We start from the raw sequence: 57671 nt of genomic DNA, 5'->3' as shown, positions 1-57671 counted from the left end.
ACCGCAGGGCGATAGGAGAAGCTGCGTGCCAATCCTCTGCCATAGGCCGCGCGCAGGCGATCGAAGACGCGCTCGACGAGGGCCGCCAACCGGCCCGGCTGTCCCCCACGCAAAATTCGGGAGGCCAGCATCGGTGCCAGAACGAGGGCGATGATCATCGACATGAGAACGGTGGCGACGATGGTGAGAGCAAACTCGCTGAAGAGCTGGCCCACCAGGCCGCCCAGGAGCACCATGGGAAAAAACACCGCAACGATGGTACTCGCCATGACCAGGATGGGACTGCTGAGCTCCCGCACGCTCTGCAGGGCAGCATGGATCGGGGTCATCCCGTGTTCCAGATGGCGGTGCACGTTTTCGACGATGATGATGGCATCGTCCACTACCAGTCCAATGGCGAGTACCATCGCCAGCAAGGTGAGCAGATTGAGGGTGAAGCCAAGCGCGTGCAGCAGGGTCATGGCGCTGATCAGGGCGAGCGGGATGGCCAGAGCCGGAACTACTAGGGCGCGCCAGGAACCCAGGAACAGGTACACCACGACGATGACGATCAACAGTGCCAGACCAATGTCGGTCAACACTTCCTGGATGGAACTCCGGACGAATTGCGCCCCATTGTAGAGTACCTTGGCCTGCATCCCTGCCGGCATTGCCTTGGCCAGTTGGGATAAGGTCTTCTTCACGCCGGTCGCCATTTGCAGGGCGTTGCTTCCTGGTGCCTGCATGACGCCTAGGTTCACGGCAGGCTGGCCGTTCACCAACACCGAGGAGTCATAGGTCTGCGCGCCCAACGAAACCGTCGCGATCTGACCCAGGGTGATCGGCACTCCATGCACCGTCTTGACTACCAATTCGCGAAACTGCGTCGGGCTATGCAAGGCGGTGTTGGCGGTGATCGAGATCGCAGTATTGGTATCGCGCAGCCGTCCGGCGGCACTGACGAAGTCATTCGCCTTGAGAGCCGCGCGTACCTCGGCCGCGGTAACGCTCAGGACGGCCATTTTCTGTGGATTCAGCCAGATTCGCATGGCGAAGGTATTGCCGTTTGGCCCCGTACCCGGCGGCAGAATGGAGGTAACCCCCACTCCAGGGACCGACTGGATAGCCGGCTGCACCACGCGGGTCAGATAATCCGTAATCTGTTGCTGATTCAGCCCCTGTCCCGAAAACGTAAGATACATCAAATAGGCGCCGGAGCCCGGCATCTCCACTACCACGGGTTGCATGACACCCTTGGGCAATTGATTCAAGACGCTGTTGACCTTGATCTGTGCTTGCGACAGGGCGGCGTTGGGGTTGACCCCCATCTGCATATACAAGGTGATGATAGAGATTCCATTTTCACTGACCGCAGTCATGTAGTTGATGCCTGGTACCTGGGCGACTGCCTTCTCCAATGGCGCGGTGATGAAGGCATTCACGGTTTTGGGAGTCGCACCAAAGTAATGGGTGGTGATCGTGATCAGACCACTTTTGGTAGGTGGGAACTCGGTTATCGGCAACATTCCCAACGAGCGTAGCCCGAGCAGAAACAGGGCTGCCATCAGGGTAACGGCAAGAACGGGGCGGTGAATGAAGGCGGACAGAAATCGCATGGGGCACCCGGCGGCTTAGTGAAGAGAAACGGCGTTGTTGATGCGGACCTGATCACCGTTGTGCAGTTTGACCTGGCCCGCGGTGACTACCTGATCGCCCGCCTGCAGGCCTTTGCGCACGACCACCTTCTGCCCTTCCACCGCACCCAGCTGTACGGGAGTCGCCTCGGCAATCCAGTCCTGTCCCTGACGCTTGAGGAGGTACACGAAGTCCCCATAACTGTGATAGGCGACGGCCACCTGGGGAATCGTCAGTCGCCTCTGTGGCGATGTAGTCGGCAGGTTCACCAGAACGAACATGCCCGGTCGCAAAAAACCGGACCTACGAATCTGCGCGCGTACCGTCAGAGCTCGGTTTGCGCGATCCACATGGTTATCGACAGCAATGACTTGCGCGACGAATTGCTGACCCTTTTCCCCCTGACGGGATTGCAGGCGCAATTTCTCCCCTGGCTGAATGAACGGAGCGAGATTCTGGGGAACGGCAAAGTCGACCTGTAGATTTTGCGGAGATTCCAGGCGAACCGCGGTTTTTCCCGCCGGCAAATACTCCCCGACTTCCACCTGGCGCAGCCCCAGTACCCCCGAAAACGGCGCCCGCAGTACGGTATTGCCGAGCGCCTCCTGCAAGGACTGGACCTTGGCATTCGCCACCTCCGCACCGTACTTTGCCCTGTCCAGCTCAGCCGTCGAAATCCCGTGTATGGCATAGACTCGCGCCGCACGCTGGGCATTGATGGTCGCCAACTTGGCCTGTGCCTGCGCCTCCCGTAACGCTCCCGGCAAGGATCCGGGATCGAGGCGCAGCAAGACCTGTCCCTGCTGCACCGTTTCGCCAGAATGAAACTGCAAGCTACGAATGACCCCGGCCGTTTGCAGGCTCAGTGCCGCCCCTTGTTGCGCGCGGATCTGACCGACCGCAGTACTTTGCGGTGTAATCGTGGCCCAGGCTGCCTTGGCAGCGGAAACCGTGACCAGGGGATGGGCATTCTCTTTACGCGCCTGCGCCAATTGTTCCTCCCGCCACCCATGCAGGGCGAAGACCGCACCAAAAAGAAGGAGAATCCCGGAAGCAACGATCGGAATGGATTTTTTCATGGGTGGCTTTCCTGTGAGTGATCTTTTGACGAGGTCGAAGGACCCTCGCCCATGGCCAGAAACAATGCGACGGTATCCAGATATCGTTCACTTTCCGCCTGTAAATTGGCCTGTTGGTCCTTTTCGTTGGCGATTTCTGCGTCGAGAACCGTAGCGTAATTGCTTACCCCATCTCGGTAACGTGTTTGCGCCAGATGGAGCGCTTGCTCTGCAGCCTGGGCAGCCAACCGGCGCTGCGTGTAGCTCTGATCAGCCCCCTGCAAGGCGCGCAATGCGTCGGCAACCTGGCGAAACGCCCTGAGTACGACCTGGTGATAGTGCGATACGGCAATCCGGTAGGAGTCTACCGCGGCTTTTTCCTGCGCCCGCAGGGCCCCACCTTCATAGATCGGTGCCACGATACTGCCCGCCAGTCCCCACAAGGTCGAGACAGGACTGAAAAACAGCGTCCCAGACTGAGCTGCCTTTCCCAGATCGGCACTGATGTCGATCTGCGGGTAGCGATCGGCAGCTGCAAGATGCGCTTCGGCCGCCGCTGCTTCTACCGCTGCTCGGGCGGCGACGATATCCGGTCGTTGCATCAGCAGCCGTGAGGGCACCACGGCAGGAATGTTTTTGGGTAAGTGAAACTCGTGGAGAGAAGGGAAGGGCGCGCCTTGTGCAGGATAGCGGCCCAATAACGTCGCCAGAGCATGCTGTTGTCGGGACATTTCCACGCGCAGGGGGATAACGGCCGCCTTGGCCGAGGCGGTCAAGGCCTCCTGCTGGCGTAAGACCTGCAAGTTGCTGGCTCCGAGCTGGTATTCCTGCTGGATCAGGTGTAGCAGGCGCGCATCGGCCGCAGCGATTTGCCGCGCAGAGCGCCACTGGTCTTGCGCCGCCGCCGCGCTGATCAACGCTTTCGCCACGGCAGCGGCCACGACCTGCTGCGTGGCGCTGAGTTGTGCCTGAGAGATTTTACGTTGAGCCTGTGCATCCTGCAGACGATCAGTCGCCTTGCCGAAGAGATCTGGGCTATAACTGACTTCCACGGAACCCAGCAGCAGGGAGTATAGATTGCCCGGAATGCGATAACTGGTCCCGCCGTTGGCCCCGGTGCGCAGCGCACGACTGCGCGCCAACTGACCGTTTCCGATGATCTGCGGAGCCAATCCTGCGGCAGCGACCTTTTCGATCTGATGCGCGCGCAGCAATGCCAATTGTGCCTGGTGGATATCGGGGTTGGCGCGCAACGCCGTGTGTACGTCCTGATTCAGGGCGTGCGAGCCGAAAAGACGCCACCAGTCTTCGAGCGGCGCACTATCTTGCAACCGCAGCTTCTGACTGCTGCCAGCCCAAGCCTCGTGATCCGCAAGATAGTGCGCCGGCCCATGCATCTTGGGTATGGGAAGTTTGGGTCCGGGGGCGCAAGCGCTCAATAGTATGGGTAACAAAAATGGCAAGGGCCAAAGGTACTTCCTATCCATCCCAGCTTCCCGGTGAAAAAGACGGACTCAGTGTATCCAGCGCTCCTGTAACAATCCTGAGCAGCAGCGTGGTGAATTTGTAACAAATAAGCGCACACTGGACCCTCGTGATGTCTGGTTACAATTTTCCCTGGAGAGAGCGCCGCGCTAGGGGTATCTTTGCGTCATGGAAAACGGCAAAGCCCAGATTCTGGTGGTGGAGGATGATCTTCGGCTGCGAAGCTTACTGGAGTCGCATCTGCGCGCCTTTGGCTTTGCCGTTCAGAGTCGGGCGGATGGGCAAGGACTGGAACGTATCCTGCGGGAGGGAGCGACAGATCTTCTGGTTCTCGATCTCGGTTTGCCCAAGGAAGACGGATTGCAGATCTGCCAGCGCATCCGCCGCGACTCGCAAATCCCGATACTCATCCTTACCGCCCGCAATGATGAGCTGGACCGCATCCTCGGCCTGGAGATGGGCGCGGATGACTACCTTACCAAACCCTTTCATCCCCGCGAGCTGGTCGCCAGAATTCAGGCGATCTTGCGACGCACGCGCGGCTCGTCGGTGACCACCCCGGAGAAGTCCGGAGAGCAGATCGTTGGCCCATTTCGCGTCGATCGTGGTCGCAAGGAAATTTTTCTGAATGGCAAGCAACTCGATCTTTCCACCCACGAATTTCTTACCTTAGCGGTGCTTATCGAACACGAAGGACAGGTATTGAGCCGGGAAAAACTTCTCTGGCTCACTCGGCAGCGCAGTCTCGACCCAGAAGATCGCAGCGTCGATATGCAAATCTCGCGATTACGACGACTGCTTGGCGATGATCAACGGGAGCAGCGACATATTCGAACCGTGTGGGGAAGAGGCTATCTCTTCGTTGCGGAGCCGTGAAATTACGCCGACTCTGGCCTCGCAGTTCGGTCGGCCGCAGCCTCCTGCTACTCAGCCTGCTGGTGCTGATCAGTCAGGGTTCCATCTATCTGCTGTTCCATAATTACGTCTTCGATCCGGCGGCGCAGCGTTTCGCGCAACTGCTCTGGCAGGTGGATGAAACCTTGGTCGCCAGGCCACCCACAGAATTGGGCTGGAGTAGATCTGCGCATGCGCTCGGATCGATACCGCGGTCGTATTTTTGGCAAGAGGTGGCAGAGTCGTTTGCCAGGATCGACAAGGGCGCACAACTGCGGGTACAGGAGCGGGAGGGCACGCTGTGGCTTTGGTTGCGTGGCAAGCAAGGGCAGGACTGGTTGGGAGTCCCGATTCAGGGAGTGGCCCTGATCGGCAACCCGTTCACTTTCGTTCGGGTGCTCATCATGCTTTTTCTGATCCTGTTGGGGGCTTGGTTAATCGTCTGGCAGATCAACCGGCCTCTGGCTCGCCTGGCGCGCTCTGCCCCGCACATTCTGCGCGGGGAATACCCGGACGGCTATCCCGTCAGCCGACATGCCCCCGAAGATATCCAGGAATTGGAGCGTACTCTGGCGGGCATGGCTGCAGACCTGCATCGTCTGCACGAGGAGCGCACACTGCTCCTCACTGGCATCTCTCACGAACTGCGTACCCCGTTGTCTCGCCTTCTGTTGAGCCTACATCTGCCGCCCGAAGAATGGGCGCAGGAGCAACCCGCTATGCTTGCCGACGTCGAAGAAATGGAAGAGGTACTTGGCAATTTTCTGGCTTGGGTGCAGGGTGGAGAAAGGGAAAAGCAAACGACCATTCCGGTCGCGCAATGGCTGCAGGAGATGGCTTCTATCGCGCGAGAGCGCTATGGACTGCAGGTGCAGATGGTTCTGATTGCCGATGGCGCTTTTCTGGCGCGGCCCATCGCTCTGGAGCGGGTTTTTCGTAATCTGTTCGATAACAGCAGACGCTACGGCAGCGCTGCGATCCGTTTGCAGGCGCGATATGGGGAAGATTCCTGCCGTTTTCACGTAGTCGACCTGGGCGGGGAACCAGTCAGTGCCGCCATGATTCTCGCCATGAATGAGGGTTCGCTGCCCCGCCAGACCGGGCATGGATCAGGCATGGGTATCCGGCTTTGCCACCGCCTGCTGGCCCAGCAGGGGGGAAGTCTGCACTACGACGCCGCAGCGGCAGGCGGGTTAGATGCCGAATTGACGTTACCCAGCGCCAGACGGTAGTCGGTCGGCGCATCGGGAATGACCGCAAAGAGCCGGAGAGGCTGTTTGCACTGCCCGCCATGATAACGACCAATGCACCAGCTCGTGGCGCAAGCCAGGGCAAGCCCCGCAAGTGCAGCCGCGCTGATGGTGAGCAGTATGGCATTGCTGGACGACGTTGACCTCCATCTCTGCGGTGCCCGGATTTGCTGCCACTTCGCACAGATGCCCTCTATCGTTGGGTTTGGCTGTGTGGCCAGCCAGTGATCGTGGTATAACTCCTCAATTGTCGGCATCTGAATGGCCACATGCCGCTGACAGCAGAAATCGGTGGTAGAGTCGTCGCGTGTACGACCCGATACAAAATTGCACAAGGGAACAGACCATTCTTAAGCTTGAAGAGATTCTGAAAGGCGCGGCTGTTTCAGGTTTGGAACCGGGGCAGGTCGTGCGCATCGTCACCACCGAGCCGGTCGGTCACAATGCCCTGACGGTCTACTACAAGACCGCTGACGGCAAGCTGCGGGAACGCATGCTGTTCCGCACGGACGAGGCAATTCTTTCGTTAGCGGAAGCTGGCCGACCCTGGGCCTTCGATGCGCCGGGCGACGGGTTCAAGCTCGCCGCCGAGGCCTATCGCATTCATCTGGCTCACCTCTTTGATCCGATGATGGCGGTACATACGTCGAACGTGGAGCCCCTGCCACACCAGATCACGGCGGTTTACGAATCGATGCTGCCGCGTCAGCCGCTGCGCTATGTGCTGGCCGACGACCCCGGTGCCGGCAAGACCATCATGGCCGGCCTCTTGATCCGCGAGCTGCTGATGCGCGCAGACGCCAAGCGCGTGCTGATTGTGGCGCCTGGCAGCCTGGTCGAGCAGTGGCAGGACGAAATGTTCGAGAAGTTCGGCCTCTCGTTCACGCTGTTTTCGCGCGAGCAGGTCGAGCAGTCCCGCAGTGGCAACCCCTTCGAAGACATCGACCTGCTGGTCGCCCGTGTTGACCAATTGGCCCGTGCTGAAGACCTGCAGGAAAAGCTCCACCTGTCGCGCTGGGACTTGGTGGTCGTCGATGAAGCCCACAAGCTTTCGGCCAGCTATTTCGGCAACAAGGTCAACAAGACCAAGCGCTTCCAGCTTGGCGAGCTGCTGGGTTCGATCACCCGCCACTTTCTGCTGATGACCGCCACGCCGCATAACGGCAAAGAAGAAGACTTCCAACTCTTCCTGTCGCTGCTGGACGCCGACCGCTTCTATGGCAAGTTTCGAGACGGCGCGCACAAAGTGGACGTCACCGACCTGATGCGCCGCATGGTCAAGGAAGACCTGCTCAAGTTCGACGGCACCCCACTGTTCCCTGAGCGTCGGGCCTACACCGTCAACTACAGGCTGTCAGACCTCGAAGCCGCGCTCTACGCTGCCGTTACCGACTATGTAAAGACCGAGTTCGCCAAAGCCGACCAGTTGGCCGATGGCGGGCGTAAGGGTACCGTCGGCTTCGCGCTGACCTCATTGCAGCGCCGACTCGCCTCCAGCCCCGAGGCCATCTACCAGTCGCTCAAACGCCGGCGCAACAAGCTCAAGCGCCGCCTCGAGGAAGAGAAGCTGGGAAGCCGCGGCAGGTCGCTGGCCGAAACGCTGGCCGACAGCAACGGCGCCCCCGAAGACATCTGGGAGTCGGCCGATGCCTTGTCTCCCGAAGACTACGAGAACTTCGAAGAATCCGTCGTCGACCAGGCCACTGCGGCGCAGACCATCCAGGAACTCGAAGCCGAGATCACCATCCTTGAAGGTCTGGAGGAACAGGCGCGGCAGGTCGTCCATTCCGGCCAGGACCGTAAATGGGACGAGCTGTCCCGTCTGCTGCAGGACACGCCCGAGATGCACGATGCCGACGGGCGCCGGCGCAAGCTGATCATCTTTACCGAGCACCGCGACACGCTGAACTACCTCGCCGTCAAAATTCGCGGTTTGATCGGCAACGAAGATGCCGTGGTGATGATCCATGGCGGCGTGAAGCGCGAAGAGCGTCGCAAAGTGCAGGAGCTGTTCCGCAACGACCCTCAAGTGCGCGTGCTGGTGGCCACTGACGCGGCGGGCGAAGGGGTCAACCTGCAGAACGCCAATCTGATGGTCAATTACGACCTGCCCTGGAACCCGAACCGGCTGGAGCAGCGTTTCGGCCGCATCCACCGCATCGGTCAGACCGAGGTCTGCCATTTGTGGAACATGGTGGCCAACGAAACCCGCGAGGGCGACGTCTTCCAACGCCTGTTTGAAAAGCTGGAAGTCGAGCGCGCTGCTCTGGGCGGGCGGGTCTTCGACATCCTGGGCGAAGTCTTTGCGGAGAAGAGCCTCAAAGACCTGCTGATCGAGGCCATTCGCTACGGGGCCGATCCCGAGGTTCGCGCCCGCCTGCTGCGCAAGATCGAAGGCGCTCTGGACACCAGTCACCTCGAGGACATCATCAAGCGCAATGCCCTCTGCGAAGAGGTGATGGACGAGAAGCGCCTCTTCGCCGTTAAGGAGGAGATGGAGAAGGCCGAGGCCCGCAAGCTGCAGCCCTTCTTCATCCGCGCCTTCTTCACCCAGGCCTTCCAGCAACTGGGCGGCGAGCTGCGCCCCCGCGAAGCGGGCCGCTACGAGATTACCCATGTACCGGCCATCATTCGCGAGCGTGACCGGCAAATCACCGGCCGTGACCGTCGCAATGCCGACCCGGTGCTGCGACGCTACGAGCGTGTTTGCTTCGAAAAGCAATACGTCCGTTTCAGCGACCGAGTGGGCGCGCCGATGGCCAGCCTCCTGCATCCGGGGCACCCCTTGATGCAATCCGTCACCGACATCATGCTGGAGCGGCACCGCAACCAGTTGAAGCAGGGTGCGATGCTGGTCGATCCGAGCGACATGGGCCTCAACCCAAAAGTGCTGTTCATCGTTGACCACTCGGTCAAGGAAGGGGCGGACCCAACGCGGACCATCTCGCGCCGCATGCAGTTCGTCGAAATCGACCCAACGGGCCACGCGATAAACGCCGGCTGGGCGCCGCACCTGGACCTGGAGCCACTTGCCGACGCCGAGAGGGCACTGATCGAGGACGTACTGGCGGCACCCTGGATTAGCAAGGACCTGGAGCAGGTAGCGTTGGCCTATGCCTCCAGCGAACTGGTACCCGAGCACTTCGACGAGGTGCGCACTCGCCGCGAGAGGGCAGTGGACAAGACCCTGGCCGCCGTGCACGAGCGTCTGGTAAAAGAGATCGACTTTTGGTCCGACCGCTACATCAAGTTGCAGGACGACATCGCCGCAGGAAAGGACGTGCGCCTGACGCTGGAAAATGTGCGCCGCACCATCGATGAACTGACCGCGCGGCGCGAGACACGCGAGAAGGAACTGCTGGCCATGCGCCATGTCGTCTCCGCCACACCGGTGGTGCTGGGCGGGGCGTTGGTTATCCCTGCCGGGCTGCTGCTGCAACGCAAGGGAGAGCCTGGTTGGTCGGCTGATGCCGATGCCCGCGCCCGCATCGAGCGCATTGCCATGCAAGCCGTGATAAACGCCGAACGTGCCCTCGGCCATGAGGTCATTGATGTCTCGGCGCAGAAGTGCGGTTGGGACGTCACCAGTCTGCCGCCAATGCTTGACGGCAAGTTACCGCCTTCACGCCACATCGAGGTCAAAGGTCGCGCCAAGGGGCAGACCACCATCACCGTCACGCGCAACGAAATCCTTTACGGCCTGAACCAGTCCGACAAATTTATTTTGGCGATTGTGATGGTGGATGGCGAGCAATGTGAAGGGCCGTTCTACGTCCGCCAGCCATTCACCCAAGAACCTGACTGGGCGGTGAGCAGCATCAACCTCGATCTCGACCAGTTGCTGGCCAGAGCCTTCCCGCCGGGAGCGTCGCTGTGACCCGTACCCAAGCCTACAAAGAGAAACGCCCGCACGGGGAGGGCGTCGGGCCATGGCTGCTCACCATGGCGGGGCACAAAGGAAAACGCCTCCACGAAGGAGGCGTTGGGCCGGAGATGCTATCTCCGGTGGGGCTGGAGTCAACCCCACAAAGAGAAACGCCCCTTTCGGGGCGTCTGGCCGGAGATGCTATCTCCGGGGGGTTACCGCATCACAGTATATAATCTTTGAGTCGCATGGCAAGAGCTGGGAGGCAAGCCGATGACCCGCGTTGTTGCCTATAGCGACGGCTTTAACCTCTACTTCGGCCTGAAGCAGTCCCGATTCAAACGCTACTACTGGCTGGATGTGGCAGCGCTGGCGCGCAGCCTGCTCAAGCCGGGGCAGCAACTGCTTGCAACGCACTACTTCTCCGCCCGCATCCGCGACAACGGTCGCAACGTGGCTGACCAGAAGCGGCAGAAGGACTATCTGGAGGCGCTGGCCGTTCAAGGCGTGCGGTGCCAGTTCGGCCACTACCTCGAAAAGCAGCGTAAGTGCCTGGTGTGCCACGCCACCTGGCAGGACTACGAAGAAAAGATGACCGATGTCAACATCGCCATCCAGTTGATGACAGACGCTTTCGACGATGTCTTCGACGTAGCCCTGGTCATTTCCGGCGACAGTGACCTGACTACGCCGATCCGCCGTGTGCGTGAACGCTTTCCGGCCAAGCGCGTCATCGTGGCCTTCCCGCCGCAGCGCCACTCTAAGGCACTTAAGCAGCATGCCAACGGCTACCTTGCCATCAGTGAAAACAAGCTGCGCGCCAGTCAGTTGCCAGATCGGCTGATCAAGCCCGACGGCTACGTGCTTACCCGCCCGGATACCTGGCGCTGAAAAGGTAGAAAAATGACCCTCATCAAAACCCCCAAAAAACTCATCGAAGTTGCCCTGCCGCTGGATGGCATCAATGCCGCTGCGGCGCGCGAAAAATCCATCCGCCACGGCCATCCCAGCACCCTGCACCTGTGGTGGGCGCGCCGGCCCTTGGCGGCGGCGCGGGCGGTGATCTTTGCCCAGATGGTCAACGACCCCGGCTACGAACGCCACCTGGGGCGCGGTGTCAACAAGCAAAAGGCCCAAGCCGAGCGCGAGCGTCTGTTCCAGCTCATCGAGGAGCTGGTGCAGTGGGAAAACACCAACAACGAAGCCGTTCTCGCCGCGGCGCGTGAAGAAATCTGGAAAAGCTGGCGCGAAACCTGCGCCCTCAATAAAAACCACCGCCAGGCCGCCGAGCTTTTCAATCCCGACAAGCTGCCCGCCTTTCACGACCCCTTTGCCGGCGGCGGTGCGCTGCCGCTGGAAGCCCAGCGCCTGGGGCTGGAAAGCTTCGCCTCCGACCTCAACCCCGTGGCCGTGCTCATCAACAAGGCGATGATCGAAATCCCCCCGCGCTTTGCCGGGTGTGTGCCCGTAGGCCCACGCCTTGCGGGCGATAAGCAGGGCAAGTTGACGGAAGACTGGTCTGGCGCGAAAGGGCTGGCCGAAGACGTGCGCCGCTATGGTGCCTGGATGCGCGAAGAGGCGCAAAAGCGTATTGGCCACCTGTATCCGCAGGTGGAAATCACCGCCGGGATGGTATCGGCGCGGCCTGACCTCGAGCCGCTGCTGGGCCAGAAGCTCACCGTCATCGCCTGGCTGTGGGCGCGCACGGTCAAAAGCCCCAACCCGGCCTTCAGCCATGTGGAGGTGCCCCTGGCCTCGACCTTCGTGCTCTCCAGCAAGCCGGGCAAGGAGGCCTATGTCGAGCCTGTGGTGGAAGGCGACCGCTATCGCTTTACCGTCAAGGTGGGGACGCCGCCGGAAGAAGCGAAGAACGGAACCAAGCTGGCGCGTGGGGCGAACTTCAAATGCTTGTTGTCCGATACCCCAATCGAGCCCCAACACATTTACACCGAAGCCAACGCAGGGCGCATGGGCGCACGGCTCATGGCCATCGTTGCCGAAGGGTTGCGGGGCCGGTTGTATCTCGCGCCGACCGCCGAGCATGAAACGATTGCGCGGCAGGCGCAGCCCGAATGGAAACCAGATGTTGCGATGCCAGAAAACCCGCGCTGGTTCTCCCCTCCGCTCTACGGGCTGACGAAATATGGCGACCTCTTCACTCCCCGCCAACTGGTCGCGCTGACCACTTTTTCCGATCTGGTCGGCGAGGCCATCGAAAAGTGCCGGCAGGACGCCCTTGCCGCCGGAATGGAGGATGATGGCCAAGGGCTGGACGAGGGCGGCACCGGCGCAACCGCTTATGCGCAGGCGGTGGGGGTGTATTTGGGTCTTACCCTCGGACGTGCCGCTGACTATTGGACTGCGAATGCCACATGGGAGCCATCAGGTGGCTTCATTGCACATGCATTTACGAAACAAGCAATCCCAATGGTCTGGGACTTTGCCGAAGGTAACCCGTTCTCGGATGGAACCGGAAACTGGGAGCAGACAGCACTCGATTGGGTTGTCCGCGTTGTGCGTGAGTTTCGGCCAGTGGCAAATGGCAATGTCCAACAACATGACGCTCAATCACAAATCATAAGCACCAGAAAAGTTGTTTCGACGGACCCACCGTATTACGACAACATCGGTTACGCCGATCTCTCTGACTATTTCTATGTTTGGATGCGAAGAACGCTGCGATCTGTATTTCCTAGGCTCTATGCAACGCTCGCTGTTCCCAAGGCGGAAGAACTGGTCGCCACACCCTACCGCCACGGTAGCCGTGAGGCCGCCGAGCGCTTCTTTCTTGAGGGCATGACGCGGGCGCTGGAAAACCTCGACCGCCAGGCGCACCCGGCTTTTCCGGTCACCATCTACTACGCCTTCAAGCAGAACGAGAGCAAAGCAGAACTCGGGACATCAAGCACTGGCTGGGAAACATTTTTGAATGCTGTTTTGCAGTCTGGCTTTGCCATTACCGGAACATGGCCGATGCGGACGGAGAGAGCAAACCGGTCGGTTGGTCTTGGCACGAACGCTCTGGCCTCCAGTATCGTTCTGGTCTGCCGTCAGCGCCCCGCCGATGCGCCCACGGTCAGCCGCCGCGAATTCCTGCGCGAGCTCAACGCCACCTTGCCTGAGGCGCTGGACGAGATGACGCGCGGTGGAGTCAATTCACCCGTCGCGCCGGTGGATTTGTCGCAGGCCATCATCGGCCCCGGCATGGCGATCTTCAGCCAGTACGCCGCCGTGCTGGAAGCCGACGGCACGCCGATGCGCGTGCGCACCGCGCTGCAACTCATCAACCGCTTTCTGGCCGAAGACGACTTCGACCACGACACCCAGTTCTGCCTGCACTGGTTCGAGCAGCAGGGCTGGGCCACCGGCAAATACGGCGACGCCGACGTGCTGGCGCGCGCCAAGGGCACCAGCGTGCAGGGCCTCGCCGCGAGCGGCGTGGTAGAGTCGAGCAAGGGTGAGCTACGCCTGCGCAAGTGGGCCGAGATGCCTCGCGACTGGTCGCCGGAATCCGACACCCGCCTGCCAGTGTGGGAGGCACTGCACCAGCTCATCCGCGCCCTGAATCAGGAGGGCGAATCCGCCGCCGGCGCGCTGCTCGCCCGCATGCCCGCCCGCGCCGAACCCATTCGCACCCTTGCCTATCGTCTATATACACTCTGCGAGCGCAAGGGCTGGGCCGAGGACGCCCGCGCCTACAATGAGCTGGTCACGGCGTGGAGCGGTATCGAGCAGGTCGCGGGCGAGACAGGGGTAGTAGGCGCGCAAGGGGCGCTGGATCTGTAAGCGAGGCAAAAATGGCTCTGCAATATGTCACGATTTCTACTGCTGAAGACCAAGCCCACGTCAAAGATCATGACTGGCAGAAATTAACGATCAATGGCAAGGGTGTCGGTTTTCTGCAAAAACCTTTGCTGGATCGATTTGAAGGGTCGGCAAAAACACTCCAAGGCACTGATCAAACACAATGGCGCCTCACGTTTTTCTCCGGAACAGAATATGAAACCAGATTTCTGGTTTCGTTTTCTAACAGCGAGCAGAAAAAAAGCGGTGACGTCGTGGCTCTGTCAATTTGGCAAACCTGCTCAAACAGCGGACCCACGGATGAGCAAAGCAGTCTCGCATCCAAATGGCTACGTGGTAGCGCAACGCTAACGATCGAGAGCCACGAAAAGCTTGGGGATGGCCTCTGGTTGGCTGTCGATGGCGCTGCACTCTCGGTTGTTTGCCAGCACCAACACAGGTTCGAACGATTTGTTATTTTGCTGGCATTGGCGTGCGCATATCAGCAGCGCATTCAGGCATTGATCGTAAAGATGGCTGAATGGGACGGGCTACCCAAAGAGCTGTCACGACTGATTCGCCTTTCCGCGGAATTCAATGCGCGGCACTACTTCCGATATCCTGTGTTGATGGATCGCAAAGAGCTTCCGCTGGTGTGGGATTTGATCGCAGAGCGGATGCGGCTGGCACAGATCAATCAGGAGTTTCTCGATCAGCTTCAGGCGTTACACAAACTGGTTGCAGCAAATGAACGAGATAAAGAAACCCGGCGTTGGCAGTGGGTCGGTGCGGGATTTGGTTTTCTGTCCGCAATTCAGGTATTGAATCTTCTACCTGAAGGTATTCGTCTTCACTGGTTTCACGCCATTCTGGCTATTTTGGGAGTGACTCCATGACTCTAAAACCCTGGCGCGAAATCGCAGAGCCGCACGCTGATGTGCGGGAAGGCAAGTTCCAGCAGGCCGAATTCGCCGCCGACCTGTCGCGGGTCCATGCAGGCACGGCCAACGCCGAATACCAGAACCCGGCGCTCTTCTTCCAACGTACCTTCATCACTGAGGGCATGCGCCTGCTGCTGGATTCGGTGGTAAAGCGGCTGACGGGCAAAGGCGGCGACCCGGTGATCCAGTTGCAAACCGCCTTTGGTGGTGGCAAGACCCACACCATGCTGGCGGTCTATCACCTGGCCCGCGGCGAAGTTCCGCCAAGTGACATGCCTGGCATCCCGGCCATTCTCGATGCAGCGGGTGTTACGGAACTGCCACGGGCACGGGTCGCGGTGCTTGATGGAATCAAGTCTTCACCCAACCAGCCGGTGCTGCGAGACGGACAAAGCATTCGTACCTTGTGGGGTGACCTGGCTTGGCAATTGGGCGGGTCGGAAGGTTTTGCTCTGGTTGCCGAAGCCGACGTGTCGGGCACGTCACCGGGTAAGGAAACCCTGGCCAGCCTGCTGGCTCGCCATGCACCTTGTGTCATTCTCATCGACGAGCTGGTGGCCTATGTGCGTCAGTTCGAGGAAGGCAAAACCCTCACCGGCGGCACCTTCGACTCCAACCTGTCATTCGTACAGGCACTGACGGAAGCGCTGAAGGCTGTTCCCACGGCGGTTTTGCTGGCCTCGTTGCCGGAATCCGACAAGGAAGCCGGCAGCCAGCGCGGGGTGAAGGCGCTGGAAGCCTTGGCACACTACTTCGGCCGCGTACAGGCGCTATGGAAGCCGGTGGGCACCGAGGAGGCCTTCGAGATCGTGCGTCGGCGGCTCTTTTCCAACATCAGCGACAAACTGGCGATGGAGTCGGTCTGCCGCTCGTTCGCAGATTACTACATTGAGAATCGTGACGACTTCCCGCAGGAGACCCAGGGCAGTAAGTATCTTGAGCGATTGATACACGCCTATCCGATCCACCCCGAGGTCTTCGACCGCCTCTATGAGGATTGGTCGACGCTGGACAACTTCCAGCGTACCCGCGGAGTGCTGAAGCTGATGGCCAAGGTAATTCACCGCCTGTGGAGAGACGGGAACAACGACCCGCTGATTATGCCTGGCAGTTTTCCGTTAATGGACGTTGATACGCTGAACGAGCTGCTGTACTACCTGCCCCAGGGATGGACACCGGTGATCGAACGCGACGTGGATGGTGAACGCTCAGAAACCTGGGAGATCGAAAACAACGATACCCGCTTTGGCAGCGTGCAGGCCTGCCGGCGTGCGGCGCGTGCCATCTTTCTGGGCAGTGCACCCAGTACCTCCAACCAGGGCGTGCGCGGCCTGGAGTTGGAGCGCGTGATTCTGGGTGTGGCGCAGCCAAGGCAACAGCCCGGCCTGTTCAGGGACGCGCTGCGGCGTCTGGGTGATCGACTGCATTACCTCAACCACGCCAACAATCGTTACTGGCTCGACACACGCCCCAATCTGCGGCGCGAAATGGAAGAACGCAAGCGCCGCTTTCAGGACAAAGAGGATGTATTCCCTGCGATCCGTGACCGCGTGCAGCGCAGCTTTGCCAGCGGGGTGTTTGGCGGCATCCACGTCTTCACCGGCAGTGGTGACGTGCCCGACGACTGGGCACTGCGGCTGGTGGTATTGCCGCCGGATGCGGCTTTCAGCAGGACCAGCCAGACGCTTGCCATTGAGCGTGCGACGGAAATCCTCAAAAAACGTGGTGACCAGCCACGATTCAAGCAAAACCGGCTGATCTTCCTGGCCGCGGACTCCGATAACGTGAGTCGGCTGAAGGACCACATTCGTTCATACCTGGCGTGGCGCAGCATCGTTGCGGATTACAAGGACAATCGCATCGTCCTCGACAACCTCATGGCCAAGCAGGCACAGGCCAGTTTGGAGCAGGCGGAGGAGACCGTGCGTCGCATGGTCCGCGAAACCTACAAGTGGTTGCTCGCGCCGGTGCAGGAGGCACGTCCGGGCAAAGGTCTGTCTGAGCTGATCTGGGAGCATTTCCCACTCAATCCGGGGGCGCAGAACTGGACGCAGGAGATCGAGCGCGTGCTCAAGGAAAACGAGTTGCTCATCAGCGAGTGGGCACCAATCCACCTGGCCAAGGTATTGCGTGACTGGTTTTGGAAAGAGTATGCCAAAGACGTCAATGCACTCAATGTCTGGCAGCAGACTTGCCAGCAACTCTACCTACCGCGCTTGCTGGATGATCGGGTTTTTCAGCAGACGCTTTTCGCTGCTGCAGAGAGCCGAGAATTTTTTGGTTTTGCCCAGGGCAAGGAAGATGGGCGCTATGTTGGTTTTACTTTCGGAAAACGTAGCTCTTTGTTTTTCGACACATCCTTATTGTTGATTGAGCCGAAAAACGCCGCCGAATATGCGCAGGCACAGCGCGCCGCTGAAGAGGCTGCACGTCCAAAGGCAACTGGCGAGACACCGGGCACCATTGATAGTGGCACAACTGGCCTCAAGGTCGAGGATTCGTCCAAGCCTGCTTATGTGGTAGGGGCAGTAACGGCTCCTCAGCCGCCTAAGAAGCAGTTCTATGGAATCGTCGAACTTGATGCCATCCAGGCCAAGAAACAGTTTGCGGACCTGGTCGAGGAAGTCGTTCAGCAATTCACCATCCGTCCTGGGGTGAAAGTCAGAATCGCCATAGAAATTCAGGCGGATTCAGCCACGGGTTTCGATGATGGGCTCCAGCGTACAGTCAAGGAAAACTGCAATGTGTTGAAGTTCAAGAGCGCGGAGTTTGAGGATTCCGAATAGAACCTTTGCATCGTAAGCGATCGCTCCGCGGCGTTCTTTCGTTGAGGGTATTGTGTTGCCAGCATGATGGCTCCTTGGGACGCTTGGAGAAGTAAGATCATGCGCAGCTCGGAAGAAAAGACGCGGTATTGGCAGGAGATGGTGACGGCACAAGAGACCAGCGGGCTGTCAACGCCGCAGTTTTGCCAAGGGCAGGGTCTGGTTCTTTCGCAATTTTACTACTGGCGGCAGCGGCTGCGGGGTGGGGCCAGCCAAAAGACGGCGGCATCTTCCAGCGTTGCCCCCTTGCCCGAGTTCCTGAAGCTGGGATTGCCAAGCGAGCGGGAGACAGGGATTTCTTCCTTGGAGATTCGTCTGGACTTGGGCGCCGGCTGCACCCTTACCATTCGCCGCGGCTGAGATGTTTTTTCCCGAGGGGCGCATCCGGGTCTTCGTCTGCCGGGTACCGGTAGACATGCGCAAGTCTTTTGACGGGCTGTCGGCTTTGGTGCGGCAGTTCCTGGGGCAGGATCCCTTGTCTGGGCACTGTTTCGTCTTCGTGAACCGCCGCGCCACGCAGATGAAGGTGATCTACTGGGATCGCACAGGGTATTGCCTCTGGGCCAAGCGCCTGGAGCGCGGCCAATTCTGGAGCTGGCAGCGACCTCCAGCGGGGGAGTTGGATTGGACCGGTTTGAAACTCCTGCTCGAGGGCCTCGAAGTGGCCAAAACACGCCGTCGCTATCAGCGCCAAGTCCCCGAAAAACTGGCGGAAACTGGGAGTTAGCGCTATGATTCTGCAATGGAAACAGAGACTTCCTCGCTCCCACGCAACTACCCCGAAGCCCTCGCCGCTTGGCAATTGCAGGTGCTCCTCAACCAGTCCCTGCGGGAAGAATTTCAGGCACAGATCCAAGGTCTTCAAGCCCAGCTGGATTGGTTTCGCCGCCAGCTCTTCGGACCCAAGAGCGAGCGCCGTCTTCCGCCTCCTCCCATAGAGCAGCTCAGTCTCGGCGAGATCTTCGAGGCGCAGGAAAAACAGCCGGTTCCTACCCGTACCGTCGCTGCCCATACCCGCACGGTGGCCAAGCGCCCCGAGGAGAAGGCAGAGAGCCTGCCCTTCTTCGACGAATCGCGCCTGCCGGTCGAAACCATCGTGCTGCCGGCTCCCGAGACCCAGGGGCTGGACCCTTCGGCCTATGAGATCATCGACACCAAGATCAGCTATCGCTTGGCCCAAGAGCCCGCCAGCTATGTAGTTCTCAAATACGAGCGGCCCGTAGTGAAACTGCGCGACTCCGGAAAGATCACCCAGGCCCCGGCGCCTGCCGCGGTCTTGGAGGGTGGTCGGGCTGACGTCAGTCTCCTGGCGGGAATCCTGATCGACAAATTCCTCTACCATCTGCCCTTGTATCGGCAACATCAGCGCATGACCCAGCAGGGGCTGCGGGTGAGCCGCTCCTGGCTCACGGACTTGGTGCAACGCTCCATCTTCCTGCTTGCACCGATTTATGCGGCGCAGTTCGAGAGCATTCGCCAATCGCGGGTGCTGACCATGGATGAAACCCCCATCAAGGCCGGATTGTCAGGGAAGGGCAAGATGCACCGAGGGTATTTCTGGCCCGTCTTTGGCGATGCCCAGGAGATCTGCTTTCCCTATGCCGCCACCCGGGGCACGGTCCACATCGAAGAGCTACTCGGCAAGCTGCCGCCGGGCACCGTACTCCTGAGCGATGGCTATGCCGCCTATGCCCGGTTCCAGAAAGAGAACGAAGGGCTAGTCCATGCCCAGTGCTGGGCGCATAGCCGCAGAGAATTCGTCAAGGCCGAGGCCCATGAGCCCGAGCGGGTGGCCGAAGCCCTCCGGCAGATCCGGGAGTTCTATCGCATCGAGGAAGAAATCCAGGAGAAACAACTCACCGGGCAGGCCAAGCGGGAATACCGCAGACGACATACCCTGCCGCTGGTGACAGCCTTCTTCCACTGGGTAGAGCAACAGCTCCAGGACATCGCCCTGCTACCGAGCAACCTCTTCACCAAGGCCTTGGCCTATGTCCATGGCCGCAAAGGTCCGCTCCAAGTCTTTCTGGAAGATCCCGACGTACCCATAGACAGCAACCACATCGAACGACAGATCCGACCGATTCCCCTGGGCCGGAAGAACTGGCTCTTTTGCTGGACCGAGTTGGGCGCCGAGTATCTCGGGATCATCCAGAGCCTGCTCAGTACCTGCCGGCTTCAGGGGGTGGACCCGTACGACTACCTCGTCGATGTCCTGCAACGGGTGGCCACCCACCCCGCCAAGGACGTGGCGCAGCTCACCCCAAGACTCTGGAAAGAGCACTTCGCCGCCAACCCCCTGCGTTCTCCGCTGTATCACGTCCGCAAGCCCGCATAAAGAACGCCGCGGGGAGACCGGTTACTTTGCATCGATTTTTGGTTTTTGGGGGAAGTTAGTACCCTGAAGGGTTTGGTTTGGTTAAAAGGGGCTGCGCCCATCTGACGTTAGCCCCGCATTACCCCGAAAAATGAAGGCACTTAGAAAATCTCTCTAAGCGCCTGTTTTGTATGGTGGGTTGTGAGGGGATCGAACCCACGACCCGCTGATTAAGAGTCTTAGGATTTGACATTTACGACGTTTTACCAGCTCTCATCTATCTTGACATATCAATCAGTTAGACGGATACTGCCTTCACCAAAGTTGATGAATTTACCTTAAATCGGTTGGATATAGGTTGGATGATCCAACCAGAATCAGTAGGTCTGATTGTTCTGCTTATTGCTCCTGTAACATATTGGTTTTAATAATAAACGACTGGATGTGAGGCCGAATGACTAGAAATCACTGGTTCCAGACTTCAACAGGAGACCGCGATGCCTGAGAAAGTGAATTTCACCAAAGCCAGTCTTTCGGCGCTGGAACCAATCCTCGGTAAGCGTCGCCGCGTCTATGACGAAAAACAAAAAGGTCTAGCCGTATATATTTCCCCAGCCGGGACCAAGACCTTCTACTGCATTCGCAAGGTAGATGGCAGGGTGGAGGAAATTCGTATAGGTGACGCCGCTACCGTGACCATTGAGACGGCTCGCACGACCGCCGCGGGGATTATCAACCAGATTGCCGCAGGGACTAACCCGGCTGAGCAGCGGCGCATCAAGAAGGCAGAGATGACGTTCTCCGACTTGTTCACCGAATGGGTGAAGGATTGCCGCGCCAAGGGGAAAAAAAGCCTGGGTAACGACGAGCGTAACTTTCGTCTGCACCTGCAAGAGATCGCTAAGAAGAAACTATCCGATATCGAACGTCAGCATATTCGCGCTCTGCACCGGAGGGTCAGCACGGGAGCCGGACTCTATCAGGGCAACCGTGTCTTGGCCTTGGTCCGTGCCGTGTTCAATTTTGGAATCAACACGCTGGATATTCCGCGACTGGGCAATCCCGCTGCTGGCCTCAAGATGAACCGAGAAGAAAGCCGGGATCGTCGCCTGCACCCCGATGAAATGCCAAGATTTTTTGAGGCACTGGCCGCCGAGAAAAGCGCGGACGTGCGCGATTATGTCATGCTGTCCCTGCTGACCGGGGCTCGTCGTTCCAACGTGCTGGCGATGCATTGGCAGGAGATCAATCTAGAGCGCAAAACGTGGACCATTCCTGGCTCCAAGGCAAAGGCTGGTGATAGCATCGCCGTACCTCTTACTGACGCTGCCATAGAGGTGCTGCAGTCCCGAGCAGAGACATCCGGGGCGCAGGGGTGGGTATTCCCCGGACCTGGCAGGACCGGCCATCTTGTAGAGCCCAAAAAGGGCTGGCAACGGCTATTGCAGCGGGCAGGCATTGATGACCTACGCATCCACGACTTGCGCCGTTCGCTCGCGTCCTTTCAGATCGATGCGGGGGTATCTCTGGCCGTCATAGGCAAGGGGCTGGGGCACCACTCGCAGCAAACGACCGCCGTCTATGCAAGGTTGGCGCAAGACCCCGTTGTCGATGCCTGGCAGAAAGGCACCGACGCCATTCTGGTGGCTGCCGGAGTCAAAAAATCTGTCGAGGTCACGCCGATGAAAAAATTGCCTAGCCATCGCAAAAACGCTATATTATGAAGTGGACTGCGGAGACACTTGACCAGCGTGTTGATGATGAACTCAACGCCTTGCCGTCCGCGTTGCGCGCACGTCTATTGCGGACAGTGGAGCTGATTGAGCAGGTGGGCCTGGAGCAGATCCACGAGCCACACGTCAAGCACCTGGAGGACAAGCTCTGGGAAATACGCGCCAAGGCACCGGATGGGATTGCCAGAGCGATATATGTCACGGCAACCGGGAGACGGCTGGTCATCCTGCATGCTTTCGTCAAGAAGGCGCAGAAGACGCCCAAGCGGGCCATAGAGACGGCACGGCAACGCGCCAAGGAGGTTTTGCAATGAGCCGCTTATCGGAACTGAAAGAGCAATGGATGAAAGACCCCGCGTTCAAGGCGGAATACGACGCGTTGGAGGATGAGTTCAGCCTCGCCCGCGAATTGATCGAAGCCCGGACCCGCGCTGGACTGTCGCAAGCAGAATTGGCGCAACGCATGGGCACCACCCAATCGGCTATCGCCCGCCTGGAAAGTGGCAAATCCCCGCCATCTATGCGAACCATTGCGCGGATCGCCGCCGCTACCGGAAGCCGCGCCGTAGTGCGGCTGGAGCCACGCTCTTGAAGGAACGCATCGCAGTTTCTTTAGTAATGACTATCGTAAATTATGGCCACCAATGACAATCAATCTGCCAGAACCTGAATACTATGAGTTAGCAGAATTAGTCAAGAGATGGGATGTCCAGGAGTCACAACTTTTGCGACTTGGGGCAGAAGGAAAGCTACAGTTCGCATGGCCAATACCAGGCAATTTGTGGGTGTCGGTGACTAGCGATTCTTATCATCCGGATACGGTAGAGAATGTAGAAAATATTTTTCCTGGCCTGCCACCAGATCATCTTTGCATTAGGGTTGCCCGTAAAGCAAAAAAAGGGCTCGAAGGTCACGAAATAAGTTTGTTTGAGTATTCTCGGCCGCGTGTTGTACACGAAATATGGCGCAAAAGGAATGCGGATAAAATTGAAATTAGCGTTTCTGGGATGGCTATTTTATCCCCAAAATCTCTCCGGGGCTGGGATAAGGAGATTAGAGGGCTAGACGATAGCGTGCTGACGAGTGTTAGCCATTTCACTGGAGCCGAGAATAGGATTTTTGAGGTACCTGATGAGCGATCATTGTGGATGTACGAAGTTCGAGAATCAATTACCACCTGTGGTGGTCTGCTTCCACCGTTGCCAGAGGGATATTATTTTGAGGCGGCATCACTCATAACCGTTGATGAGCTAGTTGTGCTCAGTTCTGAGGTTAGGCGCGTAGAAAATCAGCACGAGGAAGCAGAAAAGGCAGCCAGGAGTGATGTATTGCCAGGTAGTGCACAGAATAGCCGCAAGATCTTGTTGACCATCATCCACGCGCTTTGCAAGGAAGCCGGAATCAACCCCAAGGATCGCGGCTTAACCAGCACAATTATGCGCTTACTTGAGTTGCAAGGAACGCCTGCCTCAGAGCGCACCATCCGCGACGTGAAAAATGATATCCCGGAAGCTATGCGCTGCCGCAAGGAAAAATAGCCCTGTTCAAAACGGCAAACGGCAAATAGATCTATTTGCCGCATCACCCTGAAACCTCCCGCCATCATTGTCTCACGATATCCACAACTGTGAGGCAACCCGTATGCAAAGCAACACCGAACCTGTGGCTCAGATCATTGCTGAGATTAGCCGTACCCTGGGCTACCAACCTGAAGCTATCCCCCTACAAATCAACGAAAAGCTTGCTTCTGAAGTGTTGGGTGTCAAAGTCTCTACTTTGACTAACTGGCGCACCACGGGGCGTTATAACTTGCCCTACATAAAAGTTGGCCGATTAGTGCGTTATCGAGTAGCAGATCTTGCCGCTTGGCTTGCTAAGCGCCGACAGGGTGCTGAGAGCTGATCCAATGGCCTCAGATATCATTGAGCAATTTACTCAGGCCCTGGCTGCTGGGGGGATTGAGCTTGCCCCAGGCCAGAGCATAACCCCAGACGGAAAACTGCACCGGGTGCGCCTCGCCACTGACAAGGCAGGGCAGCGAACAGGTTGGTATCGCCTGCACCTTGACCCACCACCTGCTGGTATTGCTGGTGACTGGCGCACAGGTTGCCGCGTGAACTGGTGCGTCAAGCGCCCGGAACGCCTAAGCCCATCCGAACGGGACACCTTGCGCCGCCGCATCGAGCAGGAGCAGCGCCAGCGAGAGGCCGAGGAACATGCGCGGCACCGGGAAGCCGCCAAACGTGGCGCCTGGGTATGGAATCATGCCGGGCCGGCCAGCCCGTCCCATGAGTATCTGCAACGCAAACACCTGGCCCCAGGCATCGCGCGGCAACGTGGAACCTCTCTGGTCTTGCCGGTGATTGACCTCGCCGGGTACCTGCGAGGAGTGCAGTACATACAACCTGATGGCACAAAGCGATTCATTGCAGGCATGAAAAAGGGCGGTGGCTACGTTCCTGTAGCCGCAAGGCCGGATGGCAGCCGCCCGCTTTGGATTTGTGAGGGTTGGGCCACCGCCTGCACTCTCCAAGCGTTGAGCCCGCTCGTCTGCGTCATTGCCGGACTCGACGCCGGCAACCTTCAAGCCGTGGCCACAGAGGCCCGTCGCCGATGGCCTGCGCTTGACATTGTGGTGTGCCCTGACTTTGACAGCGTGGGGCAACGGAAAGCTCGGGAAGCGGCCGAGCGCGCGCGTGCAAAGATATTGCCACCGCCTGCAGTAATCCTGCCGGGCTGCACCGATTGGAACGATGTTATGGCTGCAAGACGGCAGGGGTTGACCCATGCTTGAGAGCCACTGGACGCAAAATGTCGCGCCCTACGGGGATGAGCGCCAACTCTGTCGTGAGTCCGTATCTGAGCCGCATCGTGTGAACGGTGGTTTTCCCGAACCACAGCCACTGGTGGACCTACCGCACGTGGATGTGTCCGGGGTAATCGATGCTCCCTCGCCGCCACCGGATTTTGTCTGGGATGGCATGGTACCCCGTGGCCACATCTGTTTGCTGTCTGGGCATGGTGGAAGCGGCAAGAGCACCCTCGCGCTGCAACTGGCCGTTGCGGTGGCAATGGGCTTGCCTCTCCTCGGAGTGCCGACGACGCCTGGCCGGGTGCTGGTTTTCTCTGGGGAGGATGCGGAACCTTTGCTGCGCCATCGCCTGGCCGCCCTCTGCCACGCTCTGGATGTAAATCCGCATGCCCTGGCCGAGCGTCTGCTGGTGCTGGATGCAACGGAAAATCCGGCACTTGGCGAATCGGTTCGCGATAGGGAAACGGGTCGCGATTTTATCGCGCCAACCACCGTATATGGGCGACTGTGGGAAATTCTTACTGAGTACCAGCCTGTCTTGGTCGTTGTGGACAATGCCAGCGATGTTTTCGAGGGCAACGAAAACGATCGATCACAGGTCCGAGGTTTTGTGCGTTCCCTGGCGAAGATATGCCGCCAAGCGGGCAGCCACCCAGCGATCCTGCTGCTGACCCATACGCCCAAGCAGGCCGTGAATGGCCGGGGCGAAAGCTACAGTGGCAGCACGGCCTGGCACAATTCCGCACGCGCGCGCCTATCGCTCACACCCGCCAAGGATGACGACAGCCGCCTAACCCTGAGTCTCGACAAGCTGAACATCGGCCCGCGAACTGCTGAGCCGCTGCATCTGGTGCGCTCTCATGGTGGAGTGCTGGAGCTGGATGAGAACGCACACGACGTGGAGAACCCGCCCAACGAACCGCCGACCAGCACCCTGCTTCGCCTGCTGGCGGATTTCGTTAGGCGAGGGGAGCGTGTCAGCCCGGAGCCCAAGGCCCATACCAACGCATGGGCCATGCTGCGAGAGGAAATGGGCTTCCCGCGCAAAAAATACCGCAACGCCAGCGCACTACTCACCGCCATGAGGCAACTGGAGCGGGACGGACTCATCAGCCGGGAGGACTACCGCGATGCCTACCGCAAGTCCCGAACGGCATGGGCTTTGACCGCCAAAGGATGGGAGGCTATCGGAGAAAGCGCGCCTTCTGCGTCCTCTGCGCCTTCATATTATGAGAGCGCACCTGTCACAGTCCCCCATGTGAGCGCGCCTTCTGCGCCCTCACATAGGGCAGGGGGTATGGGGGATAGAGAGCGCGCCCATGAGGGCGCACCAGGAGGTGTTGCCAATGGGCAATAACCCTTCTTTCTCTTTGGCGGAATCATCCTGCGTAGGGGCACCTACCCGCGTGTCTTGTGGCACCTGCGCCTACTTCCAGCCGGACAGCGTGAACCCGCCCATGGGGGCAGGGCGCTGCACGCGCACGATCTCCGGTTTGCCGCCAAAGGGCGGATCTGGGTACGGCGTCTGCTATCCCTTCAGCCTGCGCGTTTGCACGCACTATGGACCCATTGAGGAGTGAGACGATGATCAAAAGACCCTCTCATCTTGACGATGCGGATCTGTGGTTGCTCGAGCATGATCCACTGCTCTCCAAGGCCACGCCCAAGACCCTCGCAAACCTTCGCATCCGACAAAAGCACAGCCAGGGCTCGGGGTTACTGAACGATGCGGTAGTAGCGTCCGAGGCAGCCGCATTGTTTCTGGAGGATAATCGAACCGCAGAGCGTCTCATTCGGCTGGCCCCGCCCGCAATACGCAAGCTGGTGGCCTTGCGTCTGGAGTTCCCGAGTGCAAGCCAGGCACAACTAGCCAGGATGATGGGCTGCTCCCGACAAGCGGTAAACAAGAAACGCTGGCGGCTGTTGGCCTACCTCGAGGCCATGGCGGCATTCCCTCTCACCCACACATCCGGCCCGGTCTCGGCAGCACCCTATTTTATGGAGCCCAATGGACAACTCGCTTGGGATTTTCTAGAAAGCGAGTAGGACTCGAATGAGAACGTCAGGGCGCATATTTTTTCTCGGCTACTCCCACTGTCATCGAGTTAGCTGGGTGGGAACAATCGCCTTTGTTCATGCGCACAGAGTTATAGGCGGCGCATTACCTCTGTAAAGACCCCAGATATCGTCGAAACAAGTGTGGAATAGCCCTTCAGCCGGCGGGAGCGCCCCAATCCTACGCTGCCATGACATACCCCAAGCAACTGACCTGCAATGGCCCCCACGGAGTCGGCGTCTCCGGGATGATTGGCGGCCTGAACGATCCCCGTCTCGGTATCCGGCGCCGTCAGCCCAAGATAGACGGCGATAGCGAGAATCTCCTCCGCCACCCAGCCGGAACCCAGTTCGAGTACTGCTTGCTCCCAGGGAACGCTTCTTTTTGCGAGATCTCGCGCCTGACTGAGTGCGTTACGGATGGGTACACCAGTCTCCTCAAGTTTCTCCTGGAACGTCAGTGTGGTGGCCAGAGCCTCTGCCAATTCGGCGCCCAGACAGACCTCTCGGACTAGTACCGCGAAACATCCTGCCGAGAGATAGCCGCATGGATGTCCGTGCGTCAACTGCGCGGCTTGGCTGGCAACGGTGAAGGTTCGTCGGATATCCCATTGCTCCGGGCACAGGGCCGCCCAGAAACCAATGGGTGCTACCCGCATCAAGCCACCACAGCCCTTGCTGTCGTTGACTACGGGCATTCCGAGATCGGTGGCTCCCATCAGTGCCCTGAGGCAGGTACGTCCTGGTCCCATACGTCGGTGGAGGACGGCTTCGTCCAGCAAGGAGCCCTCGTTGATGTAGACTTCCGCCGGAATCCGACTCGGCAATTGCTGGGTGACCAGCCAGCGCAGGTACGCCTTGTGGAGGGCCGGCAGCAAGGGCTCTCCGGTCCGAGCGTGCAGAATCAGGGCTTCGGCAGTGAACAGGGTCATCTGCGTGTCGTCGGTGAATCGACCCAGGCCATCCGGGTGGACGAACTCCCGCACGCCGGCTGGTCCCCAGCGCTCGAGTCGTTCTTGTTGCGATAGGAACTCAATGGGTTCGCCCAAAGCATCGCCCACAGCACCGCCCAGAAAGCCGCCCCGGATTCGATCGATGATGTCTTGGCTCATGCCGATTCCTTTTGCGGTGTCTTGGGCTTTGCCGACGAGGCAATTCTTGGCCTCCGGGCATAAAGCTTGGCCATCTCTATCGTGGTGCCGCGCAGAGTCTCCACCAATTCCGGAGGGCTCAATACCTGCAACGCGGCCCCCCAGCTCAGTATCCACCAACGCAGGGCGGCGGAATTTTCAACTTCTGCCCGAAAGGTCACCCAGACTCGCCCTCGAGATTCGACCGTCTGATGACTTCCGATGGGGCGCTCTTCCACCAGACGGGCCATATCCTGCCGCACCCGGAAGCGGAGGACGATACTTGCCCCAGGTTCGGCAAATCGCAGGTTGGCTTGCGCAAAATCTCTGAGGGAAAAGCCTGGAGGCATGCCTTCGGCCGGCACTTGCAGTAGCCGCACGCGCTGCATGCGCTGACTGGCATAGAGCAGTGGGGTGCCCCGGCCAGGGTGGTATGCCACCAGATACAAAATACCCTCCTGCAGGACAACACCCCAGGGGCTTACACGATGGTCTTTTGCTTCCTTGCGCCACGGTGTTTGGTAGATGAAGGCGATTTGACGACCACTTTCCAGGGCCTCCAGAATCTGCGTGAGCGTCCAATCCGGCAATCTCGGCGGCGCTTGCACGCTTGATGTGAGAACGGCCACATGGCGGCGCCAGTCACGCAATGACGAGTCCATCAGTGTGCGCTCGGCTTGCTGTCGGTAGTGTTCCCAATTCTCCAGTAGGGCGGGCGGAAAGATGGAGCGCAAAGACTCGTGGGCCAGCAAGAGGACGAGTGCTGTGAGGCTGTCGAGTCGGGGAATCTGGATGCTCTGCCGGCCCTCTGCCCAGAACCATCCTCGCGGTCGGCTATCGTCACAATGCAGAGGAAAGAAACGCGCGAGCCATAGAAGATCCCGTTCGATGGTGCGTGTCGTGGTCTCGATACCCTGCTGGGCGAGATCCCGGCGCAATTGCGCCACACTGCGTCTGCTGCGCTGGCTGCCGGGAAGCTGCAGCAGCACAAAAAGTCTCCGAAAAAACTGGGTTTCTTCCCGCATCGTGCCGAGTTCTCCTGACTGACGGCATGCGACCGTTATGGTCGCGTTCTTCCCCTAGAATAGCACTCAGACAGCACAGGAGAGCAAATCGTGGCCAGAAAACCCGCATCACTACACACCGTGCAAGACGAGGATTGGGACCTTGATGACGACGTTGCCCTGTGGTCAACGTGGCTGGAGGAGGACCCTCTGGAAGACTGGGTTCGCTACTGGAGTTTACGCATTCTGCGGCTTCGCGGGCGGCAGATGGGCTCCCACTGGTGGATGTTGCAAGACCGCCAGATCATGGCCCTACTGAACTGGGGCGAAGAGGAATACAACAACGCCTCCGTGGCCCGCAAACTGCGCCGCGCGATCGACGTGCTTCGTGCCCTGCCCAAGCCCCAGGAGGAGGGAGTGCCAGTCTTTTTGAACATCGTGCGTCTCGCCAATCGCCTGGAGCTGAACGTCGCGGAGCAGCGGATCCTGCTCTTGGCCACCCTGGCGGAGACCTACGAAAATCTGTCTGCGGTATTGGACGAACTCAGCGAGTGGACCGTCGATCGGATTGCGGTGCTGCTGGCTGAAGCCTTGGAGCTCGATACCATCCTCGTTCATCAGTCCTTGCTTCCCCACTCGGTATTGCGCAGCTGCGGCCTGCTGCAAGATGTACACAAGGAGGATATGCGCCTGATGCCAGGCATGGCCTCGCTCCTCCTGCAGGAGCACGAAAACGAAGATGCGCTTTTTGCGCCGCTCTTCCATCCCCTGGCCACCACGGCCCTGAGCGTCGAGGATTTCCCCCACCTGAAAGCACACAGTGAACGTTTGATGGCCATCCTGGAAGGCGCGTGGCAAGCGCAGGAGCCCGGGGTCCATGTGCTTCTGTATGGAGCACCCGGTACGGGCAAGACCGAATATGCTCTGGCGCTGGCAAAAGCGTTGCGCACCGCCACCGTCGAGGTGCGCGGTCAAGATGCGGAACAGAATCCCATCGAGGGCGACGATCGCTTCAAGGCCTATGCCCTTAGCCAACGGGCTCTGGCCCGACAGCCCCGCAGCCTGATTCTCTTCGATGAGGTGGAGGACGTCTTTGTGCCCTCGCTCTTTCCCTGGGCTCCGCGCGTGGGCGCGCACAAGGGCTGGACCAACCGCTTACTGGAGCAATCGAAGGTTCCGACCCTCTGGATATCCAACTCCATAGAAGGCATAGATCCCGCGTACCGCCGGCGCATGATCTATGAGCTGGAGTTCACAGCCCCACCGAAATCCGTTCGCCAACGCATCATCTCCCAACAGGTGGAGGACCTGGCCATACCCGGGGGCACCATTACCCGCTGGGCAGCGATGTCGCAGATGACGCCTGGGGCCATCCAGCAAGCGGCGCGGGCTGTACGCCTCATGGGCAAGCATGCCGCGGTCGATGCAAGAGAATCATTGGAATCCTTGCTCGAGTTGAGGGGATTAACACCACCAGTCGCGCCTGCCATGGATTTCGACCTCGATCTCCTCGAATGTGATCAGGACTTATCTGCGGTTCTGCAACAGCTTCCCGACCTGGCAGATGCGCGCATCTTACTCCACGGTCCTTCGGGGACCGGTAAGACGGCATTCGCCCAGCATTGTGCCGAGGCACTGGGAGTGGAATTGCACTGCTTCTTGCCCTCGGATATCTTGGGAAAGTACGTTGGCGAGACGGAGCAGAACCTTGCCTCTGCATTTCGCCGCGCTCGTGGAGGGATTCTGTTCTTGGACGAGGCCGACAGCTACCTGCAGTCCCGGGAGGGTGCAACGCATTCCTGGGAAATCTCGGCGGTCAATGAACTCCTGCAACAGGTGGATACCTTCCGAGGGAGACTCATCATGGCCACCAACTTCGTCCAATCTCTCGATGGCGCAGCGTTTCGGCGCTTTGACTGGGTCTTGGAGTTCCAACTCCCAAACCGGCAACGACGACTACTGCTTCTGGAAAAACTGTCTGCACACCTCTGGTGGAATCCATCGCCCCCGGAGCGGGATGCATGGGCCGATCAGTTGCACGGACTTACTGTATCGGATGTCGCAACGCTCTGCCGGCGGTTCGAGCGGGGACAAGCTTCGCCTTTCGAGGGTGTTATTGCAAAACTTAAGACCGCGATCCGCCTGAGGCAGCGGCTCCCCCAGGGCGTTTTCGGGTTTTGCGGCGTATAGCAGCCAGGGCCTTTTCTTTACATCGTGCACTCAGGGAGACCTTATGCTACACGCTATCGAAAATAAAAAGAGCCGTCTACCGTTCGAGCGTTACGTTTCCGCTGCCGAGCGAACAGGGGAGCGTCGCACCCAGGAAGATGAGATCACTTCAACGATTTTTGGTCCCCTCGACTTTTTCTCCGAAGAAACTGTCCGCTCGATCATTGGGGAAATTTTTGGTTTTTTCTTTAAATCGAGCGATAGCAAGTTGTCTCTTTCTTTCTGGCCGCGCTATAACAACGTCGAGCCAGATCTCGTATTTACCGAAGAGCATTCGGATGGAAGCGGAGACGCCTACGTCATCGAGATAAAATGGAACGCGCCCTTGGGTGACGAACAAGTAGAGCGTCAGATTCAGGCCATCGAGGCTGAAGACCACTTACGTCTGGCGGGACATATTGTCTTGAGCCGCTACGCGATAGACGTCGCAAAGCCCTCCAGGAACCTCACCTGGATGGACTTTAAAGATCGCTGCCTTGAACTATCTGAAAAGAACGCGATAGACCCCATTGCCAAAAAATGGGCGAAGCTTGTTGGCGCCTTTTTGGAGGCTTGCGACGTATGCCATTTCAACGGGTTCGATACGATAATGTCATTTGCCATGGATGGGATTCGAGACAGGGAATATTTATTCTGGTTGGGGCGGCAATTTGACTGGAATACCATTGAGCTCCCCAGCGAATCATTCTTATCCAGGTGTGAGAGAGGAACGATTTTTTACCGCAGCGCCGCTGCACTCTAACGGAGAGTCGAGCATGGAAAATCTAAAAGGCAAAAATCTGGTTAGTTGTTTTGATGTGGTCAACCAGACATGGAAAGAAGTGGGGTTGATGTCGGACAGGCTTACAGCTATGCTGTCAAAAGAAATTGTTGAGAATAAACTTCGCATAGCTGATGACGAGGTAAGTGATGAAGATGACTTGGCAGAATTTTTTAAAGATTACAGCAATGTAAAAATAGGTCTAGCAAAATGTATCCCAGTAAAAACTCGGGGCGCACGGAAACCTGATCTCTACTTCGGCTTTCAGATATCGCTCGCTGGAAATCTCATAGATTTTCATGGGAATGAAGATCCGATTGTCTACATGATAAGATTTTCTCATGAGTTCGGCTTTGGCCATTGGTATTTTAAATTTCCGTTAGCCAAAGATGAAGATGACCTCGATTTTAACGTAGAGAATGAGGTTGTTCTTCGCTGGAAGAATGATGGAAGTATAGCCTATGGAGTCAAGCTGTTATCCCTCAAGAACGAGCACGATCTTCTTGATCTCTGCGTGAAACCGCTCATGTCGTTGCATAACGGTAATAGTACCAAAAGCATTTTTGGGGACGACCCCGAACAGCCATTTGTGCGATTTCCTGACAAAAGCAAGTTAATCGCGTAATATGTCGTAAAACCAAAAAATCCAAGATAACGCCTGTCGTCATCTTGGATTTTGTTTTTTTGCATCACGAAGTTTTTAAATAATTTAGATATTAATCAATCAGATCTCGATGAATGTCTGCTCACAGTTTTACCGCCCTTAGAGATCACGTCAACCTCACGACGTCGTCCCCCCCCCCCGCTCAGCATTAAGCACAGTTTAACCTTTCAGCGTCCGCAATATCTTGTGGTCGGTAATTGTCGCATGCTTACGCTTGCCGGCGGCCAATTACTGTGTCGGCCGGGATACGAAAAACCCGGCAGAGAACCAGGCCTAGCCGAAGAGGGTTGAACGGGATGGTACCCGCTCAAGATTCCGGTGGCGCCTTGGTGAGCACGCACACGTAGTCCTGGCCGGATTGGTGGCAATACCGCTTGCCATTGGTGTACTGCTGGATGGGTTCTGGTGCGATCCGGTCGGTAGCATGCAGGTAGATGTCATTGGCGATCCAGCCGGTCACGATCAGCGCTAGAATCACCGCCCCAGTAGCTGCGTACGACCAGTTGAGGTCTACTCGCACGGCAGCTTGGGCAGCTCTCCTCGCCTCGTCGGTGAAGGTGGCCAGCGCCTCCTGCTTTGCACCCTGTATGTAGTGTTGTACGGCCTCTCCCGAGAGCTGGGACGCAAGCGTCTGTTCTGCTTTCTCCAGCTTGAGGCTACCGCTCTGCAAGGCCTTTTCCAGGGTTTCCCCGCCTTTCTTCATCGACTGGTCGAGGAGGGGCTCCACCTCCGCATAAAAGTTCCGGGCGAACTTGCTCCCGCCCGCTTCGAGCCGTGATACAAACGCATCGGACTGCCCGGCAATGCTTGCCGACACCTCGTTGGCCGCCCGTTTCGCTCCCAGGTAGATGACTTCTGGGATTTTTGCCACCTGGGCGGAGAGGTCGGTCGCTGCCTCCATGGATACTGCCGCTGCCTGGTAGGAGATCTTCGTCGCAAGTACAGCGCCCCACATCGGGTCGTCCGGGCCGATCCGAAAGCGCGTTGACCAGCCGATGAATCCACTGAGATCCTCCGCACTGATCCCCTTCAGTACCTGAGACATGGGTCCCGTGTTCGCCGTTTCTTTTTGGGTCTCATCGCGCATGATTCATTCCCCCTCCAGCAAGGGGATCACCGACCATTGCCAGGATTTTTGGAGCCAGTGCTTGATGATCTGCCGCTCGACGATGAAGAGCGGACTTTCCGGACCCGCCAGCGAGGCAAAAGACTGGCCTTGGTATTCCTTTACCCTGGCCCCGACCCGCGAGGCCAGCTCCGGGATTTCCCCGGTCAAACCACCGGATGCGACCCACTCCTCCCGATACTGCGGAGCCGTGAACCAGTAGTAATCTCGGTCAAAATCGGATTCGTGGCGATTGACCACGGCCATTTTGCGATCCGCCAGCTGGCAGATGGCGGACTCGTTCGCCAAGGTCGCGCTGCTGGACTCCCGCCCGATCATCCACGCCACACAGATCTGCAGTCCCAGCTCCTGCGCAACGGGTGCGATAATCTCCGCGTAAGCGTCAATCGCCTTGTGGGAATTGGCAGGGAGGTTCATGACTACGAAATCACTCTGCAGGGCTTCCAAGTGGCTAAAGAGGGTGGCTATCGCGTTCTCGGCGTCCTTGCCGCTTTTATCCAAATTTACCGACAAGACCGAAACCACGTCCTCATACCGCGCCTTCACATCACCGATTTTGGTATCGCCCTCCACAATCGCAACGTTCCGTCCAGAGAAAAGTCCGAACTCGACTGCCAGCATGGAGAAGATGCTTTTCCCCACGCCCCCCTTATCGCCATGGCTGATGACCAGATGTTTCATGAGACCTCCTTTACGGTGTATCCAGATCGATGGAAAGCGATTTCCGTGGTTCCTGTGGAACCGGTGTTTTGTGGATTTGGGATAGACCCACAGGCTTGTGCGCCATACCGGGCAGGGGCCGTTGCTCGACCCATAGGCGCCCATCGTCCACCCCTTTGCGGGCGCGCCGAACCGCATTGCCGAAACAAACGGGCGATCCGAATTGCACGTCTATGGCCGCTTCCACCAGTGCACCAATATCCCTCCACGATTCGCCGGCCCGGTGCGCCGCCTCGATGGCTTCGAGGTAGGGGAGCACCTTTGCGGTGAGCGTTCGTGCCATGCCATGTCCTCCTGAAAGCGGCATCTGCGCCCCGTGCCAGATTGGCGCCGCTCACCCATAGCTGGCGGAATGTCAACCCAAAACACGGTTTGATTTTGGGTTGACACGGAGTGGCACGGGAATGCTTCACATGGAGCGGCGATTCACACGCTTTGCCGTGCACCTACGGTATCCTTCCATGTGTTCACGTTGGTTTACGCCCACCCTGCGGGTAGGCTTTTATCCGCACAAACGCACCCTGGCGGGATGTGAAGTTTGTGCTGTCGAAGGTGTCTGTCGGTCGAGCGGGTTCATGCTCGTTGCCGCCAGCATTTTGGTAGGATCGCAGGGTTCGGCCAGCGCTTGCGTCACCAAACAATGCCCTGGTCGTAGGCAGGGCTGCGTTGCTTGTGGGCGGTGAGGGTGTCTCGTGCCTTTTCTCGTTTTGGGGTTTTGCGTTGAGTTCTCTCTTCAGCACGAGCATGGGCCATCTGGTACGCGATAACCTCCCGTGCTTGGTCTCTGGCAGTTTGCAGCGTGCCGCGCATCGCTGCCTCCCGCGCGGATTCTTGCTGGACGTATTTTCCCCAACTCTCGGCGAGCTTGTCCTTGTCGTCAGTCAGGATTTCCAGGTGGTGTTTCTCTCGGCTCAGGGCGACGTAGCCGAGGTTCGCCCCAGCGCGGCTACTCTCGGCGATGACGATTGCCCGATCCACCGTGGCACCCTGGGAGGCATGAACGGTGCGGCAGTAGCCATAATCCATGACTTCACTGGTTTTCAGCTCTATCGACTTTCCATCGCGCAGCGTTGCAAACGCTTTTCCATTCTGGATGGCAATGACGGCATCGTCGCCGTTGCGCAGATCGAGGTCTCGGCTCTTGTCGTTCTGTCGGAATAAGACTTGGTCACCCTCGCGCAATTCCATCGGACGCACGTCGTACAATTGCAGTTGTGTCGAAGGCCTGAGGTTTACGGGCACTTTCGCCTCTGCCTGCAAGGGGACGACTTGCAGCTTGCCATTTTCAATGCCCACGATCTTCCAGCGAGTGCCGCGTTCCCCAACGCCGGACTCCGCGCGGCCAAGTTCCACCACTTGTCCCGGCCGATAGAATGCCGCTTGGCCCTGATGGGTGACGCTCAGGCTGACCTTGTCGAGGGCGGTGATCCGCACGGATTCCCGGCCTAATTCCCCCCGCTCGATTAGACCCCTGCGGATCTCGGCATTGGCGACTCGCCTGGTGCCATTGCTGGCCGCGAGAACCAGGGTTTGCCCGCGCTCCTCGGAGGACAGCCGAAGGTAGGATGCCGCAGCGGCTCTCGCCAACACTTCCTGCTTGGCGGGTTTGTCGAGCTTCTTTTGGCCTGGTGCCGGATCGGGCAGGGGAACTTCCCGCAGATAGGGATCGGCCAGCCGCAGCCCTTCTTTGGCATCCCCCCTGGCGAAGGCTTCGGCAATGGCCAATAGTGCCTTGTCCTTCTGCCGGTTGATCTGGGTGATGCTGGCCTGGCGGAAACCGTTACAACGTAACAGTTGCTCGAAGGGATTACCGGCCTGCACGGCCAGCAATTGCCGGGGGTCGCCCACGGCCAGGGTCCGTGCCCGATCCTGCTGTGCCCGCCGATAGAAGCGCAGCAAATCCCGACGCGAGACCATACCCGCTTCGTCGACGATATAGAGCACCTTACGGGAGGCCTCCGTCGGTTTGCTGCGCAGGAAGGACTCCAGGGTCTGAGTCTGGCAACCCGCCGACTGCAGTTCAGCGGCCGCCTTGGCCGAGGGAGCGAGGCCGATGACCTCGTATCCGACCTGTCGGTAGTGTTCCACGATGACAGCCATGCTGGTGGTTTTCCCCGCCCCGGCGGCACCGACGATGCCCTGATGTTGCTCTTTGCCGGTCAGCGCCATCTGTATGGCCTCGATCTGTCCGTCGGAATAGTTCCAGCCTTGCGCCTGCTGTCGTTGTGCCAGGAGCGCCGACACGACTTCCGGGGATCGTAGGGCCTTAACCTTGCCCTCTGTGGCGATCGCCTGTATCGCCAGCTCTTCCGCTACCGCCTGTGTGGTCGTGTACAGCTTGCGCCGCTTGCCGGTCCCATCCCGATCCACTACGCCACCGTCTAGCAACTCGCGAGCTGAATGCAGGGCCGCGTCGATCGTCTCGATGGAGAGGCCTTCTGCCATACCCTGCCGCAATGCCTCCGCGCGGACAGCTGAGAGCGAGAATACCGTGTCGTGTTCGCTGCAATGCTCCAGCGCCCGCTGTACGGCAAGGGTTGCGCGGTCTGGGTGCTGTATTTCCCGCCGCTTCGCGCGCTCCAGGCTCTTCACCAATAGGTCATTGGTGGGAACCTTGGCCTCCCGCAGGCGTCGTCGCCACTCCCACCGTTGCTCTGACTGGCTCAGTTGCCGTTTCTCGGCGCGTGTGGCGGACCAGGCCGCGTCCCGTTGCGCCACACTGGCGGCCTCGATGCCGCCCTTGTCGCTCAGATCCGCCTGGATTTGCCCGCGCCGGCGGCTGAAAGCCTCGATCTGGTCGCGGGTAATGCCCGCCACTTCGAAACCGGTAGCGCTTTGCTCCAATTCGTAGCCGTGCTCGACGGCCAATCGGGCCATGGTAGCCAAGTAAATGGCATCGGCTTCTTTCTGGAGTTCACAATCGACACCCTGGTCGTTGTTGATGCTGGTCCATTGCCCGTCGGACCGCCGCATCGCGTTGATCACCGTCACGTGGCTGTGCAGGTCCATATCCACCAGCCCATCGACGGGGCGGGCGTCTTCGTGCCGGTGCACGGCGGCGATAATGTCCCCGTCGTACTCCGATATCCGACCCCCTTTGCCAAGACGCGCGTAGACCATGCGCTCCTGCATAAACGCTACGGCCGCCTTGACCCCCTCGTCGTGCCATGCTTTCCAGCGTTCGTCCTCGCAGGCCATCATGGATACCGACTTGGGAGCACTGAGGACATAGCCGTCGCCCATGCGGCGACTCTGGTGCCGGCCAGCCAAATCCGTTCCATCCGGCAGATTACCTTCGAGCAGCGCCTGGAACTGGTCGGTATCCACGGCACCCGAAAGACCCAAGACCTCTGCGCCACGGCCCGCCCAGAAGGAAGGTGCTCCGCCGCCCTCGCTGTAATAGCCAACCGCTTGCTCAGCCGATATGTCCTTGCGCTCGTTGCGCAGGTAGTTGGCAACCCCTGTTGCCCCGCCACTGCTCTTGATAGGTTTGACCCGAATCATTTTCCACCCCAACCATCCGATGTTTCCCATGGATAGCTGGTGTGGTGTCAACGGCGAACGCGTGCCAATACTGCAGCACATCAAGGCTATTTACCGCTTAGGCATTTTCGATTCACCCGCGTTGGGCGGCTGAAAAACTGTTGGCCCATGATGGATCTCGCATGCCCCACTCCTATTGCCCAATTAGCCTTATGCATCCAACGCTGCAGTCATGTAGACTGAGCAGAAATATCGGGAGACGTTGTGCTGAAACTCGAACAGATCCAGAAGAATGCCGCCATATCGGGTATCGAGCCCGGGCAGGTGGTCCGCGTCGTCACCACGGAGCCGGTAGGCGATACCGCGCTCACCGTCTACTATAAGACTGCAGACGGCAAGCTACTGGAGCGGATGCTGTTTCGCACGGACGAGGCCAAGCTTTCTTTCGCCGAGTCTGGTCGACCCTGGGCATTCGACGCACCAGGCGAGGATTTCAAGCTCGCCGCAGAAGCCTACCGGATTCATCTGGCGCATTTGTTCGATCCGATGATGGCGGTGCATACCTCCAACGTCGAGCCACTGCCACACCAGATCACGGCGGTCTACGAATCCATGCTGCCGCGCCAACCCCTGCGCTATGTCCTGGCCGACGATCCAGGTGCGGGCAAGACCATCATGGCAGGTCTCTTGATCCGCGAGCTGCTGATGCGGGCAGACGCCAAGCGCGTGCTCATCGTCGCGCCGGGTAGCCTGGTCGAGCAGTGGCAGGACGAAATGTTCGAGAAATTCGGCCTCTCTTTCGCGCTGTTTTCCCGCGAGCAGGTCGAGCAGTCGCGCAGCGGCAATCCATTTGATGACATCGATCTGATGGTTGCCCGCGTCGATCAACTGGCGCGCGCCGAAGAAATGCAGGAGAAGCTGCGCCTGTCGCACTGGGACCTGGTGGTGGTCGATGAAGCCCACAAGCTCTCGGCCAATTACTTCGGCAACAAGGTCAACAAGACCAAGCGCTTTCAGCTTGGTGAGTTGCTGGGCTCGATTACCCGCCACTTTTTGTTGATGACGGCAACCCCCCATAACGGCAAGGAAGAGGACTTCCAGCTGTTCCTCTCCCTGCTGGACGCTGACCGGTTCTATGGCAAGTTCCGGGATGGCGCCCACAAGGTCGATGTCTCCGATCTGATGCGCCGCATGGTCAAGGAAGACATGCTGCGCTTTGATGGCACACGCCTGTTTCCGGAACGTCGTGCTTACACCACCAACTACCAACTCTCCGATCTTGAAGCCGCGCTCTACGCCGCTGTTACCGATTACGTGAAGGAAGAAATGAACCGGGCCGATCAACTCGATGGTCAGCGCAAAGGCACCGTGGGCTTCGCCCTCACGGCCTTGCAGCGCCGTCTAGCCTCCAGCCCCGAGGCAATCTACCAGTCGCTCAAGCGTCGGCGCATCAAACTCACCCGCCGGGTCGAGGAAGAAAAGCTGCGGAGCCGTGGCCAGGCGTTGGCCGAGACCCTTCCCGCAATCGGCTTCAACCACCCTCCTGAGGATATCTGGGAGTCTGACGATGCGCTCTCGCCCGACGATTACGAGAATTTTGAGGAGGCCGTCGTCGATCAGGCCACCGCTGCGCAGACCATCCAGGAGCTTGAAGCCGAGATCCTCATCCTCGAGGGCCTGGAGGAGCGAGCCAGGCAGGTCGTCCATTCTGGTCAGGATCGCAAATGGGACGAGCTATCCAAGCTGTTGCAGAATACGCCGGAGATGCGCGATGCCGATGGCCGACAGCGCAAACTGATCATCTTCACCGAGCACCGCGACACGCTGAACTACCTCGCAGTCAAGATTCGCGGGTTGATTGGCAGCGAGGAGGCCGTGGTGGTAATCCACGGGGGCGTCAAGCGCGAGGAACGGCGCAAAGTGCAGGAGATGTTTCGCAACGATCCTGCCGTGCGCGTGCTGGTTGCCACCGATGCCGCAGGGGAAGGCGTCAACCTGCAGAATGCCAACCTGATGGTCAATTACGACCTGCCCTGGAACCCCAACCGTCTGGAGCAGCGCTTCGGCCGCATCCACCGTATCGGCCAAACCGAGGTCTGCCACCTGTGGAACATGGTAGCCAACGAGACCCGAGAGGGTGACGTTTTCCAACGATTGTTCGAAAAGCTGGAAGTCGAGCGCGCCGCACTAGGCGGCCGCGTATTCGACATTCTCGGCGAGGTATTCGAGGACAAGAGTCTCAAAGACCTGCTGCTCGAGGCGATCCGCTACGGAGCCGATCCCGAAGTCCGCGCCCGTCTCCACCGCAAGGTCGAAGGTGCACTCGATACCCAGCACCTCGAAACCATCATCCGGCGCAATGCCCTTTGCGAAGAGGTGATGGATGAGCAACGGCTGTTTGCCGTCAAGGAGGAAATGGAAAAGGCAGAAGCGCGGAAGCTTCAACCCTACTTCATTCGTTCTTTCTTTAGCCAAGCCTTCCAGCAACTGGGCGGGGAACTGCGCCCACGCGAACCTGGTCGCTACGAGATTACCCACGTTCCGGCCAACATCCGCGAGCGCGACCGAAGAATTGCCGGGCGGGATCGCCGCAACCTCGATCCCGTGCTGCGCAAATACGAGCGCGTATGTTTTGAGAAGCAATATGTCCGCCTCACCGAGCGGATCGGCGTACCGATGGCCAGCCTGATCCACCCAGGGCATCCGCTGATGCAAGCGGTTACCGACCTGGTGCTGGAATCGCACCGCAACCAGCTCAAGCAAGGCGCGGTACTGGTCGATCCCAGTGACCTGGGTCTCATCCCCAGGGTAATGTTTCTCATCGACCATTCCGTGAAGGAAGGGGGCGACCCGGCCCATGTCGTTTCCCGTCGCATGCAGTTTGTGGAGATCGACCCGCAGGGGGGCGCGATCAATGCCGGCTGGGCGCCGCACCTCGACCTGGAGCCCATCGACAAAGCCGACATGGGCCTGATCGAAGATGTGCTGGGCGCGCCGTGGATTACGCAGAATCTTGAGCAGGAGGCCTTGGCGCACGCTTCCACGCATCTGGTGCCGGAGCACTTTGACGAGGTGCGTGCCCGCCGCGAGAAGATGGTCGACAAGACCCTTGCCGCGGTCAACGAGCGTCTGGTCAAGGAGATCAACTTCTGGGGTGATCGTTACATCAAGCTGCAGGACGACATCGCCGCTGGCAAAGATGTACGCCTGACGCTGGAGAACGTACGCCGGACCATTGATGACCTGACCGTCCGGCGTGAGACGCGCGAGAAGGAACTGCAGGCCATGCGCCATGTGATCTCGGCAACACCAGTGGTAGTCGGCGGAGCGCTGGTGATCCCTGCCGGCCTGCTGGCACAGCGCAAGGGGCAATCCGGATGGACGGCAGACGCGAACGCCCGTGCCCACGTGGAATGGGTCGCCATGAAGGCCGTCATGGATGCCGAGCGTGCCCTTGGTCATGAGGTTATCGATGTCTCAGCGCAGAAATGCGGCTGGGATGTGACCAGTCTGCCGAAAGCTGTCGATGGCAAGCTCCCACCCTCCCGGCATATCGAGGTGAAGGGGCGCGCCAAGGGGCAAAGCACGATTACCGTCACCCGCAGCGAAATCCTCTACGGGTTGAACCAGCAGGACAAATTCATCCTGGCCATCGTTCTGGTCGACGGCGAGCAGCACGAAGGGCCGTTCTACGTGACCAAACCCTTCACACAGGAACCGGATTGGGCGGTGACCAGCATCAACCTCAACCTTGACGAGTTGCTTGCGCGGGCTGTGCGTGTGGAGAGAATGCAGTGATGTGCTGGAGTAACCTCAAAAAGAAACGCCTCCGTGAGGGAGGCCTCGGGCCGGAGATGCGATTCCCGGCGGGGCCAGGGGCAACCCCCAAAAAAGAAACGCCCCTTTCGGGGCGTCGGGCCGGAGATGCTATCTCCGGGGGGTTCGCAGGTTGTATGGTATCACCTTTGCCACGCATGGCAAGGGGTCGGAAACACGTCCATGACCCGCGTCGCTGCCTACATCGACGGTTTCAACCTGTACTTCGGCCTGAAGCAGGCCCGGTTCAAACGCTACTTTTGGCTGGATGTGGCCGCGCTGGCCCGCACCTTGCTCAAACCAGACCAGCAACTGGTCGCCACCCATTACTTCTCCGCCCGTATTTGTGACAATGGCCGCAATGCGGCGGACCAGAAGCGGCAGAACGATTATCTGGAGGCGCTGGCGGTTCAAGGGGTGCAGAGTCAGTTCGGTCATTACCTGGAAAAGAAGCGCGAGTGCCGGGCTTGTCACGCCACTTGGCTGGACTACGAAGAAAAGATGACCGATGTGAACATCGCTATCCAGTTGATGACGGATGCTTTCGACGATGCTTTCGACGTGGCCCTGGTCATCTCTGGCGACAGTGACCTCACCACGCCCATCCGCCGAGTGCGCGAACGCTTTCCGCCCAAGCGCGTCATCGTTGCCTTTCCGCCACATCGCCATTCCAAAGCCCTCAAGCAATACGCCAGTGGCCACCTTGCCATCAGCGAAAACAAGCTGCGCGCCAGCCAGTTACCCGAACAGGTCGTCAAACCCGACGGCTTTGTGCTCCAACGTCCAGCGCACTGGAAATAAGGCCAAACATGACCGTTCCCATCAAAACCCCAAAAAAATCATTGAAGTTGCCCTGCCGCTCGATGCCATCAATGTTGCTGCGGCACGCGAGAAGAGTATCCGCCACGGCCATCCCTCCACGCTGCACCTGTGGTGGGCGCGCCGTCCGTTGGCGGCTGCTCGCGCAGTCCTCTTCGCGCAGATGGTCAACGATCCCGGTTATCAGCAAGGGGGCGGATTCAAGTACGGGATTAACAAGGAAAAGGCGGCCATTGAGCGCGAACGCCTGTTCAAGATCATCGAAGACCTGGTGCAGTGGGAGAACACCAACAACGAGGAAGTCTTGTCTCGTGCCCGCGCGGAGATCGTGCGCAGTTGGCGCGAAACCTGTGAACTGAACAAAGGCCATCCGCAGGCAGCCGAGCTGTTCAACCCAAATAAACTGCCCGCCTTTCACGACCCCTTTGCCGGCGGCGGCGCGCTGCCCCTGGAAGCCCAGCGCCTGGGTCTGGAAAGCTACGCCAGCGACCTCAACCCCGTGGCGGTGACCATCAACAAGGCGATGATCGAAATCCCGCCGCGTTTTGCCGGACGTGCGCCCGTGGGGCCGCGTCTACCCAGCGACCGGCAAGGCCATCTGAGCGAGGACTGGACCGGAGCCAAAGGGCTGGCCGAAGACGTGCGCCGCTACGGCGCCTGGATGCGCGAAGCAGCCCAGCGGCGCATCGGTGCTCTGTACCCGCCCGTCGAAATCACCCCGGCGCTGGCCGCCGCGCGCTCCGACTTGCAGCCACTCCTGGGCCAGAAGCTCACGGTGATTGCCTGGCTCTGGGCGCGTACGGTCAAAAGCCCCAATCCCGTCTTTAGCCATGTGGACGTGCCGCTCGCCTCCACCTTCGTGCTCTCCAGCAAGGCGGGCAAGGAGGCCTATGTACAGCCGGTGGTCGAAGGCGATGCCTACCGCTTTACCGTCAAGGTGGCGGGCAACCCCGATTTCGACCCGGCGGCCTATGCGCGGGCAAAGGAAGGAACTGCGGCAGGCAAGCGGGGCGGCTTCTACTGCCTGCTATCGGGCTCACCCATCGATTACAAATATATTCGCAGCGAGGGCCAGGCCGGACGCATGGGTGCGCGTCTGATGGCCATCGTGGCGGAAGGGTCGCGCGGGCGGGTTTATTTACTGCCTACCGAGGAACACGAGGCCATTGCACGACAGGCGGAGCCGCAATGGAAACCGGATATGGATTTGCCAACCAACCCCCGCGACTTCAAAACGCCGAATTACGGGCTCATGAAGTTCGGCGACCTCTTCACCCCCCGCCAACTGGTGGCGCTGACCACCTTTTCCGATCTGGTCGCCGAGGCCATCGAAAAATGCCGCCAGGATGCCCTGGCCGCCGGCCTGCCCGACGACGGCGTGGGCCTAGACCAAGGCGGCACCGGCGCCACCGCCTACGCCCAGGCGGTGGGGGTGTATTTGGCTTTTGCGATTAGCAAGGTGGCCAACATCGGATCGTCAATTGCTTCTTGGATGAATGATCGAGGTGCATTTCGTGAGACTTTTGCCCGGCAAGCAATCCCAATGGTTTGGGATTTTGCTGAATCAAATCCGTTTGCTGATGCGGGTGGTAGCTTGGCAGCTGCTATCGACAAGGGAGCAATGTCGGTTCGCGATCTACCGAAACAAGGTGTCGGTTTCGCACTTCAATTTGATGCGCAAACTCAGTCTGTCAGTACCAATAAGGTGGTATCGACCGACCCGCCGTACTACGACAACATTGGATACGCCGACCTGTCGGATTTCTTTTATGTCTGGCTGCGTCGTTCGCTGCGCCAAATTTACCCCAATCAGTTCGCCACCGTTGCCGTGCCCAAGGCTGAAGAACTGGTCGCCACGCCCTACCGCCACGGCGGCAAGGAAGAGGCCGAGAAATTCTTTCTTGACGGCATGACTATGGCGCTGCATAACCTGGCGCAGCAGGCGCACCCGGCGTTTCCCGTCACTATCTACTACGCCTTCAAGCAGTCCGAGACGACGGGCGAATCCGGCACTTCCAGCACCGGCTGGGAAACCTTCCTTGAAGCCGTGTTGAAAGCTGGGTTTGCGCTGACCGGCACTTGGCCTGTTCGAACTGAAGGTGCAGGACGCATGATTGCTAGTGGAACCAACGCCCTGGCCTCCAGCATCGTACTGGTCTGCCGCCAGCGCGCTCCCGATGCCCCAGTCGCCAGCCGCCGCGAGTTCCTGCGCGAGCTCAACGCGACGCTGCCCGAGGCGCTAGAGGCCATGACCCACGGCGAGGTCCATTCGCCCGTAGCGCCGGTGGACTTGTCGCAGGCCATCATCGGCCCCGGCATGGCGATCTTCAGCCAATACGCTGCGGTGCTGGAAGCCGACGGCACATCTATGGGCGTACGTACCGCACTGCAACTCATCAACCGCTTCCTCGCCGAAGACGACTTCGACCACGATACCCAGTTCTGCCTGCACTGGTTCGAGGGTCAGGGTTGGGCGGAAGGCAAGTTTGGCGACGCAGATGTTCTGGCGCGCGCCAAGGGAACCAGCGTCGGCGGATTACAGGCTGCAGGTGTCGTCGAAAGCGGTGCAGGCAAACTGCGCCTGTTGCGGTGGGCCGAGCTACCCAAGGACTGGTCACCGGAAACCGATACCCGCTCGCCAGTGTGGGAGGCTCTGCACCAGATGATCCGCGCACTCAACCAGGATGGCGAAACTGCTGCAGGCGTGCTGCTTGCGCGCATGCCCGCCCAGGCGGAGCCCATCCGCGCACTGGCCTATCGCCTCTATACCCTCTGCGAGCGTAAAGGTTGGGCTGAGGAGGCACGTGCCTATAATGAGCTGGTGGCCGCGTGGTCAGGCATTGAACAGGCATCGGCAGATACCGGCATCGTGGGTTCGCAGGTGCAATTGGGAATTTGATTGGGGGGAAGTACAATGAGTCTAAAACCGTGGCGTGAAATTGCCGTCCCACATGAAGATGTTCTCAAGGGCACCTTCCTGCAATCCGAGTTTGCCGCGGATCTATCGCGCGTCCACGCAGGCACGGCGACGCCTGAGTATCAGGATCCTACGCTGTTCTTTCAGCGCACCTTCATCACCGAAGGCATGCGTCTGCTGCTTGACTCTGTGGTCAAACGACTGACCGGTAAAGGGGGAGACCCGGTCATTCAACTGCAAACGGCATTCGGTGGAGGTAAGACGCATACGATGCTGGCGGTCTACCACCTCGCCAAAGGGGCGACTGACACCAGCGACCTGCCGGGGGTTCCCGCCATTCTCGATGCGGCTGGCGTGACGGAATTGCCCAAGGCGCGTGTCGCCGTGCTCGATGGCATCAAGTCCTCACCCAACCAGCCGGTGGTGCGTGATGGCCAGGCGATCCGCACCCTGTGGGGAGATTTGGCGTGGCAGTTAGGCGGGGCCGAGGGCTACGCGCTGGTGGCGCAAGCAGACGCTTCGGGCACCTCGCCAGGTAAGGAGGTGCTGGCCAACCTGCTGGGCCGCTACGCGCCCTGTGTCATTCTGATCGACGAGCTGGTGGCCTATGTGCGCCAATTCGAGGAGGGCATGACCCTTGCGGGCGGCACCTTTGATTCCAACCTGAGTTTTGTTCAGGCGCTAACCGAGGCGCTCAAGGCTGTGCCCACAGCGGTGCTGCTGGCGTCGCTACCCGAATCGGACAAGGAAGCCGGCAGCCAACGTGGGGTGAGGGCATTGGAAGCGCTGGCACACGCCTTTGGCCGGATACAGGCGCTGTGGAAGCCGGTGGGCACCGAGGAGGCGTTCGAGATCGTCCGTCGCCGCCTGTTTTCCAGTATCAACGACAAGCTGGCGGCTGAATCGGTATGCCGGGCATTTGCCGATTACTATACGGAGAATAGCGAAGATTTCCCCCACGAGACACTGGAAAGCCGGTATTTTGACCGACTGATGGACGCCTATCCCATCCACCCGGAGGTGTTCGATCGACTCTACGAGGACTGGTCGTCACTCGACAACTTCCAGCGCACCCGTGGTGTGCTGAAGTTGATGGCCAAGGTCATTCACCGACTCTGGAAGGACAACGACAAAGACCCGTTGATCATGCCCGGCAGTTTTCCGCTGCAGGATGCGGATACCCGCAATGAGATGATCTACTACCTGCCGCAGGGTTGGGATCCGGTCGTTGAGCGCGACGTAGACGGCGAGCGTGCGGAAACCACTGAGATTGAGAGCGCTGATCCTCGCCTGGGCAGCTTACAAGCCTGCCGCCGTTCCGCACGGACAATTTTTCTCGGCAGTGCACCGAGCACGCTGAACCAGATGGTGCGCGGCATCGAACTGGAACGCATCGCGCTGGGTGTGGCGCAACCGGGCCAACAGGTTGGCCTCTACAAAGATGCGCTGCGCCGTTTGAGTGACCGCCTGCATTACCTGAACAGTGGCAACAACCGCTTCTGGTTCGATACGCGGCCCAACCTGCGCCGCGAAATGGAGGAGCGGAAACGCCGCTTCCAGGACAAGGAGGACGTGTTTCCCGCTATCCGTGGCCAAATTCAGAGGTCCTTTGCTTCCAGTGTGTTTGGCGGTATCCACATCTTCACGGCCAGTGGCGATGTCCCGGATGACTGGCAATTACGCCTGGTCGTGCTGCCGCCCGATGCAGCATTCAGCCGCAATGGCCACAGCCCAGCCCTCAATCGCGCAACCGAGATTCTGAAAAACCGTGCCGACCAGCCCCGCTTCAAGCAGAATCGTTTGATCTTCCTCGCTGCCGACTACGACAGCGTGAGCCGTCTGAAGGATCAGGTGCGATCGACCCTTGCGTGGCAGTCCATTGTGAGCGACATCAAGGAGATGAAGCTCAACCTTGATCAGTTCCAGGCGCGGCAGGCGAGCAAGAGTCAGGAGGATGCAAACGATGCGCTTCGCCGGATGATCCGTGAGACCTACAAGTGGATGCTTGCGCCCATGCAGGAGGCTCGCCCTGGCAAAGGGCTATCCGACATTCAGTGGGAGCACCTCCAGGTCAATCCGGGCGCACCTAATTTGTCACAGGAAATCGAACGTGTGCTCAAAGAGAACGAACTCCTCATCTGCGAATGGGCGCCAATCCATCTGGCCAAAGTGTTGAAGGACTGGTTCTGGAAGGCTGATATCGCGGAAGCCAACGCGCTCAACGTGTGGCAGCAGACTTGCCAGCAACTCTACCTGCCGCGCCTGAAGGACGACGCAGTATTCCAGCGCACGCTGGCAGCGGGAGCGGAGAGCCGGGACTTTTTTGGGTTTGCCCAAGGGAAGGAGGATGGCCAGTATGTTGGTTTCAGCTACGGCAAGCGCACGGCACTGTTCATGGATTCGTCGCTGTTACTGATCGAGCCATCCGCTGCAGCAGCCTATTTGGATGCGTTGCGTGCAGCGGAGGAAGAGTCTCGGGACAAGGCCGCCGAGGCAAGCGGCGGTGCAGCCACGACAACTGTCCCGGTCGGTGGGGATACCTCCCGCGTGGAGGACTCGACCAATGGCGGCCATGCCTCGAACGGCACTACCGCGGGGAAGACGGTCAAAAAGCGGTTCTACGGCAGCATCGAGCTCGACCCGTTTCTGGCGAAGAAGCAGTTCGCCGACTTGGTCGACGAGGTCGTCCAGCAGTTCACCATGCGCCCCGACGTGAAGGTAAAGATCGCCATCGAGATCCAGGCCGAGTCACCTACCGGCTTTGACGACGGGCTTCAGCGCGCCGTGAAGGAGAACTGCAACGTACTGAAGTTTAGGAACGCCGAGTTCGAAAACGAGGACTGAAGAAATGGGAAGGGATGGGTGGCAAAAAATATTACGGGCTCTCCGCCGCTGATATCTGAGGCCGATAAGGCCATTTGGCTTCTGTTGAGTGGCGATATCGCTACAATCGCCTTGTTGCTGACAGGTTTCGCGTTCACCCAGGCGTCACTCTTAGAGCTTGCGCAATTGGCATTCGTTCGAAGGCTGCTCTTTGCCGCCGCCAGACCGCAGATCGCGGTCTTCCTGAATAACCTGTTGTCGTCTAAAGCCAGGGACCAGAGTAGATGCTGGTGTAGGGTGTTCCCAAAGTACCAGTCAAAGATTATTCCCAATGACGCGCATAAGCGATTTCTTATCTTCTGGCCTTTTTTATCGTCGTCGGACCAAAAATCTGCGAGTACGCGGTTCTGGCAATGGACTTCCAGAACCGCACTGTGGGATCGGTCGGCAATTGGTGGAGCCGGTATTCCCAACTGGCGTATCCAGAATCTCGCCGCGAGTCGATTACCAGACGCGCTCTTCCCAGTATGTGTTGGCCGCTGCACCAAACACGCCGGACAGATCTGCCTATATATGACTCTCTTCCATGTAGCACAGGAAAAATTGGAGCGCGGGATTGACAACATCCGTCAGGGGTTACAGACCGTTCGGCGGACTGCGGAGCGGTTTCTGGCATGAGACTTCTGGAATCTGCTTGCCTTCGCCAAAATCGCTCGATTTCCGTGGTCCCCTCTCACAACCATTTTGAGTTTTTCTGGCCAAAAATAATTTTCTAGGACTGAGGGAAAGAGTATGGCACAGCGCAATATTGAGTTCTGGTCAGACTTATCTTTAACCGAGCTTTTCTATGCCTTCAGGAAGGCAAAGGCAGACTGCTATTTTGAACGCTCGCTCTTTGTCGCCCGCGAATTCGTCGATTACGAATCAACTCTGCCGACACGCTTGACGGGCTTGCTGGAGCGTCTCCAAACGGGTCAGATTATCGATGTGCTTACAGAAAACTTGGGCGAGCCCCACCTAGTCGCAAAGAAGTTGTCTGCGAAGCCAAAAACAGACAAGAAAATACCGAATGGGCATGGATTCTTCTCCAATCCTGATCGCGCCTTCCAGCACCTATGTGTCACGCATGACCTAACACCGGAATTCCGATTGGTTGGTAACTTCCCTGTAGAAATGCACATCCTGTCCGCGCTTTGGATCAACCTGGTCGGACACAAGTTCGATGCTGCATTGACCAAATCGGCTTACGGGAACCGTTTACGGAGGTATCGCCCTGAATTGGGCTCACCTGAAGGAACGCTCGGCCCCTATCACACCGAAGCAATCGGATCATTCTACCCTTATTTTGTCCCCTATCGGCAATGGCGGGAACGGGGTCTCAAGGCAATCCGCCAAGAACTGGAGGCCGATAGATCTGTTATTGCCATCACGATGGACTTGAACAGTTACTACCATCGGATTGCACCAGCGTTCATGAAGGGGAAGTGCTTCCATGATTACGCCAAGATCGAATTAACGCCATGGGAGAAGGCGTTCACCTCCGATTTCGCAGATGCCCTTGTGGCTTGGTCCGACCGGGCTTTGGCAAAGCTTGTCGAACTGGGGTGCGAGCCCAAACAATCGGATGTGCCACTTGTTGGCGGCTTGCCTATTGGTCTCTCAATTTCCCGTGTGGTATCGAATGCCCTACTGATTGGTCTAGACCGTGAAATTGAGCAACAACTGAGTCCTGTCTACTACGGCAGATATGTGGACGATATTTTCATTGTGCTGCGTGACCCAGGGGATGTGGTTGATTTTCCAAAATTACAGAAGTTCATCGCCAAACGGACGTCGAGCTTCCCCCCACCGCGAAAAGATCAAGAGAATATCTATCTGCAATTACCGGGAGCCTATCAAGGTGAGACCACGCTTTTGCTGCAACAGTCAAAGCAGAAGGTCTTCTTTCTGGACGGGCAAGGCGGTCTGGATTTGCTGGATAGCATTGAGTCCCAGATTCGGAGCGTGTCGAGCGAACGCCGCCTGATGCCAAACCCTGACAATCTGGAGTCCATGGCAGCTGCCAAGGTATTAGCCGCCGCAGGGCAGGCATCCGAAGAAGCAGACACATTGCGCAAGGCTGACGGACTGTCCGTCAGGCGGCTAGGGTGGTCCGTTTTATTACGTGCCGTGGAGATCCTTTCGCGGGACTTGCGTCCAGATGACTGGAAGACCGAACGCCGCAAGTTTTACCAATTCGCCTTGAACCACATTCTTCGGCCAGACAAGATTTTTGATCACTTAGATTACCTGCCACGATTGCTGTCGCTGGCGGTGGCGTTGAAAGACTGGCCGGATGCTAAACGCCTGTTCGATGCGGCGCTGGCTGCGCTGACACAGGTTGAGAGGGTAACCATTGAATGTATCCGTGTGAACGGACATGACATAAAAGTACCGGAAAGAGGTCTACAGACCGAATGGGAGTCTGTACGAGATGGCGTGAGAAAATCTGCTGCTGATGCCATATCTAGATCGCTGCGCTGGGGGAAACGGAAGGGTGGTCTGCAGCCCTTACCTAAGGTCGCTTTCGAATTATGTGAGGCTGTCGGGTTGCTGGGTAAGGAAGATGACTTGGAATCGGTCTCACTCGCAATTCGCGAAGCGGATTGGGCGAAAGTCTCTTACAAAGATCATCTGCATAGGGATGCGACTCGTCAGCGCCCAGCAGTTAGTGGTGAAGACTATCTCGCCAAGTGTTACGATTGCCTGGATGACCTTTCTGACTTCCTTCGGAGATCGAAAACTAACGGCGACCTTAGCACATTCAGAGTGCATCCCAGAGCAGGGCTGTCGGCGACAGGGAGCGAGGCCATTTCATTCCTGCCTTATTTGTTTCCAACGCGCCCTTATTCGACAGAGGAGGTTTCTCTGTTCCTACCTCAGGAGTGTGTTTTGCTCGGCAAAGATGGCGACAAGCACGCTCCAACTAGGAATTGGGCGCGCTATGTGCGAGCGCTTCGGGGAGTATGGGTTTGGGAATCGCTTCTTGATCCTGGTACACAGGAGCCCAGTGAAGCCAACCCGAATGACATCAATCTGGCCATCCTGGGTGGCAAGAGTCATAAGCCGGTGTTGCTTGGCATCAGCAGCCTGTTGACCTCGGATGACACGTGGAAAGCGGCCGCTAGTGGTCGGTCAGACCTGTCCAGATCACGGTATAAGCGTATTGAAGATGTAGTGAATCAGGCAATTAAGGCAAGTCCAAAGCCCACACACCTACTGTTACCGGAATTATCTTTGCCCGAACGGTGGCTTGGCACCGTCACGGGTCTGCTTCGGGACTCAGGAATCAGTCTGATTGCTGGTCTGGACTATCATGTCGCGGAACGCACCATTCACAGCGAAGCCGTCCTCGTTCTTGCCGATGATCGCCTTGGCTTCCCCGCATTTGTCCGGGTACACCAGCCCAAGACACTGCCAGCCCCAGGGGAAGATTTCCTCTTGCAAAGGGATTTCGGTAAGCGTTGGACCTTGTTCCCTGGGGATCGCAGCGCCAAGCCTGTTTACCTCCACAAAGGTTTTGCCTTTGGTGTACTGGTCTGCTCCGAGCTCCAGAATGTTCAGCATCGACTGAATTTTCAGGGGGCGGTAGACTGCATGATGGTTCTGTCTTGGAACCAAGACCTTGAGACATTCTCGGCGCTGGTGGAATCCGCTAGCTTGGATGTTCATGCGTATGTGGCCTTGGTCAACAACAGGCGATTTGGCGACAGCCGTGTGCGGGCGCCCGAAAAGACTAATCACAAGCGGGACGTCTGTCGGTTACGCGGCGGCGAGAACGAGCATGTGGTAGTGGTCAATGTAGATATCCATAATCTGCGGGAATTCCAAAGTCGGGCTAATCGTTGGCCGGATGAAGATGATCCATTCAAGCCCGTGCCTGAGGGGTTCAGAATCCATGCTTATCGAATGTCCATTCCCTCATAGCGCGGAGTAGCAGCCCATGATCCTGCGCGTTTACGGCCACGGAGATGCCCTTGATCCCGCCCGCTGGGATAGCTTGTTTTTACTTTAAGGTTGGACATAAGTTGGATGACAAAAAACAAGGCACCTAGAAAATATTCCTAAGTGCCTGTTTTATATGGTGGGTTGTGAGGGGATCGAACCCACGACCCGCTGATTAAGAGTCAGCTGCTCTACCAACTGAGCTAACAACCCGATCCGCGAGATGATAGCAAAATCCCCGGACAAAGCAAGGCCGACTTCCGCCCATCACCCAGGAGAAGCGCTGGAATTCCCCCGATTTCGTCTGTGAGCTCTCAGGCGGCAGACGATTGATGCAGAAGGTGATAGCTATGAGCGGCAATCATGCGATCTTCATCGGTAGGGATGCAGAGGATCTCGGTGGGACTGTCGGGCTGGGAGATTCGTCTTTGCCCGGCCTGATTGGCGGCGCGGTCCAAAACAAATCCCAGGCTAGCGAGGGGCATGCAGATCAGCTCGCGTACCAGCGCGGCATGCTCGCCGATACCGCCCGTAAAAATCAAGCGATCCGCACCTCCCAGGACCGCCAGAAAGCTGCCGATCATCTTGCGCACGCTGTAGGCAAAGGCATCGATGGCGAAAGCTGCGTGTGGCTCTTTGTCCCGGGCCGCCAGCAGGACCTGCATGTCGCCACTGGTACCAGATAGACCCAAGAGACCCGAGAGATGGTTGAGAACGCGTTCGAGCTGATTGGCGGTGTAGCCCTTTTCTTCGAGGAGAAAAAGAAGTACCCCGGGGTCGAGATCGCCGCAACGGGTCCCCATGACTACGCCGCCCGTGGGGCTGAGCCCCATACTGGTATCCACGCACACACCGTCCCGCACTGCCGCCAGACTGGCGCCATTGCCCAGGTGGGCGATGATGCTCCGTCCGGATTTGTCGATCTGCGTGCAGATGTATTCGTAAGAGAGTCCGTGAAAGCCATACTTCCGTATCCCTTCCTGCCACAGATTGCGGGGCAGGGAATAGCGCGCCGCCAGTTCCGGAATGCTGCGATGAAAGGCGGTGTCGAAGCAGGCAAACTGCGGGGTTTGCGGCCAATGCTTACTGGCCGCCTCCATGACGGCGATCTCGGCAGGAAGATGTAATGGGGCAAAGCGCAGGGATGCCCGGAGAATTTGTAACACCTGGGCGTCGATGATGCAGTGCTCACGCAGCTCCGGCCCACCGGAAACGACACGGTGCCCAATGGCGGCGAGCTGCTGTAAGCCCAGCTCCTGAAAACAGTCCAGCAGAGCACGCAGGGCGCCGGAATGATCGGGAAAAACGGCATTGCGATCGATGTTGGCATTATTCGCCCGCCACCACAGCCGGCCGACACTCTGGCCAATCCGCTCAATCGCGCCTTCTCCCGCCCTTTGCCCGAACTCGCCGCTATATTCGTAAAGAGCAAATTTGAGGGAAGATGAGCCGCTATTCAGAGCGAGAACCAGTTCAGCCATGCGCGCTTCTCAGGTATCCAGCCAGGCTGGATTGGCGATGCGCTCGCGAAGGCGCTGCAGAAAGCGGGCGGCATCGGCGCCAAAGATCACTCGGTGGTCACAACTCAAGGTACAGTCACCGCTGCCATCGGCCTGGGTTGCCGCTACCGCCAAGATGGCTGCAGCACCGAGAGGGACGATGGCGTCGAAGCTTTGCACCACGTCAAAGACCCCGAGATTGGAAAGGTAGAAAGTACCCCCCCGATAATCCTCGGGAGCCAAGCGACCTCTTTTGATCTTGCCAAGTAGAATGCGCCAGTCTTCCGCCAGTTCCTTGAGCGGACGCCGGGCCGCATCACGCAGGACCGGCGTCAGCAGGGCATCGCCGGTATCCACGGCAATCGCCACATCCACCCGTTCGCGCTTTGCCAGTCCCCGCGGCGTCCAGAGATGGTTGAACCAGGGGTCTTCAGCGACCGTCAGGGCACATGCGCGTGCCAGAACGAGGGTGAAACTCTGTTTCGCGGCTTTGGCCTGCGCTTGCAGCGTGCTGATGGGCAGGCGTGCGCTAATCTGAAAGGCCGGCGTCTGCACGGCAGACTGCATATTCCGGGCCGCCGCGGCACGTACTTCGGCGAGGCGCTCGATCTGGTAGTTCGGGCCGGCACTGAGATCTGGCAGCGGGCCGCGCAGTGCCGCCGCCAGCACGCGAGGGCTGTCGATGGGGCCGGTGCCCAAAGTGCTCAGGTCTATTCCCAGTTCCTGAGCCAGAGCACGGGCATACGGGCTAGCAAGAACGCCATCTGACACTGTGTGTGGGGGGTAAGGCTCGGCCACAGTAGTGGTCGAGACCGTCTCTTGCGCGGCTGCATGCGGCGCTGTTTCGTGAGAACTCTCCGGAACGGGCGGCGCAGGGTTGGCGGCTTGGGCGCCGGTGCCAGGGGCTGCAGTCTTGCTCGAAGACGCGGTGTCTAGCTCCTCTCTGCTATCCACCAGCCAGGCGATCACCGAGCGCACCGGGATATCCGTATCCACTGGCGCCAGTGGGCCAGCCAGGAAGCCATCCTGGAAGGCCTCCACATCCAGTATCGCCTTGTCGGTTTCGACTTCGGCGAGGGCATCTCCCTTATTTACCGCATCGCCGACGGCCTTGTTCCAGCGAACCAAGCGTCCAGTCTGCATGGTATCCGACAGGACGGGCATAATGACTTCCTGTTTCATGCGTTTGCTCCTGACATTTGGACGAGGTCTCTGGCTGCCTGACAGGTCCGCTCGACATTGGGGATAGTGGCGGACTCCAGCTCCGCGGCAAAGGGCGTGGGAAGATCGAGACCGGCTGTGCGTTGGATGGGGCGGTCCAGAAAATAGAAACAGCGCTCTTGCATAGTCGCAACGATTTCAGCGCCGGCACCGGCAAAGCGGCAATCTTCTTCCAAGACCAAAGCACGATGGGTCCTGGCAATCGACTGCACACAGGGCTCCCAGTCAACGGGAGAGAGACTGCGGAGATCGATGACCTCCATTTCGATGCCATCCCTTGCGAGCTCCTCCGCCGCCGCCAAGGCTACTTCCACCATACGCGAATAGGCGATACAAGTCAGATCGCGTCCCGGACGACGGATCACTGCTGCATGTATGGGTAAGGGACTACCACTCGTTACCACTTCTCCTTTGCGGAAGTACAGGAGTTCGTGTTCGAGGACGATGATCGGGTCATCTGAGCGGATGGCCTGCCGAAGTTGCCAGTAGGCATCCTGAGGAGTTGCAGGAACGACGATACGCAGGCCGGGAACATTCATCAGGGTATGTTCGAGGCGCTGCGAGTGCTGTGCCCCCAACTGTTTGGCGACCCCGCCTGGCATTCGCACCGTCAAGGCCATGGGAAACTGACCACCAGACATGAACGGGATCTTGCTCGCCATATTGACCAAAGCATCGAGGGCGAGGAGGGCGAAATTGATGGTCATGATCTCCACCACTGGCCGCAGTCCCAACATCGCAGCGCCGACACCGAGTCCGGTAAAGCTGTTTTCAGAGATCGGGGTATCGCGCACCCGCCACTCGCCATACTTGGCCAGGAGCCCTTCGCTGACGCGATAGGTGCCCCCATAGAGGCCGACATCCTCACCCAAGAGAAACACCTTATCGTCCTGCGCCATCTCTTCGTCCAGGGCGCGGTTCAGGGCCTGCCAGTACAGCAACTCCGTCATGCTACACCCCTCCCAAAGAAATTCTCGAAGCGATGGTTTTTCTGAAAGATTGCCTGCGCCTCCGTAAGGCTTGGCATTGGCGCAGCCTGCGCGTCGGCGAGGGCCGTCCGCATTTCCGCGGCGATTTCTTCCTGCAGCTGTCGCAGTCCCTCACTACTGAGATGACCAGCGGCACAGCATTGCTCTTGAAATTGTCGTACGCAATCACCTGCGGGACAATTGGCCTGGGTGAACAACTCGCCTTCCAGTTCCTTGATGGGATCTTGGCTTTGATAGGCTTGTACCTCGCTGGCCGGGCGATATGCGCCAGGATCGGCCATGGAATGGCCGCGGTAGCGGTAGGTCTCGAACTCGAGAAACTGCGGACCCTGACCAGCGCGAATGAGTGCCAGGGCCTGCTCGGCGGCCTGCTGCACCGCAAGGACGTCCATGCCATTGATCCGCTCGGCAGGGATATTGTAGGCGCAGGCGCGGCGATAGACCTCAACCACAGCAGAGTGGCGATGGATTTCCGTACCGATCTGATAGTGATTGTTTTCGCAGACAAAAAGGATGGGTAGACGCCATAGGGCTGCCATGTTCAGGGATTCATGGAAGGTTCCTTGATTGACCGCACCGTCGCCAAAGAAGCAAATGACTGCCTCGGGTAGCTGACGATAGGCGACGGCATAGCCAGCCCCCAGGGCAATGGGAAAGGTCTCACCGACTATGGCGTAGCCCCCGAGAAAGCGCCTCTGCGCATCGAAGAGGTGCATGGAACCGCCCATTCCCCCGCTTACTCCGGTCTTTTTCCCAAGGAGTTCTGCGAGAATGGCCGCCGCCGGAATGCCACGCAGGAGGGCGTGTACGTGCTCGCGGTAGGTGCTGACGATATAGTCACCGGGTTCGGCGCAACTGAGCACTCCGGCTGCCACTGCCTCCTCCCCAGGGTAGAGATGTAAAAAACCTGCAATCCTGCCAGCGGCGTACTCTTCTGCCGCGGTCTCCTCCAGGGCGCGGGCGCGTAGCATCTGGCGCAGCAAAAAAACGGGATCCGCACTATGCATGGCCCGCCTCCGGGAGAAACTCATCGAGAGCCTTGGTAAGCGGCACCAAATACATCAGGGCCGGACCACCATGCATGAGCACTGCCTGGAAGGCAGCACTCATGATCTCATCGCGGCTCGCGCCCGCCTTGACGGCACCATGCACATGCAGGGCGATACACCACTCGCATTGTGCTGCGACGGCCAACCCCACATTGATCAGTTCCTTTTGCGCCTTGCTCAGTGCCGGACTGCCTTCCGCTTTTCCCATAAAGGCGAGAAAGCTATTGATTTCTGAAGGATATTGCTCCTTGAGACGTTGGGTGAGTTCTTCAATTTGCGTGATGCGATCCTGCATTTCCGGCATGACGACCTCCCTGAACCATTGGCAATTCCGATCTTGCCCTCGGAATTTAGCGTAGACAGTCTATCGGGAATGGGCAAGTCTCTTTTTACAGCTCGGCATGCAGGAGCAGGCTGCGCCCCGTCATCGCTGCAGGTTTCTCCACTCCCAACAGATCCAGTATGGTAGGCGCGACGTCGGCCAAACCAGCACCAATGCCGAGGCGCGCTCCGGGCTCGCCCAGCAGCAAGAAGGGCACCGGGTAGACGGTATGCTGGGTGTGCGGCTCGCCACTGACGGGGTCGACCATTTCATCGCAGTTACCATGATCGGCGGTGAGAATGACCCGATACCCGTGCGCCAAGGCCACCTGCGTAACCCGATGAAATTGCAGGTCCAAGGTCTCGACGGCGCGGAGGATGGCGGGAATCTTGGCGGTATGGCCGACCATGTCGCCATTGGCGAAATTGACCAATACAAAAGCGTAGTTGTCCGACCGTAATGCGGCCATGACGCGATCCGCCAC

General features: G+C 58.8%; 43 protein-coding genes and 1 tRNA gene (2 of these 44 running past the window's edge). 27 read left to right on the top strand and 17 right to left on the bottom strand.

Annotated elements, in window-relative coordinates:
* The 3 genes in view from ORD17_RS11000 to ORD17_RS10990 are tightly spaced (at most 15 nt apart) and all read right to left on the bottom strand, a layout consistent with a single transcriptional unit that may run on beyond the window.
* Positions 1 to 1595, bottom strand: the 5' portion of a protein-coding gene (locus ORD17_RS11000; RefSeq protein ID WP_308388549.1) for an efflux RND transporter permease subunit. 1537 nt of this gene lie to the left of the window's left edge; only the first 1595 of its 3132 coding nucleotides appear in the window; the start codon lies at positions 1593 to 1595; its stop codon lies off the left edge, out of view.
* Between the two features lie 15 nt (positions 1596 to 1610).
* Complete coding sequence (locus ORD17_RS10995) at positions 1611 to 2693, bottom strand: efflux RND transporter periplasmic adaptor subunit (RefSeq protein WP_308388548.1); 1083 nt, start codon at positions 2691 to 2693, stop codon at positions 1611 to 1613.
* Positions 2690 to 4159, bottom strand: coding sequence for an efflux transporter outer membrane subunit (locus ORD17_RS10990; RefSeq protein ID WP_308388547.1), 1470 nt, complete (start codon positions 4157 to 4159; stop codon positions 2690 to 2692). Before ORD17_RS10990 ends, ORD17_RS10995 begins: the two co-directional genes overlap by 4 nt.
* Before the next feature lie 166 nt (positions 4160 to 4325).
* On the opposite strand from ORD17_RS10990, the gene ORD17_RS10985 reads away from it, so the two are divergent.
* The 6 genes from ORD17_RS10985 to ORD17_RS10960 all read left to right on the top strand — a co-directional run bounded on the left by ORD17_RS10985 (position 4326) and on the right by ORD17_RS10960 (position 14845).
* Entirely contained in the window at positions 4326 to 5033 is a 708-nt protein-coding gene (locus ORD17_RS10985) for a response regulator (protein WP_308388546.1), read from the top strand.
* Positions 5030 to 6283 carry an ATP-binding protein gene (locus tag ORD17_RS10980; protein ID WP_308388545.1) on the top strand — a complete coding sequence of 418 codons (1254 nt, stop codon included), beginning with the start codon at positions 5030 to 5032 and terminating at the stop codon, positions 6281 to 6283. The genes ORD17_RS10985 and ORD17_RS10980 overlap by 4 nt, the downstream gene beginning before the upstream one ends.
* A 325-nt stretch (positions 6284 to 6608) precedes the next feature.
* Complete coding sequence (locus ORD17_RS10975) at positions 6609 to 10178, top strand: helicase-related protein (RefSeq protein WP_308388544.1); 3570 nt, start codon at positions 6609 to 6611, stop codon at positions 10176 to 10178.
* Positions 10179 to 10439: 261 nt separating this feature from the next.
* Positions 10440 to 11057 (top strand): NYN domain-containing protein, encoded by a 618-nt coding sequence (locus tag ORD17_RS10970; RefSeq protein ID WP_308388543.1) that lies wholly within the window; start codon positions 10440 to 10442, stop codon positions 11055 to 11057.
* 12 nt (positions 11058 to 11069) lie between these two features.
* Positions 11070 to 13952 (top strand): DUF1156 domain-containing protein, encoded by a 2883-nt coding sequence (locus ORD17_RS10965; RefSeq protein WP_308388542.1) that lies wholly within the window; start codon positions 11070 to 11072, stop codon positions 13950 to 13952.
* An 11-nt stretch (positions 13953 to 13963) separates the two neighbouring features.
* On the top strand, positions 13964 to 14845 hold the full coding sequence (locus ORD17_RS10960; protein ID WP_308388541.1) for a hypothetical protein: 882 nt from the start codon (positions 13964 to 13966) through the stop codon (positions 14843 to 14845).
* 2 nt (positions 14846 to 14847) lie between these two features.
* Here the strand turns inward: ORD17_RS10960 and ORD17_RS10955 are convergent, their stop codons facing one another.
* Positions 14848 to 14991 (bottom strand): hypothetical protein, encoded by a 144-nt coding sequence (locus tag ORD17_RS10955; protein WP_308388540.1) that lies wholly within the window; start codon positions 14989 to 14991, stop codon positions 14848 to 14850.
* A 21-nt stretch (positions 14992 to 15012) separates the two neighbouring features.
* Between ORD17_RS10955 and ORD17_RS10950 the strand changes: the two genes are divergently transcribed.
* From ORD17_RS10950 to ORD17_RS10895, 12 genes are all read left to right on the top strand, one after another.
* The gene (locus tag ORD17_RS10950) at positions 15013 to 17676 is read left to right on the top strand and encodes a DUF499 domain-containing protein (RefSeq protein WP_308388539.1); all 2664 of its coding nucleotides are present in this window, start codon (positions 15013 to 15015) and stop codon (positions 17674 to 17676) included.
* Between the two features lie 99 nt (positions 17677 to 17775).
* Positions 17776 to 18075: a hypothetical protein gene (locus tag ORD17_RS10945; protein WP_308387602.1), complete on the top strand. Its 300-nt coding sequence runs from the start codon at positions 17776 to 17778 to the stop codon at positions 18073 to 18075.
* A gap of 1 nt (position 18076) precedes the next feature.
* The gene (gene tnpB / locus ORD17_RS10940) at positions 18077 to 18442 is read left to right on the top strand and encodes an IS66 family insertion sequence element accessory protein TnpB (RefSeq protein ID WP_308387601.1); all 366 of its coding nucleotides are present in this window, start codon (positions 18077 to 18079) and stop codon (positions 18440 to 18442) included.
* Between the two features lie 15 nt (positions 18443 to 18457).
* Positions 18458 to 20053: an IS66 family transposase gene (locus ORD17_RS10935; RefSeq protein ID WP_308387974.1), complete on the top strand. Its 1596-nt coding sequence runs from the start codon at positions 18458 to 18460 to the stop codon at positions 20051 to 20053.
* A gap of 476 nt (positions 20054 to 20529) precedes the next feature.
* Positions 20530 to 21756, top strand: coding sequence for a tyrosine-type recombinase/integrase (locus ORD17_RS10930; protein WP_308388538.1), 1227 nt, complete (start codon positions 20530 to 20532; stop codon positions 21754 to 21756).
* Entirely contained in the window at positions 21753 to 22079 is a 327-nt protein-coding gene (locus tag ORD17_RS10925) for a type II toxin-antitoxin system RelE/ParE family toxin (RefSeq protein ID WP_308388537.1), read from the top strand. The genes ORD17_RS10930 and ORD17_RS10925 overlap by 4 nt, the downstream gene beginning before the upstream one ends.
* Positions 22076 to 22357: a helix-turn-helix transcriptional regulator gene (locus ORD17_RS10920; RefSeq protein WP_308388536.1), complete on the top strand. Its 282-nt coding sequence runs from the start codon at positions 22076 to 22078 to the stop codon at positions 22355 to 22357. The genes ORD17_RS10925 and ORD17_RS10920 overlap by 4 nt, the downstream gene beginning before the upstream one ends.
* A gap of 52 nt (positions 22358 to 22409) precedes the next feature.
* Positions 22410 to 23303: a hypothetical protein gene (locus tag ORD17_RS10915; RefSeq protein WP_308388535.1), complete on the top strand. Its 894-nt coding sequence runs from the start codon at positions 22410 to 22412 to the stop codon at positions 23301 to 23303.
* 103 nt (positions 23304 to 23406) lie between these two features.
* The gene (locus ORD17_RS10910) at positions 23407 to 23667 is read left to right on the top strand and encodes a helix-turn-helix domain-containing protein (RefSeq protein ID WP_308388534.1); all 261 of its coding nucleotides are present in this window, start codon (positions 23407 to 23409) and stop codon (positions 23665 to 23667) included.
* A gap of 4 nt (positions 23668 to 23671) precedes the next feature.
* On the top strand, positions 23672 to 24559 hold the full coding sequence (locus ORD17_RS10905; RefSeq protein WP_308388533.1) for a toprim domain-containing protein: 888 nt from the start codon (positions 23672 to 23674) through the stop codon (positions 24557 to 24559).
* On the top strand, positions 24552 to 25934 hold the full coding sequence (locus tag ORD17_RS10900; protein WP_308388532.1) for an AAA family ATPase: 1383 nt from the start codon (positions 24552 to 24554) through the stop codon (positions 25932 to 25934). The genes ORD17_RS10905 and ORD17_RS10900 overlap by 8 nt, the downstream gene beginning before the upstream one ends.
* Positions 25935 to 26161: 227 nt before the next feature.
* On the top strand, positions 26162 to 26623 hold the full coding sequence (locus ORD17_RS10895; RefSeq protein WP_308388531.1) for a hypothetical protein: 462 nt from the start codon (positions 26162 to 26164) through the stop codon (positions 26621 to 26623).
* A gap of 101 nt (positions 26624 to 26724) precedes the next feature.
* On the opposite strand, the gene ORD17_RS10890 is transcribed toward ORD17_RS10895, so the two are convergent.
* Both ORD17_RS10890 and ORD17_RS10885 read right to left on the bottom strand, forming a co-directional pair.
* Positions 26725 to 27744: an ADP-ribosylglycohydrolase family protein gene (locus ORD17_RS10890; RefSeq protein WP_308388530.1), complete on the bottom strand. Its 1020-nt coding sequence runs from the start codon at positions 27742 to 27744 to the stop codon at positions 26725 to 26727.
* On the bottom strand, positions 27741 to 28787 hold the full coding sequence (locus ORD17_RS10885) for a WYL domain-containing protein (protein WP_308388529.1): 1047 nt from the start codon (positions 28785 to 28787) through the stop codon (positions 27741 to 27743). The genes ORD17_RS10890 and ORD17_RS10885 overlap by 4 nt, the downstream gene beginning before the upstream one ends.
* 90 nt (positions 28788 to 28877) lie before the next feature.
* On the opposite strand from ORD17_RS10885, the gene ORD17_RS10880 reads away from it, so the two are divergent.
* From ORD17_RS10880 to ORD17_RS10870, 3 genes are read left to right on the top strand one after another with little or no spacing between them, the layout of a single operon-like run.
* Entirely contained in the window at positions 28878 to 30956 is a 2079-nt protein-coding gene (locus tag ORD17_RS10880) for an ATP-binding protein (protein ID WP_308388528.1), read from the top strand.
* Between the two features lie 43 nt (positions 30957 to 30999).
* Positions 31000 to 31737: a hypothetical protein gene (locus ORD17_RS10875; RefSeq protein ID WP_308388527.1), complete on the top strand. Its 738-nt coding sequence runs from the start codon at positions 31000 to 31002 to the stop codon at positions 31735 to 31737.
* Positions 31738 to 31750: 13 nt separating this feature from the next.
* Positions 31751 to 32380: a hypothetical protein gene (locus ORD17_RS10870; protein WP_308388526.1), complete on the top strand. Its 630-nt coding sequence runs from the start codon at positions 31751 to 31753 to the stop codon at positions 32378 to 32380.
* Positions 32381 to 32726: 346 nt separating this feature from the next.
* On the opposite strand, the gene ORD17_RS10865 is transcribed toward ORD17_RS10870, so the two are convergent.
* The 4 genes from ORD17_RS10865 to mobF all read right to left on the bottom strand — a co-directional run bounded on the left by ORD17_RS10865 (position 32727) and on the right by mobF (position 37769).
* Positions 32727 to 33506: a hypothetical protein gene (locus ORD17_RS10865; RefSeq protein WP_308388525.1), complete on the bottom strand. Its 780-nt coding sequence runs from the start codon at positions 33504 to 33506 to the stop codon at positions 32727 to 32729.
* 3 nt (positions 33507 to 33509) lie between these two features.
* Positions 33510 to 34226, bottom strand: coding sequence for a hypothetical protein (locus tag ORD17_RS10860; RefSeq protein ID WP_308388524.1), 717 nt, complete (start codon positions 34224 to 34226; stop codon positions 33510 to 33512).
* A gap of 10 nt (positions 34227 to 34236) precedes the next feature.
* Complete coding sequence (locus ORD17_RS10855; RefSeq protein WP_308388523.1) at positions 34237 to 34548, bottom strand: hypothetical protein; 312 nt, start codon at positions 34546 to 34548, stop codon at positions 34237 to 34239.
* 347 nt (positions 34549 to 34895) lie between these two features.
* Positions 34896 to 37769: a MobF family relaxase gene (mobF, locus tag ORD17_RS10850; RefSeq protein ID WP_308388522.1), complete on the bottom strand. Its 2874-nt coding sequence runs from the start codon at positions 37767 to 37769 to the stop codon at positions 34896 to 34898.
* A gap of 243 nt (positions 37770 to 38012) precedes the next feature.
* Between mobF and ORD17_RS10845 the strand changes: the two genes are divergently transcribed.
* The 6 genes from ORD17_RS10845 (at position 38013) to ORD17_RS10820 (ending at position 52089) form a co-directional block, all read left to right on the top strand.
* A complete protein-coding gene (locus ORD17_RS10845; RefSeq protein ID WP_308388521.1) occupies positions 38013 to 41546 on the top strand; it encodes a helicase-related protein in 3534 nt (1177 codons plus the stop codon).
* A gap of 201 nt (positions 41547 to 41747) precedes the next feature.
* On the top strand, positions 41748 to 42365 hold the full coding sequence (locus ORD17_RS10840) for an NYN domain-containing protein (protein WP_308388520.1): 618 nt from the start codon (positions 41748 to 41750) through the stop codon (positions 42363 to 42365).
* A complete protein-coding gene (locus ORD17_RS10835) occupies positions 42334 to 45282 on the top strand; it encodes a DUF1156 domain-containing protein (RefSeq protein WP_308388519.1) in 2949 nt (982 codons plus the stop codon). The genes ORD17_RS10840 and ORD17_RS10835 overlap by 32 nt, the downstream gene beginning before the upstream one ends.
* A gap of 15 nt (positions 45283 to 45297) precedes the next feature.
* Positions 45298 to 48144 carry a DUF499 domain-containing protein gene (locus tag ORD17_RS10830; protein ID WP_308388518.1) on the top strand — a complete coding sequence of 949 codons (2847 nt, stop codon included), beginning with the start codon at positions 45298 to 45300 and terminating at the stop codon, positions 48142 to 48144.
* A gap of 18 nt (positions 48145 to 48162) precedes the next feature.
* Positions 48163 to 48801, top strand: coding sequence for a hypothetical protein (locus ORD17_RS10825; RefSeq protein WP_308388517.1), 639 nt, complete (start codon positions 48163 to 48165; stop codon positions 48799 to 48801).
* 114 nt (positions 48802 to 48915) lie between these two features.
* A complete protein-coding gene (locus ORD17_RS10820) occupies positions 48916 to 52089 on the top strand; it encodes an RNA-directed DNA polymerase (protein ID WP_308388516.1) in 3174 nt (1057 codons plus the stop codon).
* 155 nt (positions 52090 to 52244) lie between these two features.
* Here the strand turns inward: ORD17_RS10820 and ORD17_RS10815 are convergent.
* The 7 genes from ORD17_RS10815 to gpmI form a co-directional block, all read right to left on the bottom strand.
* Positions 52245 to 52320: transfer RNA gene (locus ORD17_RS10815), tRNA-Lys, on the bottom strand.
* A 101-nt stretch (positions 52321 to 52421) separates the two neighbouring features.
* Positions 52422 to 53588: an acetate/propionate family kinase gene (locus tag ORD17_RS10810; protein ID WP_308388515.1), complete on the bottom strand. Its 1167-nt coding sequence runs from the start codon at positions 53586 to 53588 to the stop codon at positions 52422 to 52424.
* 9 nt (positions 53589 to 53597) lie between these two features.
* The gene (locus tag ORD17_RS10805) at positions 53598 to 54788 is read right to left on the bottom strand and encodes a dihydrolipoamide acetyltransferase family protein (RefSeq protein ID WP_308388514.1); all 1191 of its coding nucleotides are present in this window, start codon (positions 54786 to 54788) and stop codon (positions 53598 to 53600) included.
* Complete coding sequence (locus ORD17_RS10800; RefSeq protein WP_308388513.1) at positions 54785 to 55777, bottom strand: alpha-ketoacid dehydrogenase subunit beta; 993 nt, start codon at positions 55775 to 55777, stop codon at positions 54785 to 54787. Before ORD17_RS10800 ends, ORD17_RS10805 begins: the two co-directional genes overlap by 4 nt.
* Positions 55774 to 56823, bottom strand: coding sequence for a thiamine pyrophosphate-dependent enzyme (locus tag ORD17_RS10795; protein ID WP_308388512.1), 1050 nt, complete (start codon positions 56821 to 56823; stop codon positions 55774 to 55776). The genes ORD17_RS10800 and ORD17_RS10795 overlap by 4 nt, the downstream gene beginning before the upstream one ends.
* Positions 56816 to 57169, bottom strand: coding sequence for a carboxymuconolactone decarboxylase family protein (locus ORD17_RS10790; protein WP_308388511.1), 354 nt, complete (start codon positions 57167 to 57169; stop codon positions 56816 to 56818). The genes ORD17_RS10795 and ORD17_RS10790 overlap by 8 nt, the downstream gene beginning before the upstream one ends.
* An 85-nt stretch (positions 57170 to 57254) precedes the next feature.
* Positions 57255 to 57671 carry the final stretch of a 2,3-bisphosphoglycerate-independent phosphoglycerate mutase gene (gpmI, locus tag ORD17_RS10785; RefSeq protein ID WP_308388510.1) on the bottom strand. It continues 1104 nt past the right edge of the window, so 417 of the gene's 1521 nt are visible here — the last part of the coding sequence; its start codon lies off the right edge, out of view; the stop codon is at positions 57255 to 57257.

It is taken from the genome of Acidithiobacillus sp. AMEEHan (assembly GCF_030996345.1).
Lineage (GTDB): Bacteria > Pseudomonadota > Gammaproteobacteria > Acidithiobacillales > Acidithiobacillaceae > Igneacidithiobacillus.
The sequence above is the reverse complement of the archived record's forward strand: the minus strand, read 5'-3'. Positions and strand labels throughout refer to the sequence as shown.

Coding starts and splice junctions, on each gene's coding strand:
- ORD17_RS10810 (WP_308388515.1), bottom strand. CDS start 53,588: ATGGCTGAACTGGTTCTCGCTCTGAATAGCGGCTCATCTTCCCTCAAA.
- ORD17_RS10915 (WP_308388535.1), top strand. CDS start 22,410: ATGACAATCAATCTGCCAGAACCTGAATACTATGAGTTAGCAGAATTA.
- ORD17_RS10910 (WP_308388534.1), top strand. CDS start 23,407: ATGCAAAGCAACACCGAACCTGTGGCTCAGATCATTGCTGAGATTAGC.
- ORD17_RS10830 (WP_308388518.1), top strand. CDS start 45,298: ATGAGTCTAAAACCGTGGCGTGAAATTGCCGTCCCACATGAAGATGTT.
- ORD17_RS10920 (WP_308388536.1), top strand. CDS start 22,076: ATGAGCCGCTTATCGGAACTGAAAGAGCAATGGATGAAAGACCCCGCG.
- ORD17_RS10890 (WP_308388530.1), bottom strand. CDS start 27,744: ATGAGCCAAGACATCATCGATCGAATCCGGGGCGGCTTTCTGGGCGGT.
- ORD17_RS10945 (WP_308387602.1), top strand. CDS start 17,776: ATGCGCAGCTCGGAAGAAAAGACGCGGTATTGGCAGGAGATGGTGACG.
- ORD17_RS10790 (WP_308388511.1), bottom strand. CDS start 57,169: ATGCCGGAAATGCAGGATCGCATCACGCAAATTGAAGAACTCACCCAA.
- ORD17_RS10930 (WP_308388538.1), top strand. CDS start 20,530: ATGCCTGAGAAAGTGAATTTCACCAAAGCCAGTCTTTCGGCGCTGGAA.
- ORD17_RS10885 (WP_308388529.1), bottom strand. CDS start 28,787: ATGCGGGAAGAAACCCAGTTTTTTCGGAGACTTTTTGTGCTGCTGCAG.
- ORD17_RS10965 (WP_308388542.1), top strand. CDS start 11,070: ATGACCCTCATCAAAACCCCCAAAAAACTCATCGAAGTTGCCCTGCCG.
- ORD17_RS10820 (WP_308388516.1), top strand. CDS start 48,916: ATGGCACAGCGCAATATTGAGTTCTGGTCAGACTTATCTTTAACCGAG.
- ORD17_RS10870 (WP_308388526.1), top strand. CDS start 31,751: ATGGAAAATCTAAAAGGCAAAAATCTGGTTAGTTGTTTTGATGTGGTC.
- ORD17_RS10935 (WP_308387974.1), top strand. CDS start 18,458: ATGGAAACAGAGACTTCCTCGCTCCCACGCAACTACCCCGAAGCCCTC.
- ORD17_RS10970 (WP_308388543.1), top strand. CDS start 10,440: ATGACCCGCGTTGTTGCCTATAGCGACGGCTTTAACCTCTACTTCGGC.
- ORD17_RS10855 (WP_308388523.1), bottom strand. CDS start 34,548: ATGGCACGAACGCTCACCGCAAAGGTGCTCCCCTACCTCGAAGCCATC.
- mobF (WP_308388522.1), bottom strand. CDS start 37,769: ATGATTCGGGTCAAACCTATCAAGAGCAGTGGCGGGGCAACAGGGGTT.
- ORD17_RS10900 (WP_308388532.1), top strand. CDS start 24,552: ATGCTTGAGAGCCACTGGACGCAAAATGTCGCGCCCTACGGGGATGAG.
- ORD17_RS10990 (WP_308388547.1), bottom strand. CDS start 4,159: ATGGATAGGAAGTACCTTTGGCCCTTGCCATTTTTGTTACCCATACTA.
- ORD17_RS10875 (WP_308388527.1), top strand. CDS start 31,000: ATGCTACACGCTATCGAAAATAAAAAGAGCCGTCTACCGTTCGAGCGT.
- ORD17_RS10840 (WP_308388520.1), top strand. CDS start 41,748: ATGACCCGCGTCGCTGCCTACATCGACGGTTTCAACCTGTACTTCGGC.
- ORD17_RS10860 (WP_308388524.1), bottom strand. CDS start 34,226: ATGAAACATCTGGTCATCAGCCATGGCGATAAGGGGGGCGTGGGGAAA.
- ORD17_RS10960 (WP_308388541.1), top strand. CDS start 13,964: ATGGCTCTGCAATATGTCACGATTTCTACTGCTGAAGACCAAGCCCAC.
- ORD17_RS10795 (WP_308388512.1), bottom strand. CDS start 56,823: ATGCATAGTGCGGATCCCGTTTTTTTGCTGCGCCAGATGCTACGCGCC.
- ORD17_RS10805 (WP_308388514.1), bottom strand. CDS start 54,788: ATGAAACAGGAAGTCATTATGCCCGTCCTGTCGGATACCATGCAGACT.
- ORD17_RS10985 (WP_308388546.1), top strand. CDS start 4,326: ATGGAAAACGGCAAAGCCCAGATTCTGGTGGTGGAGGATGATCTTCGG.
- ORD17_RS10800 (WP_308388513.1), bottom strand. CDS start 55,777: ATGACGGAGTTGCTGTACTGGCAGGCCCTGAACCGCGCCCTGGACGAA.
- ORD17_RS10895 (WP_308388531.1), top strand. CDS start 26,162: ATGATCAAAAGACCCTCTCATCTTGACGATGCGGATCTGTGGTTGCTC.
- ORD17_RS10950 (WP_308388539.1), top strand. CDS start 15,013: ATGCGCCTGCTGCTGGATTCGGTGGTAAAGCGGCTGACGGGCAAAGGC.
- tnpB (WP_308387601.1), top strand. CDS start 18,077: ATGTTTTTTCCCGAGGGGCGCATCCGGGTCTTCGTCTGCCGGGTACCG.
- ORD17_RS10925 (WP_308388537.1), top strand. CDS start 21,753: ATGAAGTGGACTGCGGAGACACTTGACCAGCGTGTTGATGATGAACTC.
- ORD17_RS10865 (WP_308388525.1), bottom strand. CDS start 33,506: ATGCGCGATGAGACCCAAAAAGAAACGGCGAACACGGGACCCATGTCT.
- ORD17_RS10905 (WP_308388533.1), top strand. CDS start 23,672: ATGGCCTCAGATATCATTGAGCAATTTACTCAGGCCCTGGCTGCTGGG.
- ORD17_RS10995 (WP_308388548.1), bottom strand. CDS start 2,693: ATGAAAAAATCCATTCCGATCGTTGCTTCCGGGATTCTCCTTCTTTTT.